The organism is Yimella radicis, assembly GCF_054778255.1.
This window is the reverse complement of sequence record NZ_BAAGZR010000011.1, coordinates 1-57671: the sequence shown is the minus strand read 5'-3', so window position 1 is coordinate 57671 and position 57671 is coordinate 1. Positions and strand designations below refer to the sequence as shown.

Genomic DNA, 57671 nt, shown 5'->3' with positions numbered 1-57671 from the left:
CTATGTACAGAACGTCACCGACATCGACGACCCGCTGCTCGAACGGGCAGCGCGCGACGGCATCGACTGGCAGGACCTCGCCCAGCGTGAGATCGACATCTTCCACGCCGACATGGAGGCCCTGCGCAACCTTCCCCCCCAGCACTACGTCGGCGTCGTCGAGACGATGCCTCGCCATGTCGAGGTCATTTCGCGACTGGTCGCGGAAGGCGTGGCGTACGGCCTGCCGGTGGACGCGTCCGAAGCCGGGCAGGACGGCGTCCAGGACTTCTATCTCGACCTGTCGACCCAGCCCAGCTTCGGTGAAACAAGCGGCTGGAACCGCGAGCAGATGTTGGAAGTGTTCGCCGACCGCGGGGGAGACCCCGACCGCCCGGGCAAGCGCGACGTGCTCGACCCGCTGCTCTGGCGCGGTTGGCGCAAGGGCGAACCCCATTGGGACGGAGTCGAACTCGGCCCCGGACGCCCCGGCTGGCACCTGGAATGCACGACGATCGCGCTGGACCACCTCGGCATGGGATTCACCCTGCAGGGCGGCGGCACCGACCTCGTCTTTCCCCACCACGAGATGTCAGCGGTCCAGGCGGAAGCGCTGACCGGGAAGAGCCCGTTCGCGCACCGTTACGCCCACCAGGCGATGGTGGCCTACGACGGCGAGAAGATGAGCAAGTCGCTGGGCAACCTGGTCAAGGTCTCCCAACTACGCGCGGAGGGCGTCGACCCGATGGCCGTGCGCCTGGTCGTCCTTGACCACCACTACGCCCTCGACTGGGAGTACACCGACGACCAGCTCGAGAGTGCGAAGGAGCGCCTGGCGACTTGGCGCGACGTCGCGTCCCGAGCCGGCGATGACGATGCGGACCAACTCGCCGACGCGATCACCGCTGCACTCGCCGACGATCTCGACGCACCCGCCGCGTTGCAGGCCATGGACGCGTGGGCGGCCGATCACGTCCGGGCCGACGCCGGCCCTTCACCGCGCGTCACCGACGCGATCGACGCCGCCCTCGGCATCGCCCTCTGACAACGGGCCACCCGCCGACGATGACTCTCGATGCATGAGGGCACTCCGTATACGGAGTGCCCTCATGCATTTTGCGTTCCCTCAGGGGCGAGGGCCGGGGCCGCCCTCGTCGCGACGGCGCAGGTACTTCTCGAACTCGCGAGCGATCGCGTCGCCGCTGGCTTCGGGCAGGTCGGTGGTGGCTTGGGCCCGTTCGAGGGCCTCGATGTACTCGGCGATCTCCTCGTCGGCGGCGGCAAGTTCGTCGACGCCGCGCTCCCACGCCGCTGACTCGTCCGGAAGTTCACCGCGGTCGATCACGGTGTCCAGCAGTTCCTCGAGCTTGACCACCATTGCCAATGTCGCCTTCGGGGACGGGGCGGTCGCGGCGTAGTGGGGCACTGCCGCCCAGACCGAAAGACTCGAGATGCCAGTGCGATTGGCGGTGTCGGTCAGCACGCCGACGATGCCGACCGGGCCCTCGTACTCACTGGGCTCGACGTCGTAGCGCTGCTGCATGTCCGGATGTTCGGCAGTCACCGACACCGGCATCGGACGACGGTGTGGCACGTCGGCCAGTAGTCCGCCGAGCGTGATGAGCAGGGAGATGTCGGACTCCACGGCGAGCGACAGCAACTCCTGGACGAACTGCATCCATCGGAACGACGGCTCGATGCCGTGCACCAGCAGGACGTCGCGGTCGAGCGGGGTGTCACGGGCCAGGTAGACCCGGGTCGTGGGCCACTCGATCTGCCGTGATTCGGGACCACCGACCACACGTGGCCGGTTCACCTGGAAGTCGTAGTACTCGGCGGGGTCGATCGCCGCGACCAGATCGGCGTCCCATACCTCGATCAGGTGCGCGACGGTGCTCGTGGCCACCTCGCCGGCGTCGTTCCAGCCCTCGAACGCGGCGATCATGATGGGATCGTCGAGCAGTGGGATGTCCTCGATCTCGATCACGTGATTCGTCCCTTCATCCCTGGTTTGCCCGTCCGGGTTCGACGGCTTCGATCCAGGGTACGGAGTGATCGACCACGCCTCGGCGGTGACCGGGCAACGGGATGCAGGTGTCGTAAACTCGGGCGACTCTACGAAGGGAACACCAACAGTGAGCAGCCGCTCCGACTCCCGCTCCGAGACTTTCGAGCGCGACACGACCCACCAGCGTCCAGACGCCACCGCCGAACTCACCGAAGCGCTCAACTCCCGCGTGATGATCCTCGACGGCTCGATGGGTGTCTTCATTCAACAGCACAAACTGTCGGAGGACGAGTTCCGCGGCGAGCGATTCGCCGACTGGGAGCGTGACGTCAAGGGCAACAACGACCTGCTCTCGATCACCAAGCCCGAGTTGATCGCCGACATCCACCGCGCCTACCTCGACGCCGGCGCCGACATCATCGAGACGAACACCTTCTCGGCACAACGGATCTCGATGGCCGACTACGGCATGGAGGATCTCTCCTACGAGTTGAACTTCGCCTCTGCCGCGCTCGCCCGCGCGGAGTGCGACAAGGCCGCGACCGATGACAAACCGCGCTATGTCGCCGGTGCAGTCGGCCCGACCAACCGGACGGCGTCCATCTCTCCTGACGTCAATGACCCGGGTGCCCGCAACATCACCTACCAGGAACTCGTCGACGCTTACCTGGAACAGGCGCAGGGCCTGATCGACGGCGGCTCGGACCTGCTGCTGGTCGAGACGATCTTCGACACCCTCAACGCCAAGGCGGCGATCTTCGCCCTGGAAACCCTGTTCGAGCAGGAGGGACGCCGGTGGCCGGTGATCATCTCCGGCACGATCACGGACGCGTCCGGTCGCACGCTGTCCGGTCAGGTCACCGAGGCCTTCTGGAACAGCGTCCGCCACGCCAAGCCGCTCGCTGTCGGGTTCAACTGTGCGCTCGGCGCCGCCGACATGCGCCCGTACGTCGCGGAACTGTCGAAGGTCGCGGACGCGTTCGTCTCGGTCTACCCGAACGCCGGCCTGCCCAACGCCTTCGGTGAGTACGACGAGACTCCTCAGGAGATGGCGGACGTCGTCGGCGGCTTCGCCCAGGACGGACTGGTCAACATCCTCGGCGGCTGCTGCGGCACCACGCCCGAGCACATCAGCGAGATCGCCGACCGGGTCGAGGGCGTGTCCCCCCGCGAAGTACCGAGCATCGCCCCCGCGCTGCGTCTGTCCGGTCTCGAACCGCTCAACGTGGTCGAGGACTCCCTGTTCGTCAACGTCGGCGAGCGCACCAACATCACCGGTTCGGCGCGTTTCCGCAAGTTGATCAAGGACGGCGACTACCCGACCGCACTGAACGTGGCGCGGCAGCAGGTCGAGGCCGGCGCACAGGTCATCGACATCAACATGGACGAAGGCATGATCGACGGCATCGAGGCGATGGATCGCTTCTGCAAGCTGATCGCCTCCGAGCCCGACATCAGCCGCGTCCCGGTGATGATCGACTCGTCCAAGTGGAGCGTCATCGAGGCCGGTCTGCGCTGCGTACAGGGCAAGCCCATCGTCAACTCGATCTCGATGAAGGAGGGCCTGGAACCGTTCATCGAACAGGCCCGCCTGTGCCGTAAGTACGGCGCCGCCGTGGTGGTCATGGCCTTCGACGAGGAGGGACAGGCCGACACCGTCGAGCGTCGCAAGGAGATCTGTTCCAAGGCGTACGAGATCCTCACGCAGGAGATCGGTTTCCCGGCCGAGGACATCATCTTCGACCCGAACATCTTCGCGGTCGCGACAGGTATCGAGGAGCACTCCAACTATGGCGTCGACTTCATCGAGGCCACCCGTTGGATCAAGCAGAACTTGCCCGGAGCCCTGGTCTCCGGCGGTGTCTCGAACGTCTCGTTCAGCTTCCGCGGCAACAACCCGGTGCGCGAGGCGATCCACGCGGTGTTCCTGTACCACGCCATCGAAGCGGGCATGGACATGGGAATCGTCAACGCCGGCGCACTGGTCGTCTACGACCAGATCGATCCCGAACTCAAGGAGCGCATCGAGGACGTCGTGCTCAACCGACGTCCCGACTCCACGGAGCGGCTGCTGGAGATCGCGGCCGAGCACAACAAGGAAGCCGGCCCGGTCGACAACAGCGCGGCCCTCGAGTGGCGCAATCTTCCTGTACGCGAACGCATCACGCACGCGTTGGTGAAGGGCATGGACGAGTATGTCGTCGCCGACACCGAGGAGATGCGGGTCGAGCTCGCCGAGGCGGGGGAGCGGCCACTGGCCGTCATCGAGGGCCCGCTGATGGACGGCATGGGCGTCGTCGGAGACCTCTTCGGTGCCGGCAAGATGTTCCTGCCGCAGGTCGTGAAGTCGGCTCGCGTGATGAAAAAGGCTGTCGCACATCTGATTCCGTACATCGAGGCGGAGAAGAAGCCGGGCGACGCGGTGCGCGCCAAGGGCAAGATCGTCATGGCGACGGTCAAGGGCGATGTGCACGACATCGGCAAGAACATCGTCGGTGTGGTGCTGCAGTGCAACAACTACGACGTCGTCGACCTCGGCGTGATGGTGCCCACCGCCAAGATCCTGGAGACCGCGAAGGCGGAGAACGCCGACATCATCGGCCTGTCGGGTCTGATCACTCCCTCGCTGGACGAGATGGTCGGTGTCGCGCAGGAGATGGAGCGACAGGGGTTCGACATCCCGCTGTTGCTCGGCGGCGCGACCACGTCCAAGGCACACACCGCCGTCCGCGTGACCTCGAAGTACCACGGACCGGTCGTGTGGGTGAAGGACGCCTCGCGTTCGGTGCCGACGGCGTCCGCGCTGCTGTCCGACACTCGCAAGCAACCTTTCCTGGACGAGGTCGAGCGTGATTACGAGTCGATCCGGCAGCGCCACGCGGCGAAGAAGAACGACCGCCCGCTGATCTCCTACGAGCAGGCGATGGCCAAGCGTCCCCCGATCGACTGGTCGAACTACCAGCCGCAGCGTCCGCACATGTTGCTGCAGCAGGACGAGAACACCGGTAACGACCAGGTGCACGGGCAGATCCGCAGCTGGACCAAGGTGGTGCGCAACTACCCGATCGCCACGCTGCGCAAGTACATCGACTGGCAGCCGTTCTTCAATGCCTGGGAGATGAAGGGACGCTTCCCCGACATCCTCAACAACCCGGCGACGGGGGAGACCGCGCGCAAGCTGTACGACGAAGCGAACGCGATGCTCGACAAGATCGAGGCCGAGAACTGGCTCGAGGCGTCCGGCGTCGTCGGGTTCTTCCCGGCCAACTCCGTCGGCGACTCCATCGAGGTCTACACCGACGAGTCGCGCGGTGAGATCCGCACGATGCTGCACCACCTGCGCCAGCAGGGGCAGCACCGTGAAGGTGTCGCGAACAAGTCCCTGGCCGACTACATCGCCCCTAAGGACTCCGGCCTGCGCGACTACATCGGCGGTTTCGCGGTCACCGCAGGCCTGGGTGCAGGCGACAAGATCAAGGAGTTCAAGGACGCGATCGACGACTACAGCGCGATCCTGCTGGAATCGGTCGCCGACCGCCTGGCCGAGGCCTTCGCCGAGCGGATGCATGAGGTCGTGCGTCACGAACTGTGGGGTTACGCCGCCGACGAGACGCTCTCGAACGAGGACCTGATCGCCGAGAGGTACCGCGGCATCCGTCCTGCCCCCGGCTACCCCGCCTGCCCCGACCACACGGAGAAGGCGACCCTCTGGGAACTGCTCGACGTGAAGAACCAGACCGGCATCGAACTCACCGAGTCGATGGCCATGTGGCCGGGCGCGTCCGTCTCGGGCTGGTACTTCTCCCACCCCGATTCGCAGTACTTCGTGGTCGGACGCATCAACCGCGACCAGGTGGAGTCGTATGCGCAGCGCAAGGGCTGGACGCTGAAGCAGGCCGAGAAGTGGCTCTCGCCCAACCTCGGCTACGAACCGGAGGACTGATCGTGATGGCAGAGATGCCGGAAGCGATTCTGTGGGACATGGACGGCACGCTGGTCGACACCGAGCCGTACTGGATGAACGCCGAGCGTGAACTTGTCGCCTCGTTCGGTGGTGTGTGGACCGATGAGTTGGCGCACCAACTCGTCGGTAACCCGCTCGTGGTGTCGGCGCAGATGATCAGGGAGAACTCGACGGTGACACTGCCCGACGAGGAGATCGTCGACACCCTCCTGGAGTCGGTGATCAGGCAGATGCACGAGCACATCCCGTGGCGTCCCGGTGCCGCTGAGTTGCTGAAAGAGGCTGTGGCACAAGGGATTCCCAATGCCTTGGTGACGATGTCGTACGAGTCCTTCGCGCGGGTGATGGTGGACGAACTGCCCACGGGCACGTTCGGTGCGGTCGTCACCGGGGACGTGGTCGAGCACGGCAAGCCGCATCCCCAGCCCTACCTCGTCGCCGCCGAGGCACTCGGGGTCGATCCCAGCCACTGTCTGGCGGTGGAGGATTCGCCGACCGGTGCGCGCTCGGCGGTCGCCGCCGGAGCCCGGACCATCGCGGTGCCGCACATCGTCGACGTGCCGGACGAGGTCGGTGCGGTGAAGGTCGCGACGCTGGCCGGGGAGACCATCGAGTCATTGTGGAGCCGCACGACTCAGTCCTGACCTACCTCCGGCTCACCGGCATACGCGGGATCCACTGCGCGTTCCGCTGCGAGTGCAGGCAGCGGTGGCGCGGTGCCGCCGAACTCCGGACACAGCGCCTGGTGACTGCACCAGGAGCACAGGCGTGAACGGGACGGACGCCAGTCGCCGGTGCTCGCCGACCGCGCGATGGCGTCCCAGAGCGCCTTGATCTTGCGTTCGGTCGCCAGCAGTTCGCGCTCGTCGGGGGAGTAGCGGACGATTTCCCCGTTGCCGAGGTAGACCAGTTGCAGCAGGCGGGGGATCTCGCCCCGGGTGCGCCACAGCACCAAGGCGTAGAACTTCATCTGGAACAGCGCCTTGGCTTCGAACAGTGCGGACGGCGAGCGGCCGGTCTTGTAGTCGACCACCCGCATCTCACCCGTCGGTGCCACGTCGAGGCGGTCGACGTAGCCGCGCAGGGTGAGCCCGTCGACCTCGGCTTCGACGTAGAGCTCCCGCTCGGCCGGTTCGAGACGGGTCGGATCCTCGAGCGCGAACCACTTCTCGACCAGCGTGCGGGCCGGACGCAGCCAGTCGCCGAGCTCACCGTCGACCAGGGACGCGAGTTCGGGCTCGCTCTCGACGAGCGCCTCCCACTGCGGTGCGAGCAGAGAGTGGGCATGCTCGAGCGTCCGATCGGCCGCCTCGACATCGAAGAGTCGTTCCAGCACGGCGTGGACGAGGGTGCCGCGAGCGGCCGCGGCGGACGGTGGCTCGGGCAGCCGGTCGATGACGCGGAAGCGGTACAGCAGCGGACATTGCATGTAGTCGGCCGCGCGGCTCGGCGAGATCGCTCGTTTCACACGTGTCACCGGATGGTCGCCGATCCTTGAATCAGTCATCATGCCGTCCTGCATGGGTATGACCCTAGACAGCCCCACCGACACTCAGTCCCGGCTCCGACAGGATGGGACCTACGAGGCGTCGTGTACGGAGTCGGGGTAGGTGACGTAAGTGCGGCCGGTGCGTGAGGTCCAGGTGCAGACTCCGTCGTCGCTCATGTCGTAGTCCCAGTGCTTCTTGGTCTTCGCGTCATGATGGTGACGACAGAGTGCGGCGAGGTTCTGAACGGCAGTCGGCCCATGCGGCCATTCGACGACATGATCGATGTCGCACCTGATGGCGGTCCGGGTGCACATCGGGAACCGGCAGGTCTGGTCGCGTTGCTGGACGAACTCCCTCATCCTTGATGTCGGCTCGTACGCCGTCGTCGAGGTCTCACACGTGACTCCGGTGTCGGCGTCGACCAGTGCCCGGGTCAGGCGGCAACCGAACTGCTCGATCAACGCGTCGAGGACCTCGGGCCGGATGAACCCGATCCCTGCGATCCGTGCCCAACCGGCTTTGTACGCCCGGGCGGTTTCACCTGTTTCTGAAGCGAATTCAAAGTCGTCGTCCGGGCCTCGCGGTGATGAACTGGACTGTCCGGGTGGGGGTGATCCGTCGTCCGGGGACGCCTCGGCCTCGTGTTCCGCGTCGTCGGTGGCACGTTTGGCCGCGGTCGCAGCCTGTTCCTCGCGTTCCTCACGAACCACAGGGACCTGGACCACGACCTGGTAGCTGACGTCGGCGCCTTGTGTGACGAGGTCGTGCAACGCGCCCAGGCGCAGTTGTCCGAGCGTCGGCTTCGACTCATCGGGGTCGTCACCCTCGGGCGGGTTCTTGGCGCGTTGATCAGCCAACTGGTCCACGGCTCCGTAGATGCGGGCAATCTGGTCGGCCGGCCCGACGGCGCACAACTCGGCCATCCCGGCAATGTCGGAGGGACGCACCCACACACCGGTGGCGTCCTTGGCTTCCTTGACCCGCGCCTTCTTCGCAGCCTCGGCCTCCCACTGCGTCACCAACGCCCGTGCCGCGGACTTCACCTTCAGATAACCCCAGGCGTCGAAGCCCTTCGTGTCCAGCAGGTGCTGCTCGACCCGGCGGGACGTCTCGGGTGAGGCGTTCACCAGTTCCGACGCAACGAGGGACACCTTCCAGAACGGGATCTCCCCTTCCACCGCCGCAGCCAGCAACCCGGGTGTCTTGGTGCACGCATCGATGGAGTTGCTCATCTTGCTCGACGCAGTGCGGGGAGCCATCTGACACGCAGCCGCCAGGTCCGTGTCGGCAAACGACGCCTGGTGACCGAGCGGGTGTTCGACCTTCGCCGTGACCCCGGTGTCGGAATCGACCAGCTCCTCATCGATCGCGGCGTAACGGGCCATCGCCATTGCTTGAACGGCTTGCGAGGTGGAGGCGAGGTGTGTGGATTGGGTGATGGATTCTTCGAGCATGCGGTGATCGCCGGCGTCGATGGGCCGTGCGGTGGCGATGGATCCGGTGTTGCGCACGGCCTCTGATTCGAGCCGGTGGAATGCTTCCCGGGAGATCCGGTTCGCAAACGTCAGTACTTCCGCGGGTGAACCCAAAGCGTTCAGAAGCTGGTTCAACAAACGCTGCTTCTGATCCGAAAGTGATTGCAGCAGAACGAATTCCACCGGTGATACCGGTTCGTAGAACTCGTAGCTGATGGCCATGAAGAAACTCTAAGCGGGACCACCGACAACCTCCGTCGGCGAATTCGTGCCGTGCCGCGATCGACCAACAGGAGGTTTCCGAAAGCGAGGCCGCCGTCGTGTCGCGTCCCGGTGGTTTCGGCACCGATGCCCTCGTTCCTCGGGCGTCGGGCTCAACCAGCGACGTCGGTCAGGCTCAACCCAGCGACGTCGGTCAGGCTCGACCGTCGCGCAACTGGATTCGGAGGCGCACAGGGCCGACGGTTAACCTTCGCCCATGACGCAGACCCCGCAGCCGGCCCCCGGTCTCAAGATCGGATCGCTGCGCGGAGTGCCGGTATTCATCGGACGCAGTTGGGTGCTCATCGCGGTCGTCATCGTGTTCACCTTCGGTCCGCAGGTGCAGCGGGCACTGCCCGAACTCGGGACCACCGCCTACGTCGTCGCCTTCGCGTACGTCGTCGGTCTGCTCATCTCCGTCCTCGTCCACGAGGCTGCGCACGCGCTGGCCGGACAATGGCGCGGGTTCGAGGTGCACCAGATCGTCGCCGACCTCTGGGGTGGCCATACCTCCTTCACCAAGGAAGGCCGAACCGCCGGCAGCAGCGCGATTGTCGCGGCAGTAGGCCCGCTGTCCAATGCGCTGCTCGCACTCATCGGATTCGGTGTACTGCAACTCGATCTGGCGGATGTCGCCCGCCTGCTGGTCGTCGCGTTCACCTGGGCGAACGGCCTGGTGGCGGCGTTCAATCTCCTGCCCGGCTTCCCCCTCGACGGCGGCCACCTGGTCGAAGCGGGTGTGTGGGCCGCCACCGGCAACCGCAACAAGGGGACGGTCGTCGCCGGCTGGTGCGGACGTCTGGTGACGCTGGCCGTCATCGCGGTCCTCATCGTCTGGCCCATGGTGCAGGGCCGTCCGTTGTCCCTCATCGGCACGATCTGGATCGCGCTCATCGCGTCCTTCATGTGGTTCGGGGCGTCCGCGGCGATCAACCGGGGCAACGTCAGCAGCCAGCTCGGGTCGGTCGCGCTGCGCGACATCCTGCGTCCGTTGTCGGCGGCCCCGTACGACATCTCGGTCGAGCACCTGCCGCCGTACGACACCGTCCTGATGGCGCCGAACGGTGAGCCCGAGGGCTTCGTCCCGGCCGGGAGCGCGATGATGGTGCCACTCGACCAACGAGCGGCCACCCCGGCTTCCGCGCTGATGCTCAAACCGTCCGGACCCTGGGTGGTACGCCTGGAACACGACGAGGACGCCGAACACGACCTTTCCAAGCTGGTCGACAACGCCGCGAGGCACGGCGAAGTCGCCGAGCGCACCGTCGTGCTGGCACCGGACGGACGCCCGGTGGGCTGGATCGAGCGCGACGAACTCATCGCTGCGGTGCGCTCCGCCGTCCGCTGACCCGTTCGCCGGTTCGGAGCACCAGCCGGTGCGACCTAGACTTGCGCCTCATGACCGACGCCCCTGAAAGCAGCACCGACAGCGTCCCGGCGACCACGGACGGCCCGCTCGGTGCCGACCTGCGCCGCGGACCCTTCACCGAGGGCGAACGCGTCCAACTCACCGATCCGAAGGGTCGGATGCACACGATCACGCTCGGCACGGGCAAGCAGTTCCACACCCACCGTGGGTACCTCGCGCACGACGATCTGATCGGCCGCCCGGACGGCACCACAATCACCAACACCGCCGGCGTCGAGTACCTCGCGTTGCGGCCGCTGCTGCCTGACTTCGTGCTGTCGATGCCGCGCGGCGCCGCCGTCGTCTACCCCAAGGACGCCGGTCAGATCGTCACCATGGGTGACATCTTCCCGGGCGCGACGGTCGTCGAGGCCGGCGTCGGCTCGGGTGCGCTGTCGATGTCGTTGCTGCGCGCGGTCGGCGACCAGGGACGTCTGTACTCCTTCGAGCGGCGCGATGACTTCGCGCAGATCGCGAAGGGCAACGTCAACTCCTTCTTCGGTGCCCCGCATCCCGGGTGGTCGGTCACCGTCGGCGACCTGGTCGACGCACTCCCGCAGACCGTCGAGAACGGCACCGTCGACCGCGTGGTGCTCGACATGCTCGCGCCATGGGACTGCCTCGGCGTGGTCGGCGATGCCTTGGCGCCGGGTGGCCTGCTCATCTGCTACGTCGCGACCGCGACGCAGTTGTCCCGCACGGCCGAGGCGATGCGCGACCACGGCGGTTTCACCGAGCCGCAAGCGTGGGAGTCGCTCGTTCGCGGCTGGCACCTCGAAGGTCTCGCGGTGCGTCCGGAGCACCGGATGCACGGCCACACCGGCTTCCTCATCGCCACCCGCCGCCTCGCTCCGGGGGTCACCCCGCCGGTGCGCAAGCGTCGCCCGAGCAAGGGTGCCGCGGACGGTTACGACGAGGCCGACGTCCAGGCCGTCATGCCGTCGGGCGAGTGGAGCCCGGAAGACGTGGGGGAGCGGCCGGTCTCGGACAAGAAGGTCCGCAAGCTGGCGCGTTCATTCAGTGAGCAGCAATCGGACCAGGAGCGTCCCGGCGGTTAGGGTCGAAGCCGGAGCCGTCTGTTGAAGGAGAGTGACGTGTCCGACCAACGCCCCACCGGTCAGAACCCGCAGTACGACGAGGTGCAGAGTCTGCGCGCCGAGGTCGAGGCTCTGCGGACGCGCGTCACCAACCCGACCCAGCGGCTCGATCTCGAACAGACGATCCGCCAGCTGCAGTCGGCACAGGCGACTTTGTCGACACAGAACGAGCGGCTGGTGCGCACCCTGAAGGACGCGCGCGAACAGATCGTGTCGCTCAAGGGTGAGATCGACCGCCTCGCCCAACCGCCGGCCTCCTTCGGCGTGGTGCTCGAACGATCCGACGACACCGTCGACATCCTGACGTCCGGGCGCAAGATGCGCGTCTCGGTCAGCCCGACGATCGAGCAGACCGACCTGGTCCCGGGACGCGAGGTCGTGCTCAACGAAGCCCTCAACGTGGTCAAGACGCTGGGCTATGAGAACGTCGGCGAACTCGTGCAGTGCAAGGAGTTCCTCGGCGAGGACCGGGTGCTAGTCGTGCTGCACGGCGATGAGGAGCGGGTCTGCCGGGTGGCGGCTGCGCTCAAGGACGAACGCATCCGGGTGGGCGACTCGCTGCTGCTGGACGCACGCACGAACTTCGTCTTCGAACGTATCCCCAAGGCCGAGGTGGCCGATCTGGTGTTGGAGGAAGTGCCCGACATCCAGTACGAGGACATCGGTGGGCTCACCGGCCAGATCGAGCAGATCCGGGACGCGGTCGAGTTGCCTTATCTGCACGCCGACCTGTTCCGTGAGCACGCGCTCCGTCCGCCCAAGGGCGTGCTGCTGTACGGCCCTCCCGGCTGTGGAAAGACGATGATCGCCAAGGCGGTCGCGGCATCGCTGGCGCGCAAGGTGGCCGAGAAGACCGGTCAGGACCAGACCAAGAGCTACTTCCTGAACATCAAGGGTCCGGAACTGCTCAACAAGTACGTCGGTGAGACCGAGCGGCACATCCGGCTGATCTTCCAGCGCGCCCGTGAGGCGTCCTCGGACGGCACGCCCGTGGTGGTGTTCTTCGACGAGATGGAGTCGCTGTTCCGTACCCGCGGTTCGGGCGTGAGCTCCGACGTCGAGACAACCGTCGTGCCGCAGCTGCTCGCGGAGATCGACGGCGTGGAGAAACTCGAGAACGTCATCGTCATCGGTGCCTCCAACCGTGAGGACATGATCGACCCGGCCATCCTGCGTCCCGGACGTCTGGACGTGAAGATCAAGATCGAACGGCCTGACGCACAGAGCGCCCACGAGATCTTCGGCAAGTACCTCACCGCGACGCTGCCGCTGCACCCCGACGACGTGGCCGAGCACGGTGGTGACAAGCAGGCCGCGGTCGAGGCGATGATCCAGGCGACCGTTGAGCGGATGTACGCCGAGGTCGATGAGAACCGCTTCCTCGAAGTCACCTACGCCAGCGGCGACAAGGAGGTCCTGTACTTCAAGGACTTCAACTCCGGCGCGATGGTGCAGAACATCGTCGACCGGGCCAAGAAGATGGCGATCAAGGATCAGCTCACGACCGGCGTCAAGGGCATCCGGGTCGAGCACCTGTTGCAGAGCTGCGTCGTGGAGTTCAAGGAGAACGAAGACCTGCCCAACACCACCAACCCGGACGACTGGGCGCGCATCTCGGGCAAGAAGGGGGAACGGATCACCTACATCCGCACTCTGATCGACGGCAAGACCGGCGGCGGATCCGCCAAGGCGATCGATTCGGTCGCCACCACCGGCCAGTACCTCTGAGGACGCCGGCAGTCGAACAAGTACGGGAGATCGCGTGAATCACGGCGACCAGCACCACCAGGAACAGGCGTTCATCGACGGAGAACCGTTGTCTGCCAAGGGCAACGGAGTTGTGCACCCGGGGGCTCAGGCGCTGCGGATCATGGCGTTCTCGCTCTGTGCCGGGTCTGTCTGCTCTGTTTGGCCACTGAGGCGCGAGGTTCGTAATCAGTCGGCCTGCGGGACGTCTCTGTGAAAGGATAGTTCGGCAGAGAATTCACGTGCCTGCCTCGGTTGGTACGCCGACGCGAGAGTGGTGCCCTTCTTGATCGAACAGACGAACTCACGGGTGGATCGGATGACCGACCCGCAGCGAGGCGTCTTCGACGCGGTCATGGGCCTGGACGCCGCCCGGATGCGCGGGCACATCGTCGATTTCCAGAGTGCGCGCGGCAATGACGCGGTGGTCGCGGAATTGCTCGTGCCTGTCCTGGGGATCATCGGGGAGATGTGGGAGAACGGCACGCTCAGCGTCGCCCACGAGCACCACGGATCACAGATCATCCGCAATGTCATCGGGGAGTTCCGGCGCAAGGGCAGTGGCCCCGTCCACGGCAAGATCGTGCTCGCCTGTCCGCCCGGGGAACTGCATGACCTTCCGGCGCACCTGTTCGGGCTCATGCTGCGCGACCGCGGTTGGCAGCCCGTCGTCCTGGGTGCGGACACGCCGTGGACCGCGATCCTGGCCGCCGTGCGAGCGGTCTGCGCGGACGCCTGCACCCTCACCGGCACTCGCCCCGGCCCGTTGCTGCTGCACAGCGACCGCCTGCGCGAACTGAGCACCGTCACCAAGGTCTTCATCGGCGGCGGAGCGGTGAACGGACCGGCCGTGCGCGGAGTGACCCCGTTGCCGCTCGACTGGCCCGCCGCTGCGGACGTCGTTGCCGGAGCGTTGAAGACGCGTTGAAGACGCGTCAACACCCGGAGGGTCAGCCCCGCCTGAGCACCAGCGTCCGGATGAGGCGCCAGCCGATCAGTCCGGCGCCGACGAACAGGGTCGCGACGATGACGAAAGCAAGCGCCGTACCGTCGCCCATGATCCGCCGCACCAGCATGCCGATCGCGATCGCGCAGACCCAGATCGCAACACCGGCCGGGACATGCACCGGCACGCGGCGGTCCCAGTTGTAGTACGCGACCACCCAGCCGGTGACCATGCCGAGCAGGAACGGCCACGCCGTATCCAGCACTCCCACAACAGGATTCGCCTCACCGTGGGTCCGGCGTCCGATGGCCGCGAAGACCGTCACGACGACGACGTCGAGTGCGAGCAGGTACCAGCGCGCCGTCCTGTGGCGGGCCACCTCGGCGCTCATCGCACCCACCAGTCGTTCAGCTGGTCGGCAATCTCCATCCGTGCCTGGTGGCCGCAGCTGGTCGCGCCGGGCATGTTGAGGAAGCCATGCGGGACGCCGTAGTACCGGGTGAGGCGCACCCGGACCCCGGCGCGTTCGAGCATCCGGGCGAAATCGATTCCTTCCTGGGCCAGCGGGTCACGGTCCGCCGTCTGCACCAGAGCAGGCGCCAGACCACGCAGGTCGGCACGCGCCGGCGACAAGGTGGGGTCGGTGTCCCGCAGACCGGTGCCCTCGAGGTACAGCTCCTTGTAGCGGTCCATGTCGCCTCCGGTCAGTGCGGGCGCTCGGCGCATCTCGTGCACGATCGACAGGTCGGTCGCCGGGTAGATCAGCACTTGTCCCAGCAGTTCGCGGTTGTGGTCGCGGGCGTGGATCGCGACGAGCGCCGAGAGATTACCGCCGGCGCTGTCACCGCCGACGACGACGCGCGGCTCATCCGTGCCGCACTCGGCCGGACCGTGCGACAACCAGTCGAAGACGTCCAGCGAATCGTGCAGTCCCGCAGGCGCTTTGTGCTCCGGAGCCTTGCGGTAGTCCGGTGCAAGCACGGTGCAGTCGGCCCGGTCGGTGAGCATTGACAGCATCGAGTCGTAGTCCCGCGGACGCCCGCGTACCCACCCACCGCCGTGGATGTACAGCATCACGCGGTCGGTGTGGCGGCGGGTGCGGTAGCGGCGAACGGTGATGTCGTGCCCGTCGCGTCCGGTCATGCTGAATTCGTCGATCGACACGCCCTTGGTCACCGAGCCGATGATGAGCGAGGCGGGGAACTTCGGCGCGGGGGAGAGGGCTCGGGACGCTGCGATCTGTTCCAGGCTCATCTCCGACAAGGTGGTGCGCTGCAGGCGCGCCAAGCCGAAGCACAGGGCACGGGTACGCAACGGCATGCCGGCGGTGTCGGACCAGGTCGTTCGGGACATGGCAGCAGTATCGCTGCCGGGCACGGACACCACGGGGTGCGACACAGCCTCGGCTCATAGGCTGGGCCCATGAGCGTGCGCCGGGTGATGGGTATCGAAACCGAGTACGGGATTTCGCAGCCGGGGGACCCGTCCGCGAATCCGATGCTGATGTCCGGGCGGGTCGTCACCGCGTACGCCCGATCGATGGGACTTCGCTCGGGACAGACGGGCTGGGACTATGCCGACGAGGCGCCGTTGCAGGACGCCCGCGGGTTCGCGATGAACCGCGCGTTCGCCGATCCGAGTCAGCTCACCGACGAAGAAGATCCGACGATGGCGAACGTCGTGCTGACCAACGGTGCACGCTTGTACGTCGACCACGCCCACCCGGAATACAGCTCGCCGGAGGTCACCGGGCCACGGGACGCGGTCATCTGGGACCGCGCCGGTGAACTCGTGATGCGCGAGGCGGCCAGGCTGCTGAACCAGCCTGGCATGCCGCCGCTCAACCTCTACAAGAACAACACCGACGGCAAGGGCGCGTCCTACGGAACGCACGAGAACTACCTGATGCGGCGTCTGACGCCCTTCGCCGACATCGTCAGTGGCCTCATCCCGTTCTTCGTCTCACGTCAGGTCGTCTGCGGTTCGGGCAAGGTCGGAATCGGCACCGAATCACAGCGTGCCGGATTCCAGTTGTCGCAGCGGGCCGACTTCTTCGAGACCGAGGTCGGCCTGGAGACGACGCTGAAGCGTCCGATCATCAACACCCGTGACGAGCCGCACGCGGTCACCGAGAAGTACCGCCGGTTACACGTCATCATCGGCGACGCCAACCACTGCGACGTCGCGAACTTTCTCAAGCTCGGCACGACCAGCCTGGTGCTCGGGGTGATCGAAGCCGGGGCGGTGACGCAGAATCTCGCCCTGCAGGAGCCGGTCACCGCGCTGCAGGCGATCTCGCACGACCCGACGCTGCGCACCTCGGTGCGGTTGGAGGACGGCCGCGAACTCACCGCACTGGAGATCCAGTACGCCTACCTGCAGATGGTGCGTGACTGGTTGGGCAGCGACGACCTCGACAGCGAGACCGTGGAGGTGCTCGACCGGTGGCAGCAGGTGCTCGACAAGCTCGCCGACGACCCGATGTCGGCGGCCCGCGAGGTCGACTGGGTTGCGAAACTCCAGCTGCTGCAGGGGTATCGGAACCGCGGGCTGGACTGGAGTGACCCGAAGATGCGGGCGATCGACATTCAGTGGAGTGACGTACGGGCCGACAAGGGGATCTTCCACAAGCTCGCCGCGAGCGGCCGGTTCGACGAACTCATCTCGGCCGCGGACGTCGAGGCGGCGGTGAGCAACCCGCCGACCGACACCCGTGCCTACTTCCGCGGACGCGCCGTCCGTCAGTTCGGCGAGAACATCGCCGCAGCCTCGTGGGACTCGGTCATCTTCGACGTCCCTGAGCGACGCACGATGCAGCGGGTGCCGATGCTCGAACCCTTGCGCGGCACCGAGCAACATGTCGGGCCACTGTTCGACCGGGCCGGCAGCGCGGACGAACTGCTGCGGACGCTGCTCACCGACTGACGAAGCGCCTCAACTCGCGGGCGACAGATTGCACGAGTTGCCCGGCCCCTTGATCAGACTGCTGGTGCGCTCGTAGGACACCTTGTTGGAGTCCGCGGTGACCACGCGAACGAAGTAGCCGGCCGTACGGGCGACCCGGGTGGGTTGGAAGACGGCCTTGGGCTGTGTCCACCTGCCGTCGTCACCGCGCTCGAAACTGACCTTGACCATGACGCCGTCCTGGGTGGCGTCCGGGAAGCCCCAGTTCACGCCCTGGTCGGAGATCTGGTTGCCGAGGCCGAAATAGACCATCTTCCCGTTGACCCGCTCGCACTTCTGGACGACGTGGGCGTGGTTTCCGATGATCGTGTCCACCGAACCCGACTGCATGAGCTCGTTCGCGGTCTCGACCATGGCCGGTGTGGGGGCGTGATCGTTCGCGTTGCCCCAGTGCATCGAGACGAGCACGATCTGAGCACCGGACTTCCGTGCGGCGACGGCGTCGGCGATGATCCCGCTCGCCTTCTTGCGTTTCCACATCGCCTCCTTCATCCAGATCGCCTCATCCGGAACCCACAGGTCGCTGCCGCCGGCGAAGTTGTCGAGGGTGTAGCTGTAGGCGAGGTGGGCGACCTTGACGCCCTTGACGTCGTACATGGCCGGCTGACCCGGTGTGTTCGCGTCCGGCCCGGGTCCGGCGGCCTTCAGACCGTGGTCCGCCATCACCTTTCGTGTATCGGCGAGACCCTTCACCCCGGCATCGAAGGTGTGGTTGTTCGCGGTGCTGCAGCCGTCGTAGCCCATCCACGCCATCGCTTCGGCGAACTCGCGAGGACCGTTGTGCCGCAACCCCTTCGTGAGGTTGGTGTTGTCAGGCGACAGCGCGGCCTCCATGTTGCAGATGGCGAGGTCGGCGGACTCGGTGAACGGCTTGGCATCGGCCATCAGAGCCTTGAAGTCGTAACCGCCGTCCTTGCTCTGCGCCTTGGCGGCCTTGATGGGATCTTCCTGGGGGATGTCGTCGCCGCTGAAGGCGATCGTGAGGCGGTCGGCCCCGGTCTGCGCGGTCTCGCCATCACTCCCGGGGCTTCCCGAACTACCGGAGCGTGCGCTGGAGCCATCACTTCGGCTCCCGCCGTCTCCTGAGCTTCCGGAATCGGAACCACCCAGGGCGCAACCGCCCAGAATCACGGACGCGGCGAATGCCGCGGCGACCGTCACACGCGCCCTCTTCATACCCCTTGTACGCATGTGCGACACAGTAACCGCGGACTACCGGGCCGCCTCGCCGCCACGCGGTTAGGGTGGACGTGGTTCAGTACGCGCGAGGAAAGACGGTGTCATGGCACAGGAACGCATCAACCCCCAGCGCCGCGACGGCGACCCGGCGCAGGAGACGCCGCCACCCGCACCCGCTGCACCGCAGGTTCAGACCGGCGACATCGACAGTGTCCTCGACGAGATCGATGGCGTGCTCGAGGCGAACTCCGAAGAGTTCGTGCGCGGGTTCGTCCAGAAGGGTGGCCAGTGACCGCGGACCCGAGCGGACGACTGCCGGCCGCGTACTTCGCCCCGGGATCCTCGTCGTTCACCGAGTTCCTGCAGACCTACGCCCCGACGCTGATGCCCGACTCGACCCATGCGCCCTCGAGTGTGCAGGTCGACGCTCCGCACGGCACGACGATCGTCTCGCTCACCTACAACGGTGGCGTGCTGGTCGCCGGTGACCGGCGCGCCACGATGGGCAACCTCATCGCCAGCCACACCATGAAGAAGGTCTTCCTCACCGACGACTACTCGTCGGTGGGCATCGCCGGCACCGCCGGTGTCGCGATCGAGATGGTGCGCCTGTTCCAGGTGGAACTCGAACACTACGAGAAGATCGAGGGAGACCGACTTTCGTTGCAGGGCAAGGCGAATCGGCTCGCCTCGATGATTCGCGGCAACCTCGGCATGGCGATCCAGGGGCTGGCGGTCGTACCGCTGTTCGCCGGGTTCGATCTCGACACCGGCAAGGGCCGCATGTTCAGTTACGACGTCACCGGCGGTTGCTACGAGGAGCACCAGTACCACTCGGTCGGCTCGGGGTCGTTGTTCGCCCGCGGCGCTCTGAAGAAGCTCTGGCGCTCGGGGATGAGTCAGGATGACGCCGTGCGGGTGATCGTCGAGGCGCTGTACGACGCCGCCGACGACGACTCCGCAACCGGTGGTCCCGACCCCGGCCGGCGCATCTGGCCCAACGTCGCGATCCTCGACGCCGAAGGCTCGCGGTTCGTCACCGATGTCGAGATCGAGGCGGTCGTGGAGACCGTCGTCCGTGCCCGCAGGGAAGGGGAGGCGCACCGATGAGCATGCCGTTCTACGTCTCGCCCGAACAACTGATGAAGGATCGGGCCGACTACGCGCGCAAGGGAATTGCTCGTGGGCGCGCGGTGGTCGTGCTCGCTTATGAAGGCGGCATCGCGTTCGTCGCCGAGAACCCCAGCCGGGCACTGCACAAGATCTCCGAGATATACGACCGGATCGCCTTCGCGGCGGTCGGCAAGTACAACGAGTTCGAGAACCTACGGGTGGCCGGGGTCCGGTATGCCGATCTGCGTGGGTACTCCTACGACCGTTCCGACGTCACCGCCCGAGGCCTGGCCAACGCGTACGCGCAGACGCTCGGCACGGTGTTCACCCAGGAGTCGAAGCCATACGAGGTCGAGATCGTGGTCGCGCAGATCGGCGCGACGGCAGACGACGACCAGATCTACCGCCTGATGTACGACGGGTCCGTCGCGGACGAGCACGGGTACGTCGCGATGGGCGGCGGCGCAGATCGGATCTCCGCAGGACTGGAGCAGGAATGGCGTCCCGACCTCGACCTCGGCGGCGCGCTGCAGTTGGCGGTGCGGTTGCTCGGTGTCGATGCCGAAGGTAATTCGCGAGAACTCACCGCCGACCAGCTCGAGGTGGCGGTGCTCGACCGCAGCCGCGAGCGTCGCACCTTCCGGCGGCTGCCCGTACCTCTGCTGCAGACACTGCTGAGCGCCCAGGCCGACTGATGCTGCGCGCCGGTGTCGTTCGTCCGGACAAGGACGGGTTCACGCCGCTGCAACACGCGAAGATCAAGGGCTGCGACGAGATGGTGAGGATTCTTTCCGTCGCTTCGTGACGCCCGAAGCCTGGTCACGCTCCGTGGGTTGTCGATGCCGGCTGGCATACTTCGGAACCGGCGTACAGTTCGGCGCCTAATGATTTTGGAGGGGGCGCGTCAGCTCTTGGCGGTCGAAGCACGCAGGACCACAGGTCGTTCGACGGAATCGGTGACGGACGCGGGCGAACTCCTCAGCGAACCCAGCATCTCCCCGCCCGGGCGCTCCGGTCTGCGGGGCAACGCGCTGGTCCGCTTGTTGCCGTACCTGCGCCCGTACCGCACCCGGATGATCGTCATGTTCATCGTCGCGCTGGCCTCCATCGGCAGCACGATCGCGATCCCGCTGATGACGCGGGCGGTGATCGACGGCCCGGTCGCGCACAACGACGAGCGCGGTCTGTGGATCCTCGGCGGCAGCGCTCTCCTTCTCGGTGTCGCCGAAGCGGCACTGTGGATGATCCGCCGGTGGCTGGTGCAGACCGCGAGCACCGGCGTCGAGAACGACATCCGCCAGCAACTGCACGCGCGCCTGCAGGTGCTGCCGATGAGCTTCCACGGCAGCTGGCAGTCGGGCCAATTGCTCTCCCGGGTGATGAACGACCTCGGCATGATGCGTCGCTTCATCGGCTTCGGGTCGGTCCTGTTGATTCTCAACGTGATTCAGGTCGTGGTTGTCACGGCGATCCTGCTCGGGATGTACTGGCCGCTCGGTCTGGTGGTGCTGATCTCGATCGGGCCGGTGGTCGGCGCGAACCTGCACTACGAGCGCCAGTTCAGCAAGGCCTCCCGTGCCGCTCAGGACCAGACCGGCAACGTCGCCACACAGGTCGAGGAGGCGGCGCTCGGCCTTCGCGTGGTCAAGTCGTTCGGACGCGAGCAGTACGTGTTCGACCGATTCGACACCCAGGCGACCGAACTGCGTGAGATCCAGTTGCGCAAGGTCAAGATCATGTCGCGGTTCTGGACGCTGCTCGAAGTCATCCCGACCGCCACGCTGGTGATCGTGCTCGCGATGGGCGCCCATGCCGTCGGCAACGGCGACATCACGCTGGGCACGCTCGTCGCCTTCATCACCTTCATGCTCAACCTGGTCTGGCCGATCGCCGCCCTCGGCTTCCTGCTGTCCATGCTGCAGGAGACCGTGACCGCGGCAGACCGTGTCGCCGAGATCTTCGACACGCCACGCACCGTCGAGAGCGGCACGAGCGACACCCGCATCACCGGCGGCCGGCTCGAACTGCGCGATGCAGGGTTGCGGTTCCCCGACAGTGACGAATGGGTGCTGCGTCATCTGAACCTGGTGGTCGAGCCGGGGGAGACGGTCGCCCTTGTCGGCGCGACCGGCTCGGGCAAGTCGGTGTTCACCGGACTGATCCCGCGCCTGCGCGACGTCACCGAAGGCGCCGTGTTGATCGACGGCGTCGACGTACGCGAGCTTCCGTTGCCGGTGTTGCGCAAGGTCGTTGCGACGGCGTTCGAGGATCCCACGCTGTTCTCGATGTCGGTCCGCGAGAACCTCACGCTCGGCAACCCGGACGCGACGCCACAACAGATCGACGCAGCGATCCAGGTCGCTCAGGCGGAGTTCGTGCGAGACCTTCCGTTCGGCCTCGACACCCGCATCGGCGAGCAGGGAATGAGCCTGTCCGGTGGGCAGCGGCAACGGCTCTCGCTCGCCCGTGCGGTGCTGGCCGATCCGCGCATCCTCGTGCTCGACGACACGCTGTCCGCGCTCGACGTGCACACCGAGGCGTTGGTCGAGGAAGCCTTGCGCCACGTGCTCGCCGACGCGACCGGAATCGTTGTCGCACACCGTGCCTCGACCGTCCTGCTCGCCGACAAGGTGGCGTTGCTCGAGCACGGCACGATCACCCATGTCGGATCTCATACCGAGTTGTTGGCGACCGTCCCGCAGTACCGCTACCTACTGGCGGCGGACGACGAACTCGATCCCGATCTCGAGCACGACGAACCCTGGCAGACCGATGACCGACGTGAGGCGCGCGACGAGGTGGTCCTCGTCGGCCGAAGCCGTGACGTCGAATCCGACGACGATCGCGAGGGACGCCGATGAGCACCGACACCGACCAGAAATCAGCCGGCACCACACTCGAATCGATCGAACAGGAAGCTGCCTCCTGGCGTGGCCGGATGGCAGAACAACGGCAGGACGACGTCGAGAAGAACGCCGAACGCGGTCAGGCGAAGGCGCTGCTGTGGGACCTCCTTCGTCCGTACCGCCGCCTCGTTGCGGTGCTCGGCGTCGCTGTCATCATCGAGAATGCAGCACGCCTCGCCGTGCCGCGTCTGGTGCAGATCGGTGTCGACGAGGGAGTGCCGCCGCTGCAGCGCTCCGGCGACTCCAGCGTGCTCACCCAGGTCGTCATCGCCCTGCTGATCGCACTGGTTCTCCAGGGCTGCTTCCGGATGTTGTTCATCCTGCAGTCCGGGCGCATCGGCCAGAACGTGCTGCTCGAACTACGCCGCCGCGTCTTCAAGCACTTCGGCAAGCTCGACGTGTCCTTCCACGACCGGTACACCTCCGGCCGGGTGGTCAGCCGCTCGACCAGTGATGTCGAAGCCATCCAGGAGATGCTGGAGAACGGCTTCGACGGCCTCATCACCGCAGTCCTCACCCTGGTCGGCACCTCGATCCTGCTGGTCACCCTCGATCTGCGCCTGGGCCTGGTGTGCCTGATCAGTTTCCCGTTCCTGATCGCGCTGTCACTGTGGTTCCGCCGCGAGTCGGCGAAGGCGTACCGACTGGTGCGTGAGATCTCGGCGCTGGTCATCGTGCAGTTCGTGGAGTCGATGACCGGCATCAAGGCCGTGCAGGCCTACCGTCGCGAACCCCGCAACCAGCAGATCTTCGGTGACCTCGCCGACCGCTATCGCGACATCAACATCCGCACCATGCGCCTGATCGCCATCTTCATGCCCGGCGTGAAGCTGATCGGCAACCTCACGACGGGCGTGGTGCTGCTGTACGGCGGCTACCTGGCGATGCACGGCGAGATCACCATCGGCGTGCTGACCGCGTTCCTGCTCTACCTGCGGATGTTCTTCGAGCCGATGCAGGAGATCACGCAGTTCTACAACACCTTCCAGTCCGCGACCTCCGCGCTGGAGAAGCTCGCGGTGGTGCTCGACGAGAAGCCGGCGATCGGCGACCCGGAGCAGCCGAACGAGCTCACCGACGTCCGCGGCGAGGTGGAGTTCGACGACGTTCACTTCTCCTACGTCGTGGGACGACCGGTGCTTCCCGGACTCGACCTGCGCGTCCCGGCCGGACAGACCGTCGCGTTGGTCGGTACGACCGGTGCGGGAAAGACCACGATCGCCAAGCTCATCGCCCGGTTCCACGACCCCGATTCCGGACGCGTCCTGCTCGACGGCCACGACCTGCGCGATCTGTCGCAGACCGACCTGCGCCGTCATGTCGTGATGGTGACCCAGGAGAACTTCATGTTCGAGGGCACCGTGGCCGACAACATCCGCTTCGGACGTCCGGACGCGACCGACGAACAGGTGCGCGAAGCGGCCGCAGCCGTCGGCGCCGACACCTTCGTGGACGCCTTGCCCGATGGCTTCGCCACCGATGTCGCCAAGCGTGGCGGACGACTGTCGGCCGGCCAGCGGCAGCTCATCGCGTTCGCGCGGGCGTTCCTCGCCGACCCCGACGTGCTGATCCTGGACGAGGCCACCTCTTCGCTCGACATCCCCAGCGAACGGCTGGTGCAGCGGGCATTGCAGACGATCCTGGCCGGCCGGACCGCGCTGATCATCGCCCACCGACTCTCCACGGTCGAGGTGGCCGACCGGGTAGTCGTTCTCGAACACGGGCAGGTACTGGAGGACGGTCCGCCACGCGACCTCATCACCCGTGAAGGCGGCCGGTACGCGTCCCTGCACCAGGCCTGGATCAACTCGCTCGCCTGACGCTGCCGCCCGACGACGGCTTCGGCCGGGGGTGCGACCGTTCCGTACTCGCGGCGCGGAATCCAGCACGGAGCGGAGCAAGCGCGTGAGCGTCGGGAAGAACTGCGGCGGGAACGCCGAGACGGGACTGACAGGGACTGATCCGCGTCTGAGTGGATTGCCCGGCAGCGCGCAGTTGCCGGGCCGTTGGCGCGTTCAGCGTTCGCGCAGCCGGGTGGTGATCAGATCGGCTTCGTCGGCGGGGGAGAGACCCGCATTCCTGGGCCGGCCCGGACCCGCTTGTAGTTCCCAGGCGAGGGTGTCGGTGAAGGTGTCGGCCAGCGGCCGCACCTCCAGACCCACCTGCCGGGCCGCGCCGGCGTCGACGCTCATCATGCCGGCGAGTTCGGGCCAGGGCACCCACAGCGGTAACGAGCGCTCACCCATCCACGGGGAAACTGCGTGCGCCTGCAGCCAATCCGGCGGCACCGCAACGAGATCCGCAGTGTGTCCGGCGACCCGACGAGCGGTCGTGAGCACGGCGTGCAGCGGGACGGACGGTCCGGTCGCGTTGAAGACACCGGTCGTGCCGTCCTGCGCACAGCGCACCAGCCACTTCGCCAGGTCGCGGACGTCGATCAGTTGCACCTTCGCGTCCGGTACGTGGGGGACGAGCACCTTGTCGTCCGGGCGGGACGGATGGGCGAAACGCAGCGACCAGTAGCCGGTGCGGTCGGTGGTGTCCTCCGGTCCGGCCAGCAGACCGGCCCGGGCGATGAGGTGCGCTTCCGGGAAGGCCTGTGCGACAAGGCGTTCGCAGGTCACCTTGCCCGCACCGTACTGCTCGGGCGTCCAGTCGTCACCGTCCCACGCCTCGAGCAAGGCGGCACTTTCGTCAGCGCCGATGGCCTCGGGACCGACCTGCTCGTAGACGTTGATGGTGGAGACGAACAGCCATCGATCGGCACGGCCGCTGAGCGCCTCCAACGCTGTGCGGACATGCAGCGGGTCGCGGGCCACATCGACCACCGCGTCGAACTCGCCGATGAGGCCGTCGTACCCGTCCGGTGTGCTCCGCTCGCCCCGGACGAGTTCGGCCCCGTCGACCACCGACCCGCTCGCGCCACGGGCGAGACAGACCGCCTCATGACCGGCGTCGAGTGCAGCCCTCGCGGTTGCTCGTCCGAGGAAGGCCGTACCGCCGAGGATGAGGAGTCGCATGACCCCATGTCATCAGGCTTTCGTCCCACTCACCAGGACGTTTCGCTTTCGGCGCACAGCGCGCGTCCGACACCCGTCTAGGGTCGGAGCATGCAGCGGCGCATCTTTGGCATCGAGACCGAGTACGGCGTGACGTGCACCTCCGGCGGGACGCGCCGGCTGACGCCCGACGAGGTGGCGCGCTACTTGTTCCGTCGTGTGGTCAGCTGGGGACGCTCGAGCAATGTCTTCCTCGGCAATGGCGCCCGTCTCTACCTCGACGTCGGAAGTCACCCCGAGTACGCCACCGCGGAGTGCGACGACATCCGCGAGGCGGTGATCCAGGACAAAGCGGGGGAGCGCATCCTGGTCGATCTCGCGGTCGACGCCCAGGAGCGCATGGCCGAGGACGACATCCGCGGCGACATCTACATCTTCAAGAACAACACCGACTCGGCCGGCAACTCCTACGGATGCCACGAGAACTTCCTGGTCTCGCGGCACGGCGACTTCCAGCGGGTCTCCGAGCATCTGATCCCGTTTCTGATCAGCCGCCAGATCACCTGTGGCGCAGGCAAGATCGTCCAGCTCGGCAATCGGGCGGTGTACGCGGTCAGCCAGCGCGCCGACCACATCTGGGAAGGCGTCAGCAGCGCGACGACCCGTTCGCGCCCGATCATCAACACCCGCGACGAACCGCATGCCGACGCCGAGCACTACCGGCGGCTGCACGTGATCGTCGGCGACAGCAACATGTCGCAGACCACCACACAACTGAAGCTGGGATCGGCCCACCTGGTGCTGCAGATGATCGAGGAAGGCATCCCGATGCGGGACATGAGCCTCGACAACCCGATCCGTGCCATTCGCGAGATGAGCCACGACATCTCCGGCCGCACGCTGGTGCGTCTCGCCAACGGCAAGGAGATCTCGGCGCTCGCCATGCAGACCGAATACTTCGAGCGGGCAACGGCATTCGTCGAACGGCAGGGCATCAGTGACGAGACCACCAAGCAGGTGCTCGACCTGTGGGGCCGGACGCTGACCGCGATCGAGACCGACAACCACTCGCTGGTCGACACCGAGATCGACTGGGTGATCAAGAAGAAGCTGCTCGACCAGGTCGCCACCAAACACGGCTACGACCTCGATCACCCGCGCATGCTGCAGCTCGACCTGACCTACCACGACATCAAACCCGGACGCGGTGTCTTCGACATCCTGCAACGGGCCGGTCGGGCGGCCACGATCTGCACCGACGACGAGATCACCGCGGCGGTGACCACGCCGCCGCAGACGACCCGCGCCAAGTTGCGCGGCGACTTCGTCCGGGCGGCCCAGCAGCATCGCCGCGACTTCACGGTCGACTGGATCCACCTCAAACTCAACGACCAGGCGCAACGAACGGTGCTGGTCAAGGACCCGTTCGCCAACGAGGATCCGCGGGTGACCGCGCTGATCGAGGCGATGGGCTGAGCCGGGCTGACAGCCCCCGCACAGTCCCGCCGGTTATGGTGGACCGTCCGACAGCCGACAACACGAGGTATTTTCGCGTGCGCCGTAACACCCGCCTGCTCACCGTGGGCGTCCTTTCCACCACCTTCGTTCTCGCAGGGTGCGGCGACGACTCGGGCTCTAACAAGAGCAGTTCGCCGACGTCGTCCAGCGCAGCGACCAGCAGCGCCGCCAAGCCGCTGACGGTCTCGCCCGACAAAGTGACGCCGATGACGGCGATCAAGGTCGACGAGAAGAACCCGAAGGCGCCCAAGCTGACGCTCGCCACCAAGCCGTTCCAGGCCAACCAGACGACCGCACGTGTGGTGAAGAAGGGCAGCGGTGCGGCGGTGAAGGCCACCGACATCGCCTACGTGAACTATCTCGCGGTCAACGGCACCAACGGCAAGGAACTGCTCAGCACCTACGGGAAGGACGACGTCGCCGTCGTCCTCAACGACAAATCCCAGTTCCCGGGCTTCGTCAAGGCCTTGACCGGCAAGCCGGTGGGCACCGTGATGGACGTCGCGATCCCGCCGGCCGATGGTTTCGGTGCACAGGGCAGCCAGCAACTCGGGATCACCGCCAACGACACGCTGATCTTCCGGATGACGATCACCGGTGCGTCCGCCGTGCTCGACAAGCCCGCGGGCACGACCGTCGCCCCGAAGAAGGAGCTGCCTGCGGTTGCGGTCAGCGACGGCAACCAGAGCAAGAAGCCGGCGACGATCACCATGCCGAAGTCCGGTGGCAAGGTCGCCACCGCACCGAAGTCGCTCGTCTCACAGGACCTCGTCACCGGCAAGGGCCGCAAGGTCGTCGAAGGTCAGACGGTCAAGGTTCGCTACACCGGAGTCGTCTGGGGCACGGGCAAGGTCTTCGACAGTTCGGCGAAGAACGGCGGCGCGCCTGCCGACTTCCCGCTGCAGACCGCGTCGGCGACCAACCCGCAGGGGATGATCCCCGGGTTCGTCAAGGGCCTGGTCGGCAAACCGGTCGGCAGCCGTGTGCTGCTGGTTCTGCCGCCCGCCGAAGGCTACGGCGCGCAGGGTCAGCCGGCGGCCGGCATCAAGGGCACCGACACACTGGTGTTCGTGGTTGACATCCTCGCCGCACTCTGATCCCACCCATCCCTTTCCACGTCAGGAGAACAGTCATGCCGTTCGACCCGAACACCACCAAGCCCGAGATCGACTTCCCGGGTGACAACCCGCCGGCCGAACTCCTCATCGAGGACATCACCGAAGGTGAGGGCCGTGCCGCCGAAGCCGGCGACATGGTGCAGGCGCACTACGTCGGCGTCGCTTGGTCGACCGGCGAGGAGTTCGACGCATCCTGGAACCGCGGCGCACCGCTGGACTTCCAGGTGGGAGTCGGTCAGGTCATTCAGGGTTGGGACCAGGGCATCGTCGGCATGAAGCCGGGCGGCCGCCGCAAGTTGACCATCCCGCCGGAGCTCGGCTACGGCGCTCGCGGTGCCGGCGGCGCGATCGGACCGAACGAGACCCTGATCTTCGTGGTCGATCTCGTCGCGGCGAGCAAGCCCGGCGCGGGAAGCGCCTTCGGTCTGCGCTGAGATCCGCGGGCACAGTCCCCAAGAATCCGCGTGAGTTTCGGCCCTTCGCCCAGCCCGGCGAAGGGCCGAAACTCACGCGGATTTGTCGTGATCAGGTCAGCAGAGAAGCGGCGTACCGTCCTGCGGCAGCAGCCGCGAGGAAGGACGCCGCGTCGTCGTCCATTCCGCGTCCCATCGTGCGCATCGCGACCGGGCTCGAGTCGAGTGCCTCGCGCAATCCCTGCACCGGGACGTCGATACGGCGTAGCCGTCCGTCGGACTCCCGGACGAGGTCGTCGGCCTGACGCGAGACCTTCGCCCCGAAATCGTCGCCGATCACCGGCACGGGCAGATCCGCCGGCACGAGCGCAACGCGCGTGTATGCCGTGCGGCTGTGGTGGGAGATGCCGTGATGCCTCCCGCGAGCATCGCCCTCGGAGACCCGCAGCGACGCGATCGGACGACCGCCGAGCGTGTACGCGGCGTTCAGTGCCTCACCCGCAGATGTGCCGGAAAAGCCCCAGCGGGTGCCGGTGCCGAGGTTGCCCGGTCCTTGAGCCACGACCACCACGTCGGCGCCGAGCACATGCCGGGCGGCGAGCAGCCCGGTGTACACATTGACTGCCTCGAGGTCGCCGCCGAACGCCTGCCCGACNGCCTGCCCGACGGTCACCACGCCGGAAAGCCAACCGGCGTCGCGCAGGCCGCTGATCGCCCGAGAGAATGCAGCCGGAAGAGCGCCGCCGTCCGTCATCACATATGCAACGTCGAGTTGAGGTCGAGACTCTCGTAGGCCGGCGACAACCGCGGGAACGGCGGAGTGAAGGTCGGCAGTGATGGTCGGTACCCCGCCCAGGTCGTCTGCGTCCCGCAGCAGTTCGTGGTGCGGGCTCTCCTGCTCGTCGACGCCGAGAACCATCGTCTGCAGGGGCGTGTAACGCGCCTTCATGATGTGGCCGTCGCCGGCTGCCGGCACCGGCGGCAGACGGTCGGGGAGTGCGACCACCAGGGCGACGCCGCCCGTCCCGAGTCGGCGGTCGACGGCGTTCGTGTTCAGCAGGACCCGGTCACCCACGGCGGGATCACCGACCAGGTCGATGTATGCGAGCGCAGCGACCTCGACACCGTCGTCCGGCAGCTGCACGGTCAGTTGTTGCGCGCTCGACCAACGGGAGCCCAGCCCGACGACGACACCACTTCGCCACGTGATCACGCTCGTACACTAGTGCGATCCGATCCGATAGCGTCGGACGCATGAGCGCCCCGACTCCTGCCGCCAAGACCGAGCGGTTGCTCAACCTGGTGATCTGCCTGCTGTACACCCGGCAGCCGTTGTCCAAGCAGCGCATCCGCCAGGCGGTGCCCCAGTACGGGTCCGCGAGCAGCGACGAGGCATTCGACCGCATGTTCGAGCGCGACAAGGACGAACTGCGTGACCTCGGCATCCCCCTGCGGATCGAGGTCGTCGACCCACTGTTCGACGACGAGACCGGCTACCGGATCGACCGCCGCGAGTACGCCCTTCCCGACATCCACTTCGAACCCGACGAACTCGCCGTCCTCGGACTGGCCAGCCGCACCTGGCAGCAGGCCAGTCTGGCCGGGCCAGCGGCGAGTGCGCTGCGCAAGCTCGAGGCGGCCGACGTCCAGCGTGACGAGGGCACGCTCGTCGGCCTGGAGCCGCGTGTGCGCACCGCGGAGCCTGCTTTCCCGGCGATGAAGGACGCCGCGCTGGCCCGCCGCCAGATCGACTTCGGCTATCGCAAACCCGACGGCACCGTCGGACGACGCAGGCTGCAACCGTGGACGGTCACCAACTGGCACGGCCGCTGGTATGTCGCCGGCTTCGATCTCGACCGCGAGGCGCCCCGGGTCTTCCGGCTCGGTAGGGTCGACGGTGCGGTGAAGACCGTGGGAAAGCCTGATGCCTACGAGGTGCCCGCCGACCACGACCCGATCGCGATGATCCAGGGCAGCGAGGTCGAGCGGGAGCCGCAGCCGGCGATCCTGCACGTCCGCACCGGCAGCGGCAACGCGTTGCGCCGCCGGGCGCGGACCGCCGGCGAGGTCGACGACACGTGGACCCAGATCGACATCGACTACACCGACACCGAGATCTTCGCCGAACAGATCGTCGGCTACGGCCCTGCCGTCCGGGTCATTCAACCCGCCGATCTGCGAGACGCCGTCATCCGACGACTCCGAGCGATCCTCGAGCCCGACCGAACCACCGAGCAGGAGCGCTGATGGCCGCCGAGAGTGCGACGACCCGCCTGTCCCGACTGCTGACGATGGTGCCGTGGTTGATGCACCGGCAGGGCATCGACATCGAGCAGGCCGCCCGCGAACTGGACGTGACACCCGAGCAGGTCGAAGCCGACCTGAACCTGCTCTTCGTCTGCGGCACGCCTGGTCACATGCCCGACGACCTCATCGAGGCCGAATGGGACAGCGGAAAGGTGTTTGTCGGAAACGCCGACACGATCGCGCGACCGCTGAGGCTCGGGGTCGACGAGGCGCTCGCGCTGATCGTCGGCCTACGCACGCTGGCCGCGGTGCCAGGACTGGGGGCGCGGGACGCGATCGACCGCGCCCTTGCCAAACTGATCGACGCTGCCGGCGACGTGTCGGCCGCGTCCGAGCGGGTGCGGATCACCACCGGCGACAGCTCGCAGACTGCGTGGCTGGCCGACGCCCGGCAAGCGATCGCGGACAAGCGCCGGCTGCGGTTGCGCTACCTGGTCGCTGCCCGCGACGAGAGCACCGAGCGGGACGTCGACCCGATGCGTGTGGTGTTGATGGACGACCACTGGTACCTCGAGGGCTGGTGTCACCGGGCCGAGGATGTGCGAATGTTCCGGCTCGACCGCATCGAGACCCTGGAGGTGCTCGACCAGGACGGCACCCCGCCGGCGCAGGCACAGCCGCGTCAGCTCGGTGATTCGGTTTTCTCGCCTGGTTCGGACGCGGTCCCGGTGACCCTCGAACTGCAACCGCAGGCGTCCTGGGTGGTCGACTACTACCCGGTCGACGCAGTGCACCGCGCGGACGACGGCACCCTCACCACCACGCTGCGCACCACCGACATGCACTGGGTACGCCAACTGGTCTGGCGGCTCGGCGGAGCGGCTCGCGTGGTCGAGCCGGCGCAGCTGCGAGAGTCCGTCGACCGGGGTGCTCGCGAAGCACTTGCCGCGTACGGCGGGTGAGAGGGTGAGCGGCGCCACCGTCGCGTAGAGTTGGCGCCGTCCCGAGATGGGCACGTCCGAAGCGTGCCCACACACTCCCTGGAGGGAAACCGACATGTTCCGAGGCGCGTTCCAGCCCTGGCACCTGCTCATCCTGGTCCTGGTCGTCGTCGTCGTGTTCGGCTGGAAGAGGCTTCCGGACGCCGCCCGCTCGCTGGGTCGCTCGGCCCGCATCCTCAAGAGCGAGGTCGATGAGATGAAGGCCGAGTCGTCGGCCTCGAAGCAGACGGTCAACGGCGAGACCGTCCGCGACGAATCGGTCCAGGACTCCGAGGAGCGGCTGAGGAACCAGACCCAGAACTCCGGTGGATCGCATGCTGCTGGCACTCAGCCGCAGGCCGGTCACCCGGACGGCTTCCCGCAGCGCGACAGCCAGAACGGCACCGCGTCCAACTGACGCGCTGAACCCCCTTCCCGAACTCGACGACCTCGATGGCACTGCTGCGTCGTAAGGACAATCCGGAGGCCCGGATGTCCTTGGGCGAACACTTCCGCGAGTTCCGTCGGCGTGCCCTGGTGGCGGTGCTTGCGCTCGTGGTCGGCGCGGTGGTGGGTTGGATCCTGTTCGACCCGGTCGATGTACGCCTGGGTGGGGTGACCTTGAAGAACGAAGGCATCTTCCAGTGGCTGAAACGGCCGTTGACCCAGGTGGCCGCCGGGCGCCCCGATCCCAGCCTGATCAACCTCAACTTCGGTGGGCAGGGCGTCACCAGCGCGTTCGAGATCAAGCTGAAGATCGCCATGTGGGTGGGGCTGATCCTGTCCAGCCCGGTGTGGCTGTGGCAGATCTGGGCCTTCCTCGCTCCCGGCCTGACCCGCAAGGAGAAGCGGCTGTCGATGGTCTTCCTCGGGTCGGCCGTGCCGCTTTTCGCGGCGGGTTGCTGGGTCGCCACCTGGGTGCTGCCGAACGCGGTGAAGTTCCTGCTCGGCGTGACACCCGGCGACGCCGTCAACTACCAGGACGGCAGTGCGTACATCACGTTCGTCACCCGTTTCATCCTGGTGTTCGGTCTGGCCTTCCTGCTCCCGGTCTTCCTCGTCGCATTGAACGCCGTCGGTGTGCTGCCGGCGAAGGTCATGCTCAAGGGCTGGCGGGTCGCGGTCATGGTGATCTTCGTCTTCGCCGCGATCATGAGTCCCAGTCCGGACGCCTGGTCGATGCTCGCACTCGCCTTCCCGATGGTCGGGCTCTTCTACCTCGCCGTCGGCATCGCCGCCATCCTCGACAAGCGGCGTCAGAAGAAGCGTCCGGAGTGGCTGGACGTGTCGGACGACCACGCCTCCACCATCTGAGCGGAGCGCCGAACTAGTCTGCGGACATGCCCGTTCCGTCCGCGCCGAGCCCTTCCCGCCGCACCTTCGACAGCACACACCTCGAACGGTTCGCCGAGGGTTACGACTTTCCGCTCGACGATTTCCAACGCGCCGGATGTGAAGCGGTGCAGAGCGGACAGGGTGTGTTGGTCGCTGCACCCACCGGCGCCGGCAAGACCATCGTGGGCGAGTTCGCCGCGCATCTGGCCCTGCACACCGGCCTGAAGACCTTCTACACGACCCCGATCAAGGCTCTGTCGAACCAGAAGTACGCCGATCTGGTGGAACGACACGGCAGCGACAAGGTCGGCCTGCTGACCGGTGACTCCTCGATCAACGGCGAAGCGCCGATCGTGGTGATGACCACCGAGGTGCTGCGCAACATGCTGTACGCGGGTTCCGACACCCTGTCCGGCCTCGGCTTCGTGGTGATGGACGAGGTGCACTACCTCGCCGACCGGTTCCGCGGCGCGGTCTGGGAGGAAGTCATCATCCAGCTCCCGCAGCAGGTGCAGGTCGTGTCGCTGTCAGCGACCGTCAGCAACGCCGAGGAGTTCGGTGAATGGCTACGCACCGTCCGTGGCGACACCGAGGTCATCGTCGAGGAGCATCGTCCGGTACCGCTGTGGCAGCACATGATGATCGGCAACCGCATCGTCGACCTCTTCGCCGAGTCGGGTGGTGAGAAGCGCGTCAACCCCGAAGTGCGGCAACGCATCTCCGCACTCCAGCAACGTGACAACCCGCGCGGGGTACGGATGGACGCGGGTGCCCCACGTGGACGGCGCGGGCGTCCGGGCAAGGGACCGTCGGGTCCGGTTCGCGGTGGGCGACCATCGCGTGGACCCAGTCGGGCCGAGGTGATCGAAGCCCTCGACAAGGAGGGTCTGCTCCCGGCGATCACGTTCATCTTCAGCCGGATCGGCTGCGACTCCGCTGTCTCGCAACTCCTGGCGTGGGGCATCAGGCTCATCCCGCCGCAGGAGGGCGAGCGCATCCGACGGATGGTCGAGGAACGAGTCGCCACCCTGCCGGAGGAGGACCTCGCGATCCTCGGTTATTACGACTTCGTCGAGGGGCTCACCCGCGGTTTCGCCGCTCACCACGCGGGCATGTTGCCGACCTTCCGCGAGATCGTCGAGGAACTGTTCGCCGCCGGACGCATCCAGGCGGTCTTCGCCACCGAGACGCTCGCGCTCGGTATCAACATGCCCGCTCGCACGGTCGTGCTGGAGAAGTTGGTGAAGTTCAACGGCGAGGCACACGCACCCGTCACCCCGGCCGAATACACCCAGCTCACCGGTCGCGCCGGACGCCGGGGAATCGACTTCGAAGGCCACGCCGTCGTCCTGCACGGCCGAGACACCGACCCGGAGTCCGTTGCGGGACTTGCCAGTACGCGCACCTACCCGCTCAACTCCAGCTTCGTCCCGACGTCCAACATGGCGGTCAACCTCGTCGACCGGCTCGGTCGCGGCCCCGCCCGGCAGACACTGGAATCGTCGTTCGCGCAGTTCCAGGCCGACCGATCCGTCGTCGGCCATGCGCGCTCGATCAAGAAGAACCAGGAGGGTCTGGAGGGTTACGCAGAAGCGATGCGCTGCCACTTGGGCGACTTCGAGCAGTACGCCGCGCTGCGTCGCGAACTGTCCGATGTGGAGAAGCAGCTGAGCCGCCGCACGTCCGCCGCGAACACGGCAGCAGCAGCCGTCTCCTTGTCCAAACTGTCGGTCGGCGACGTCGTCCGTGTGCCGCTCGGACGACGCGAGAGCCTTGCTCTCGTGCTGTCGATGGACGCGCCTCGACGTGGTCTCGCGCAACCCTTCGTCCTGACCGAGGACGGACGCACCAAGCGCCTGGACGAGTCGGACCTCCGCGGCCCGGTGCCCACGCTCGGTTCGCTGCCGGTGCCGAAGCGTTTCAACCACCGCGACCGTAAGGCACGCTCCGATCTCGCCTCGACGCTGCGGATCAAGATGCGCGACGCCCGTGCGGGTGACGTGGACGCGCCGGACACCGAGGAACTGCGCCGGCTCGACAGCAAGGTGGGGGAGTTGCGCGAACGCATCCGGCAGCACCCCTGCCACGACTGCCCGTACCGCGAGCAACACGCCCGCTGGGCCGAGCGCTGGTGGAAGCTGCGTCGCGAGACCGACGGACTGCAAAAAATGGTCGACGGACGCACTCACAGCGTCGCCCGTACCTTCGAGCGGGTCTGCGACCAGCTCAGCGAACTCGGGTTCCTGTCACCGGACGGTCAGTCGGTCACCTCCGACGGACGAACGCTGCAGCGGATCTACGCCGAGAAGGACCTGCTGGTCGCCGAATGTCTGCGTCAGGACGTGTGGAAGGGGCTCGACCCGGCGTCACTGGCCGCTGCGGTGTCCTCGATCATCCACCAGTCGCGCAGCAAGGACGGTCCGGATCCCGATCCGAAGATGCCGAACCGTGAGGTCGCCGATGCGGTCGAGCGGCAGAATGACGTCTGGGAGGGCCTGCTCGAACTGTCCAAGAGGCACCAGTTGCAGCCTCCGGGCGAGCCGGACGCGTCCATCGTGTGGTCGATCCACCGCTGGGCCGCCGGGCAACGCCTCGAGACCGTCCTGCGCGGATCCGACCTGACCGCAGGCGATTTCGTGCGCCGCTGCAAGCAGTTGATCGACCTGCTCGATCAACTGGCCGACCTGGAGGACTACCCGTCCGTGGCTGCGAACGCCAAGCGTGCCGTCAACCTGTTGTTGCGCGGTGTGGTCGCCGCCGATCGCCTGGACTGACCGCACACCTATCCGTCCGCACCGGCGCCGCGTGTGCGACCGGATCGGGGTCCGGCTCTGGCAGGATGCTCGACATGGCCTTCTCCAACAAGCACCTGACGCAGGGCGAACACGTCGAACTCGAGTTCCGTACGCACGCCAAGAGGATCATCGGCCCGTTGCTGGTCATTCTTTCGATGATCGTGCTGGGGGTGCTGGCCTACATGTTCCTGCCGGATGACGGACGCCCGTGGACTCTCGTCGCCGTGCTCCTACTCTGTGCGATCGTCGCGATCGTCTGGGGGCTCATTCCGATCTGGAAGTGGCGCAACACGGTGTTCGTGCTCACCAACCGCCGTCTGATCACCCGCACCGGAATCATGGCCAAGTCCGGTCGCGACATCCCGCTCTACCGCATCAACGACGTGCAGTACGAGAAGGGCGTCTCGGACCGCATGCTCGGCTGCGGCACGCTGTTGATCTCCGACGCCTCCGACCAGCCGCAGCTGCGTCTGGACGACATTCCCCACGTCGAGTCGGTGCAGGTCAAGATCAACGAACTGCTGTTCGCCCACTTCGGCGACGGCCAGGACCGTCCGGACTCGGTGCCCGCCGCCGGACGTGGCAACGACCGCCGTCAGGACCGCTTGGACGACCCGCGCGATCGGGGTCGTTCGGCCGCGCCGTACGACCGGGAGTACGACGAGCGCGCCCGCTCGGACCGCGACTACGACCGTGGCTACGACGACCGAGGCCGCGACCAGCGGGGCTACGACGAGCGCGGGTACGACCAGCAGGGTCACGAGCGCGACTCCTACCGCGCCTCGGGTGACCGGCCGTATGACAATCAGCCCCCGGTCGACCCCCGCGACGGCGCCGGCCCCGACCAGACACGTCCGCTGCCGCGCCAGGACGACCCGCCCCAGCGCTACTGAGCCTCAGTCGTCGTCCACGCCGAGGGCCTTCGTGACGCGCGCGACCGAACTGCCGATTGCGAACTCCTCGATCAGCGCGTCCAGTCGTTCGGGATCGGCGATCTGCTTCGGCAGCTTCGTGTCGATGTCGGCCGGCAGCACGATGTCTCGCACGACGTTCACCACGCCGGGTGCGACATCGAGGTAGGCCGCCGCTGCCTCGAGCTTGGCTCGACGGGCACCCTTGATCTCAGGGTCACCGCTGTCGATCGCCGCGCGGAGCCCGGCAAGATCGCCGTAGCGTGCGATGAGCTGAGCTGCGGTCTTCTCGCCGACGCCCGGCACTCCGGGCAGACCGTCACTGGTGTCTCCGCGCAGCACCGCCATGTCGGCATAGCCCGCTCCGGTGCCCACGCCGTACGCCTGTTGCAGGAACGACTGATTGATCAGATCCGGTTGCCGCACACCACCTTTGGCGGTGTACAGGACGCGGACGTCCTGGGCGTCGTCGACCAACTGGAACAGGTCGCGGTCGCCGGTGACGACGTCGACAGGCATCCGGCCGAGATGGGTCTGCACCAAGGTCCCGATCACATCGTCGGCCTCGTACCCGTCGATCCCGAGGCGGCACAATCCGATTGCTGCCAGGACGTCGCGGATGACGGGTACCTGCGGCGTCAGATTCTCCGGTGACTCCTCCTGTACATCGCTGCCCTCGGTGAGGCGGTGACTCTTGTAGGACGGGATCGCATCGACCCGGAACGCCGGACGCCAGTCGTTGTCCCAGCAACAAACGAGGTCCGTCGGCTTTTCCCGATCGACCAGGGTGGCGATCATGTCCAGAAATCCGGTCACCGCGTTGATCGGCACACCGGCGGGGGAGCGCCGGTCGGGCACTCCGAAGAACGCGCGGAAGTACAGCGAGGCGGAGTCGAGCAGCAACAGGCGTCGGGTGGGCTCCATGCTGCAATACCGTAGAGGCATGGAAGACCTGGACCGCCGCATCGTCACACTTCTGACGTCCGACGGTCGGCTGAGCTTCACCGATCTGGCCCGCGACACGGGGCTCTCGGTCAGCGCGGTACACCAGCGGGTGCGCCGCCTGCAGGAGCGGGGGGTGATCAAGGGGTTCCGCGCCGTCGTCGACCACGAAGCTGCCGGACTGCCACTCACCGCGCTGATCTCGATCGCGCCGTTCGACGCGTCCGCGCCCGACGACATCCCCGACCGGCTGCGTGGCCTGCATCAGATCGTGGCCTGTTACTCGGTCGCGGGGGAGGAGAACTACGTGCTGAAGGTGCGGGTAGCCAGCCCGCGCGAGCTCGAGGATCTCCTCGCCACGATCCGTTCTGCCGCCGCCGTCACCACACGGACGACAGTTGTGCTGAGCACGGCGTGGGAGGACCGCAGTCCCTTCGGTGACTGAACAACCGGGCGATCGTCGCCGCGCCTCGTCAATTGCGTGCCATCCGTCACCTGCTCGGCGTGTCGTCCCGCGACACGCCGCCGTCCCGAAAATCATTCCGAGAATCTCTTGCCGACACCGGCCCAGAACCGACCCGCTGACCAGCACAAACCAGACGTTTTCGCAGTTCAGAGCCGTGTTTGACAGTGCATGGTCGGCAGGTAGCGTAGCTCTCACGCCAGATGGGCCCCGTCATCCAGTAGATAACTTTCGCACGCGTTGCGATCGGTCCCAACGATGAGTCACCGGGGCCCATCTGCATCACCTCGTGGTTCGGGCTTCAGGAAATCCGCGTGAGTTGGTGCCCTTCGCCGGGCATGGCGAAGGGCACCAACTCACGCGGATTCGATGCGCATCGGATCACGCCCCGCGGGAGTGCTCAACCGCGCAGATTAGGCTTGCTCGGTGACCACGACCTCCGCACCGGTTCGACCGGCACTCGTTCGTACGGCCGGTCGACTCCCGGCGCGGTCGGCGCTCGCTGCGCTCGGTGGGCTCTCGCTCTGGCTCGCCTTCCCCGGTACGGCGTGGTGGCCGATGGCACCGGTCGGCGTGATGCTCATGTCCTTGTCCACCATCGGGACGACGGCGCGACGCGGATTCTTGCTGGGTCTGCTCGGCGGACTCGCCTGTTTCCTGCCGACCCTGCACTGGAGCGGCATCTACGTAGGCGACACGCCGTGGATCGCGCTGTCGGTGACCGAGTCCCTCTACCTCGCGTTCATGGGCATGGCGATCGCCGTGGTCCAGCGCAGGGGTGCGGTTCGGCCGGGCGCCGTTGCGGCCCTGTGGGTGTTGCAGGAGTTGTTCCGCTCGAACGTGCCGTTCGGCGGATTCCCCTGGGCACGGCTGGCCTGGACCACGGCCGACTCACCCTTGGTGCGGTTCGCGTCCATAGCCGGAGCACCAGGTCTGACATTCGTCGTCGCGTTGCTCGGTGCTCTGCTGGCGCTCGTCGTATTCCGAGTAGCCACAGGGCAATTGAGCCTGTTGCGGCTCCTCGTACCCACCGCTGCGACCGCGTTGGTCGGCGCATCGGCGTTTGTTGTCCCGGTGCCGACGGGGGGCAAGCCACTCCAAGTCGTCGGCGTCCAGGGCAACGTGCCGACAACCGGACTCGACTTCAACGCGCAGCGCCGCGCCGTGCTCGACAACCACGTCGCCACCACGAAGCAGGCGGCCCGGATGGTTGCCGACGGCAAGATTGCGTCACCCGAACTCGTCGTGTGGCCGGAGAATTCGTCGGACATCGACCCGACCCGCAACGCCGACGCGGCAACCGGGATCGCACAAGCTGTCGGTGCCGTCGGCGTGCCGGTCATCGTCGGCGCGGTGCTGCAGGAGCCCGCCCCGAAGGTCTCCAACACCTCCATGCTGTACCTGCCCGGTCGAGGTCTGGTCGATCAGTACGTCAAGCAACACCCGGTTCCGTTCGCGGAGTACATGCCGTACCGGAGTTTCTTTCGTCAGTTCTCCGACAAGGTCGACCTGCTGACCACCGAGTTCGCCCACGGCAAGCAGGTCGGGGTGTTCGACATCCCGACCAGGTCCGGCACCGTGAAGGTAGGTCCGGTGATCTGTTTCGAGGTCGCCTACGACGCCGTCACCCGCGCACCGGTGGATCGGGGCGCGCAGTTGCTCATCGTCCAGACCAACAACGCCACCTTCGGCTACACCGCGGAGTCCGAGCAGCAACTCGCCATCTCACAGGTGCGGGCGGTCGAACACGGCCGCTCGGTGGTTCACATCTCGACCGTGGGCGTGAGCGGATTGATCACGCCGGACGGTGTGGTGCACGACCGTTCGGAGTTGTTCACCCGTAAGGTTCTCGCCGGGGAACTGCCGCTGCGGTCTGCCAAGACGATGGCCGACCGTTGGGGTGCAATTCCCGAGTACGTGATCGGCGCGATCGCGGGGTTGCTGGTCCTGATCGCGTGGCGCCGTACCCGGGGCGAGCGAGCGACCGTCCGCCGGACGGGAACATCCGCACCGGGCGGGGGCGTCGATCCGTCCGACAAGGCGGACGAGTCGACGACGACGCCGTCCCAGACAGAAGAGGAAGCACGTGACTGACATCCGCCGCGAGCCGCTGAAGCGCGTGCTCGTCCTGCTGCCGACGTACGACGAGCGGGACAACCTGCCGTTGATCATGGCGCGGATCCGCAAGGCGGTGCCGGACGCCGACGTGCTCGTCCTCGATGACAACTCGCCCGACGGCACCGGCGAGCTCGCCGATGACATGGCGGCCAGCGATGATCACATCACGGTGCTGCACCGCGCGGGCAAGGAAGGTCTCGGCAAGGCCTACCTCGCCGGTTTCGCCTGGGGCCTGGAGCGCGGATACGACGCGCTTGTCGAGATCGACGCCGACGGCTCGCACCCGCCCGAGATGCTGCCTCGAATGCTCGAGGTAGCCGGTGAGGCCGACCTGGTCATCGGTTCGCGGTGGGTCCCGGGCGGATCCATCGTCAATTGGCCGAAGTCCCGCGAGATCATCAGCCGCGGCGGCAATCTGTACATCCGGCTCGCCTTGGGCATGCCGGTCAAGGACGCAACCGCCGGCTACCGCGTCTACCGCGCCTGCGCACTGCGTGCGCTCGGTCTGGGCGACGTCTCCTCACAGGGCTACTGCTTCCAGGTCGACCTGACCTGGCGCGCGGTGCGTGCCGGCCTGGTCGTCGCAGAGGTGCCGATCACATTCGTGGAACGCGAGATAGGGGCGTCCAAGATGACCGAGTCGATCGTGCGCGAAGCGATGCTCAACGTCAGCAAGTGGGGCGCCGCGCACCGACTCGATCAACTCAAACGGCTCGCCGGCAGGAAGTGAACGCCATGGCCCAGCGACGCGGACGCGGCAAGATCGGCTGGATCCTGTTCCTGATGCTGCTGGTGATCCCGGTCATCGAGGTGATCGTGATCATCCAGGTGGGACGCACCATCGGCGGTTGGCAGACATTCGGTCTGCTGGTGCTGTGGTCGCTCATCGGTGCCTGGCTGGTCAAGAGCCAATGGCGTACCGCTTGGCGGGCGCTGCGCACTGCACTGCAGACCGGCCGCATGCCGGCCCGCGAACTCACTGACGCCGCGCTGATCCTCATCGGCGGCACACTTCTGTTGGCGCCCGGGTTCCTGACCGACATCATGGGTCTGTTCCTCATCCTGCCGTTCACCCGGCCTCTCGCCAGGCCACTGCTCCAGGCAGCGGTGGCACGTCGGCTGCTCGACGGAACGATGGTCGGGGCGACGACGGTGTCCACGGGTCCGACCGGGACACCCGGTGCCGGCCCGATGACCGGCCCGCGGCGCCGTCCGGCGCAGGACGATGTCATCGAGGGTGAGATCGTCGACGACTGAGTGGGCAGGTGAGCTGAGCAGCCCCCGACTGCCGTCCTCCCTCGCGTGGGGAGTGGGTTCGGCCGCTCGTGCCCGCCAGGACGTCACTGTGCGCGGAACAGTCGTGATCGCCCCGTCCGAGTCGGTGGCCGCCGATCTGCCGACGGATCTGTCCGGTCAGATCCTGATGCGGGTGGTCAGCGTGACCCAGGACATCACGCCGCTGGCCGTCGCTGCTGCAGTACGCGGGGCCGTCGCCGTCATCGCCACCCGCGTGGACGCGGTCTACCCGCGCCAATCCCTGTGGTCGGAGTCGGCCAGGTGCAGAGCACGCCTTGCCGCACCTTCAGCGCTCTGCGCCGATCGAGCTGCAACTCACCACCACGCTGCACCCGACGCCCGGGGGAGCGTCTGGGCTATCGCGCACGAATGAGCGACGTGACGCCGCGTGGCTCGAGCGATGGGAGTCGATAGCGACAACTCCTCCTGGCGGGGCGTCGAGACGCCGGCGCTGCTCGAGCCGGAGTACCACTCGGCTGACGACACGATTGCGGCCAACATCTCGCTCGAACGATTGACCGTCTCGATGGAGATCCAAGGTTCGGCCGCACTCGCGCTCGCCCGCGCCTGAACACGATTCGGCCCCGGGACTCTGGTGAGTTCCGGGGCCGAATCGTTCGATGGGCTCAGGCCGTGCGCTTACGCCGGGGCTTGACCCCGCGCGACTCCCGCAGCAGGGTGAGGCGCTCTTCGAGCAGTTCCTCGAGTTCGGGGATCGAGCGACGCTCCAGCAACATGTCCCAATGGGTGCGCTGGTGCTTGACCGGCTTGCGTTCCGGTTCGGGGCCGTCGACGAGAACAGCCTCTGCGCCGCAGCGACACTCCCACAACGACGGGATGTCGGCCTCGACCGAGAACGGAAGCTCGCTGACGTGTCCTTCCGGGCACTGGTAACGGGTCAGCTGCCGGTCGCTGAGGGTGACGCCCTCGTCGCTCTCGTGGGAGACCGACGAAAGGTTCGTGCCTCGCAATGATCGCTCTGCCATGGTTTTCCCCTTTGCACCGAATCTGCACGTGTCCGCGACGAATCAACTCAAGATCGTCATGTGTTGGTGATCTGACTGCCGCGGTATCTGTTGGTGCCAACGGGCGCGGGCCGCGGATTGTTCCGAATGCCGCGAAATTTCTCCCTAGATGACCTGGGGCACATGGTTGCCGACGTCGCTGATCCCCTTGCGGACGTCCACCGCCCGCAGCAGCAGACCGCCGACGACGAAGAAGATCACCAACGCGACGATCGACAGACGGTAGCTGTGGAACAACTGGTAGACCAGACCGAATACGAAGGTACCGAACCAACTCGTGCCGCGTTCCATCGCCTGATAGAGGCTGAAGAACTCCGACTCCCGACCCTTGGGGACCAGGTGGCTGAACAGGGACCGGGACAGGGACTGGCTACCACCCATCACGATGCCGATGCCGACGCTGAGAACGAGCCAGAGCCCGAACGCCCTCTCCGGAATGAAGAAAGCCACGCAGACGACGCCGGTCCACAGGAACAGGCTGAGCAGGATCAGTTTCTGCGAACCCTGGGTGCGAGCCATCCGTCCGAAGAGCATCGCGCCGAAGAACGCGACGAACTGCACCAGCAGAATGGTGATGAACAGCTGGTTCTCGTCGAACTTCAGCTCCAACGCTCCGTACAGCGCTGCCGCAGCGATGACGGTCTGAATACCGTCGTTGAAGAACAGGTATGCGACCAGGAACTTCATCGTCTCGGGGTATCCGCGCAACTCCTTGAAGGTTTCCTTCAGTTGCTTGAAGCTGCCGCTGAACATCGGCTGCTTGCCGGATGCATCGGCCGCACTCGGGACATTGCGCAGGGCGATGACCGGGATGATGCCGAAGAGCAGCCACCAGATGCCGCCGGCAGCGAAGATGATGCGGACCGTCATCGACAGTGAGACGCCGAGTTTCTCGTGCATGAGCAGGAAGGCGAGCGCTCCGGCCAGCATGAGGCCGCCGCCGAGGTAACCCATCGCCCACCCGACGGTCGAGACCCGGTCGCGGTCGTCCGGGGGAGTGATGCGGATCATCAGCGCCGAGTAGATGATCAACGCGGCGCCGAGGCTGGTGTTCGCGACGATCACCAGCACGATCGCCAGCTGCCAGTTGTCGCCCTCGAGGAAGAACATCGCCGTGGCGGCGATGCCACCGATCAGCGTGAAGAAGCCCAGCAACCGGGTCGGACGCGGAGAGCGGTCGGCGAGTGCGCCGACGAACAGCAGCACGAAAGCGGAGATGATGGTGGACGCGGTGAGCGTGTAGGGCACCAGCGAGCCCGGCGGGATCGAGAAGCCGAGCACGGACAGGTTCGTGAAGCATTCCTCGTCCGTGGGCCGGGTCGGACACGCCGCCTTGTTGGCCAGACTGGTCACGTACGGGCCGAACAGCACCGTCATCGTTGCCGTCACGAATGCCGAACAAGCCCAGTCGTACCAGTACCAGCTGCGCTGCAGCGTGCGTTGTTCGGGAGTCGATTGCGTCCCGGCAGGCGCCTGCTTGGTCAGATCCACGAGTGAACTGTGACACATTCACGCACGCCTGGCAGTCGGACGCACCAAGCCTGCAGGGACACAATCGTGATGGACCATGATCGAGGCCGAACGGATGCGGCGGCTACGGTTGGACGGTGCGCGGATCCAAGGGGGACCGCAGACAGGGGGAGGGCACGAGGATGGCCGGCGATCGCGTCGGAACGACCTTCGGCCCATATCGCATCGACGATCTCATCGGACGTGGCGGTATGGGCGAGGTCTACCGCGCCTACGACACGGTCAAGGACCGCGAGGTCGCCTTGAAACTCCTGCCGCGTGAGCTCGCGAAGGACGCGAGTTACCGGGAACGCTTCCAGCGCGAGGCCAGGGTCGCTGCGCGCCTGCAGGAACCGCACGTGATCCCGATCCACGACTTCGGTGAGATCGACGACATTCTGTTCATGGACATGCGCCTGGTGCGTGGCAAGGACCTGCGCGCGGTGTTGCGCCGGCCCGACCACATGGACGTGACCTTCGCCGTCGAAGTGGCCCGACAGGTCGCGGACGCGCTGGAGGCGGCCCATACCGACGGCTTGGTGCACCGCGACGTCAAGCCGGAGAACATCCTGTTGTTGCCTTCGGGCTTCGCCTATCTGGCCGACTTCGGTATCGCCAGTCGCAGTGACGAGGTTCGATTGACCTCCACGGGCACCGCGATCGGATCCTTCGCCTACATGGCTCCCGAGCGTTTCCAGGACGAGCCTGTCGGCCCGGCGACCGACATTTACTCACTCGGCTGCGTGCTCTACGAGTGCCTCGCCGGAGAGCCGCCATTCCCGCGGTCGTCCGTGCCGTCGATGATCCAGGCGCACCTGAACGACGCACCACGCCGGCTGACCTCCGTCAGGGGTGACGTCCCACCCGCCCTGGAGAAGGTCATCGCGCGGGCGATGGCCAAGGATCCGGCCCAGCGGTTCGGCAGCGCGCACGAGTTCGGGCGTGCCGCCACGGCAGCCTTGGAGGCGTCCGGACAAACGGCGAGGTCGGCCGGTGCAGGGGTGGCTGCTGCCGGAACGGCGACAGCGAAGCTGCCCAAACGCTCGCCCGCTGCCCTGACCGGAGGAGCCCCGACAGGAACGTCCCGTCCCCACTCGGGCCCCGCCTTCACACCGCGGCGTCCGACCGGCACCCACTCCCGCACCACCAACCCACCCCCCGCCGAGCGACCGGGCCGCAAGCTGGGCCCCGCGGCCGCGCTGTGGGCTGTGCTCGCCGCGCTCGCACTCGTCGCTGCGTTCGCGGCCTGGCAGGTCTGGGGCCAGGACGACGGCACGGGTGCCCTCGGAGCAGACACCCCCGATCGCTCGTCGCCGAGTTCGGGAACCACCAGCTCAACAGGTCCGAGCAGTACGTCGAGCCTGTCGACCTCGCCGTCGAGCCCGACATCGACCAGTACCTCGGTGAGCACCCGATCGGACGGCAAGATCACGACCGTGACGGTCACGCAGACCGGCTCCTCGACCACCACCACGTCCGCGAGCACGCAAGCGTCGAGCAGGGAACCCACGACGTCGACAAGTACCGACACGTCGACGTCCACACCGACCAGCCCGACCAGCCCGACCATTGCGCCAGGTGCGGGGTACGACTCGCAGGGCTGGACCGGCCATTCGGAGGTGCGCTGTTCGGGCGGCGATCGGGCGGTACTCGTGGCCTCCTCGGACTCCTCGTTGGTGACTATCTGCGAGGCCCCGTCGGGCAGCCGTTACTACCTCGGGCTGCGACCTGACCAGACTGAGAAGCCGAACAACCTTCGAGTCGCGAACCCGGTGCGTGAAAGCGACGGCTGGCGAGCCAACTCCGGCGGCTATGTCTACAAAGTCACGCCGTCGATGCTGTACATCTCGAACAGCTCCGGCACCTTGCGGGACGAGGCGATCTCCACTTACGTGGAGCCGTCCTGATCGATCAGACTCGTCGAATCTGACCCAGGTCGCGCACCGCACCGTACGACGCCGACGTCGCCAACGCGGCATACGCCTTGAGGGCCTTCGAGACGACGCGGTCACGGTTCACCGGCTGCCATGGGTGCTCGGAGGCTTCCATCTTGGCGCGGCGATCGGCCAGCGTCGCTTCGTCGACCTCCAGCGACAGGGTGCGTGTCCGGACGTCGATGAGAATTTCGTCGCCGTCCTCGACCAGGCCGATCAGACCGCCCTGGGCTGCTTCGGGCGAGACGTGTCCGACCGAGATGCCCGAGGAGCCGCCGGAGAACCGGCCGTCGGTGATGAGCGCGCACTTCTTGCCCATGCCGGTGCCCTTGAGGAAGGCGGTCGGGTGCAGCATCTCTTGCATGCCCGGGCCACCGGCCGGTCCCTCGTAGCGGACGACGATCACGTCACCCTCCGTGACGCGCTTGGACAGGATCGCATCGACCGCGTCCTCCTGGCTCTCGACGACGAGCGCCGGGCCACGGAAGGTCCACAGGTCCTCGTCGATACCGGCGGTCTTGATGACTGCGCCGTCCTCGGCGAGGTTGCCGTGCAGCACGGCGAGGCCGCCGTCCTTGGTGTACGCATGCTCGACCGAGCGGATGCACCCGTTCTCAGCGTCGGTGTCCAGGCTGCTCCACTTGTTGTCGGTGGAGAACGCCTCGGTGGTGCGCACCCCGCCCGGTGCGGCGTGGAACAGGTCGACCGCTGTCTGCGACGGGCTCTCGGCGCGGATGTCCCACTCGGAGATCCATGCTTCCAAGGAGGGGGAGTGGACGCTGTGCACGTTCTCGTTGAGCATCCCACCCCGGAACAGTTCACCCATGATCGCCGAGATTCCGCCTGCGCGGTGTACGTCTTCCATGTGGTAGTCGGAGTTCGGCGCGACCTTGCTCAAGCAGGGCACCCGACGGCTGACCGCGTCAATGTCCTCGAGGCCGAACGGCACCTCGCCCTCCTGGACGGCAGCGAGAATGTGCAGCACGGTGTTCGTCGAACCACCCATGGCCACGTCCAGTGCCATCGCGTTCTCGAACGCTTCCTTGGTCGCGATCGAGCGCGGCAGCACCGAGTCGTCGTCCTGCTCGTACCAACGCTTGGCGAGGTCGACCACCACGCGTCCGGCTTCCTCGAACAGCGCCCGGCGCGCCTGGTGGGTGGCCAGGGTCGAACCGTTGCCCGGCAGCGAAAGTCCCAGCGCCTCGGTGAGGCAGTTCATCGAGTTGGCCGTGAACATGCCCGAGCACGATCCACAGGTCGGGCAGGCCGACAACTCAACCTTCGCCAGGCCCTCGTCGTCGACGTCCTGGGACGCGGACGCGGAGATCGCGGTGATGAGGTCGGTCGGCGCCTGGGCGACGCCATCGACGACGACCGCCTTGCCGGCCTCCATCGGACCGCCCGACACGAACACGGTCGGGATGTTCAGGCGCATCGCGGCGTTCAGCATGCCCGGAGTGATCTTGTCGCAGTTGGAGATACAGACCAGTGCGTCGGCGGCGTGGCCGTTCACCATGTACTCGACCGCGTCGGCGATCACCTCACGGGACGGCAGGGAGTACAGCATCCCGCCATGGCCCATCGCGATGCCGTCGTCGACGGCGATGGTGTGGAACTCGCGGGCGACTCCGCCGGCCGCCTTCACCTGTTCGGCGACGATGTCGCCCATGTTCTTCAGGTGGACGTGGCCGGGTACGAACTGGGTGTAAGAATTGGCGATCGCGACGATCGGTTTGCCGAAGTCGGTGTCGCCCATGCCGGTGGCGCGCCAGAGTGCGCGAGCACCTGCGGCGTTGCGACCGTGGGTGGTGACGCGGGAACGCAGTTCGGGCATGATCGACTCCTTTCGTTCACCGGCGCCGTTGTGCACCGATGATCATCCCAATCATCGCATCGCGCACCGCGTGAAGCACCGAGCGTCCATGAATCGAACGTTCGGTCCAGGATACGGACGGACGAACGGACAGCTTCGGACGCCCTCGAAATCCCCGCGAGACAGCGTTGCTGACTAGCGTTGACGCAGGAAAATCGACTTCGACGAAAGGTGCCCTGATGGCGCTCGTACGCATGCTGGCCCGCCCGCTTCTTGCCGCCCCGTTCATCTTCGGTGGCTTCAACCAGTTGCGCTCCAGCGGCCAGCTCGCCCCCAAGGCCGCGCCGGTCACCGACCGTTTGGCTGCGCCGCTGAAGCTACCGACCAACGACCCCAACACCCTGGTGAAGGCGAACGGTGCCGCGATGGTCGCCGGCGGAATCCTGCTCGCGACGGGCAAGGCGCCCCGCGTCGCCTCGACGCTGCTGTCGGGTCTGCTGATCCCGACCACGCTCGCCGGGCACGCCTTCTGGGAGGCCGACACCGAGCAGGAGAAGCGCCGCCACCTCGTCTCCTTCGTGACCAACCTCGGCCTGCTCGGTGGTCTGATCACCGCTGCGGTCGACACTGCGGGCAAGCCGGGTCTGCCCTACCGCGCCGGCATGGCCAAGAACGCCATCGGCCGCGCTGCACACACGACCGCGCTCGAGGCACGCCTGGCGGCAGCCAACGCGCAGAACAAGCTGCCGGTCTGATCCGGTCGAGAAGGACGCGTCGACGGCTGTCGGCGCGTCCTTTCTCATTTCCGTGACCGGGTCGACCGGACACAAATCTGCGTCGAGGTGACATTCCCGAGGTGTAGGAACAAACTCTCGGGAGGACACCATGAACGACATCGACGAACTCGCCGAGCCGAGCGTCGATGTGGCACTTCACCGCTGCTGACGGCACTGCGCGATCACGTCGGGCACCACTGCGTCGGCATTGACCGGGGTCCACGCCTCGCTGGGCACCCATTCGCTCCCACACGAGCGGCACGCGAACAGCGGCTCACCGTTGAGCTGCTGTTGCGTTGTGTCCCAATCACATTCGCTGCGACAGGGTTCGATGCGCAGGTCCGCCACGATCGTGGTCGGCTCAGACCGGGAAGCCCAGATGGGCGAGCGCCTGTCGCAGCAGCACTCCGTGGCCGCCACTCATCTCCTCGCTGCGTGACAACTCCATCGCCTCGTCCGGGTTCAGCCACGCGAGGTCCAGGGCGTCCGCACTCGGTGCGCAGTCGCCCATCACGACGACGACGTGCGCCATCGACACCGCGTGCTGCCTCGGGTCGTGGAACGGAGTCACACCGGGCGTGGGGAAGTACTCGGCGATCGCGAACGGCTGCGGCGAGATCGGCACCTGTGGGAGTGCCATCGGGCCGAGGTCCTTGTCAATGTGGCGCAGGATCGCGTCCCGGATCCGCTCGTGGTAGAGCACCCGACCGGACACCAGTTCCCGCTTGATCCGACCTTCGGACGTACCACGCAGCAGCAGACCCACCTGCGTGACGACAGACCGTTCGTCCACCCGGACCGGCACCAAGTCGAGGTAGAGGATCGGCAGGCGTTCGCGCGCGTCCCGGAGTTCCTCACGGGAGAGCCAGGCGCCGCTGGTGTCGGTGTCCATCTCGCTCATGCCGTCATTGTGTCAGCGCGCTCCGGTGGCAGGGCGGTCGCGTCGCGGTGAGCTGACAATGCCGGCAGGGCCGGCGGAGCGGGTCGGTCTTTCGCCGAGGCGAAGTAGGCGGAGACCCGCGATCGGCGGATCGCGAAGATCCTCGGTGAGCTCGGCTTGACCTGTCGGCGACCGATCAGCTGCTTCCGCTCACCACCACGGGGATGATCACCGCGGTCATCATCGCGGTGTTGAGGGCCTGGATCGCGCGCGATACAGCGTCACCGCCAGGGTCCCCGGCTGCTACCTGCTCGATACGGGCCTTCAGGTCGCGCTTGCCCAGGCCGCCGGACTCCTGCTCGAGCACCTTGTGGGCGACGTCCAGGCCCTGCAGGATCGACAGCAGCGTTGCGTCCTGCGAGGTCGCTGCAGCGCTGCCCGACAGCACAGCGGCCGGACGTGTTCGAGTCTCCTGCTCGGGTTGCGGGTTGAGCACCGGGTAGCGCTCCGGGACGAAGCCCAGTGCCTTCTTCTCGACGACCTCGACCACCCCGTTCGCGGCAAGTCGTTGCACGACAAGGCTTTCCGGGTTCAGCTTGCGGTCACTGATCAGGGACGAGAGCTTCTTGCCGTTGTGCTTGTCAGCGATTCTGGCCAGTCCGTGGTCGACCACGGGGTCGCCGGTGGGGGAGCCGTCCACCATCGTGAGACGCGGCTGCTTCTCCTTGGTGACGTCGATCTTCCCGGCGCGGATGAGATCGGACAACATGGCGCCCACCAGGCCGTAGCCGCGTTGCGTACCCATCCCCTCGAGCTTGCCGTCGTCCTTCGTCAGCAGCATGAACAGTTGATCAGTCGTCGGCATCATGTCTTCGACCCTATGAAATCTGCCCACCGATGTGGCCGGACGGGGATGACCGCCGGGCGGACCTCTGCTTGGATCGTGGACGGTCGCGGACTCGCGCGGCCGGCGACAGACGGAGCTGCGATGACACCGCCGAAGTCCACGACACCCGCCGCGGATTCCCACGAGATGATCCGCGTGCAAGGCGCTCGCGAGAACAACCTCAAGGGTTTCGACGTCGACATCGCCAAGCGGCGCCTGACGGTCTTCACCGGTGTCTCCGGTTCCGGCAAGAGCTCACTCGTGTTCGGCACGATCGCCGCCGAGTCGCAGCGGATGATCAACGAGACCTACTCGACCTTCGTCCAGGGGTTCATGCCGACGCTGTCGCGCCCCGAGGTCGACCGGCTCGAGGGGCTGACGACCGCGATCGTCGTCGGGCAGGACCGGATGGGCGCGAACCCGCGCTCGACCGTCGGCACCGTCACGGACGCGAACGCGATGCTTCGGATGCTGTTCAGCCGTCTCGGCGACCCGCACGTCGGCGGACCCAACGCGTACTCGTTCAATGTGCCGACCGTGAAGGCGAGCGGGGCGATCACCGTCGAGCGCGGCGCGAAGACGATCGCCGAGAAAGCGACGTTCAACCGGCTCGGCGGCATGTGCCCGCGCTGTGAGGGACGTGGCTCGGTGTCCGACGTCGATCTCACCGCGCTGTACGACGAGGAACTGTCGCTGCAGGACGGCGCACTGAAGATCCCGGGCTACTCGATGGACGGCTGGTACGGCCGCATCTTCGGCGGGTCCGGCTTCTTCCCGATGGACAAGCCGATCAAGAAGTTCACCAAACGCCAGTTGCACGACCTGCTCCACAAGGAGCCGACGAAGATCAAGGTCGACGGGATCAACCTCACCTACGAAGGCGTGATCCCCAAGATCCAGAAGTCGATGCTGTCCAAGGACGTCGAGGCGCTGCAACCACACATCCGCGCGTTCGTCGAACGAGCCATCACCTTCCAGACCTGCCCCGAGTGCGACGGCACGCGCCTGACGCCCGAGGCCCGCTCGTCCACGATCAAGGGCATCAACATCGCCGACGCGTGCTCGATGCAGATCAGCGATCTCGCCGAGTGGGTCCGTGCACTGGACGAGCCGTCGGTCAAGCCCCTTCTCGCCGGGCTGCAGCACCTGCTCGATTCCTTCGTCGGGATCGGCCTCGGTTATCTCGCGCTGGAGAGACCGTCGGGCACCCTGTCCGGCGGTGAGTCGCAGCGCACGAAGATGATCCGGCACCTCGGTTCGTCGCTCACCGACGTCACGTACGTCTTCGACGAGCCTTCGATCGGCCTGCACCCGCACGACATCGACCGGATGAACGATCTCCTGATCCAGTTGCGCGACAAGGGAAACACCGTGCTGGTGGTCGAGCACAAGCCGGAGATGATCGCGATTGCCGACGAGGTCGTCGACCTCGGTCCCAAAGCGGGGACGGACGGCGGGGAGATCGTCTTTCAGGGCACGTTGGACGAATTGCGCAAGGCCGACACACTCACAGGCAAGCACCTGGACGACCGGGCTTCGATCAAGGAGTCGGTGCGCGACCCCGACGGTGCACTCGAGATCCGTGGAGCCTCCACCAACAACCTGCAGGACGTGGACGTCGACGTACCGCTCGGCGTGCTCGTTGCGGTCACCGGAGTCGCAGGTTCGGGCAAGAGCTCGCTCATTCACGGGTCGTTGGAAGGACGCGACGACGTCGTATCGATCGACCAGGGTGCGATCAAGGGTTCACGCCGCAGCAACCCCGCCACCTACACGGGACTGCTCGATCCGATCCGCAAGACCTTCGCGAAGGTGAACGGGGTGAAACCCGCTCTGTTCAGTGCGAATTCGGAGGGCGCCTGCCCGGTCTGCAACGGCGCCGGCGTCATCTACACAGAGCTGGGCTTCATGGACACCGTGACCACCGTGTGCGAGGAGTGCGAAGGCAAGCGCTTCCAGGCGGCGGTGCTGGAGTACAAGGTCGACGGGAAGGACATCAGCGAGGTACTCGCGATGTCGGTCGAAGAAGCCGAGGAGTACTTCGCCGACGGTGAGGCCAAAACGCCTGCGGCACATAAGATCCTGCAGCGACTGGCCGATGTCGGACTGGGCTACCTCACGCTCGGCCAGCCGCTCACGACACTGTCGGGTGGTGAACGCCAGCGGATCAAGCTCGCCACGCACCTGGGGGAGAAGGGCGGGATCTACGTCCTGGACGAACCGACCACCGGCCTGCACCTGGCCGACGTCGAGAATCTCCTGGGCCTGCTCGACCGCCTGGTCGATTCCGGCAAGTCGGTCATCGTGATCGAGCACCATCAGGCGGTGATGGCGCATGCCGACTGGATCATCGATCTGGGTCCGGGAGCCGGTCAGGACGGCGGCAAGATCGTGTTCGAAGGGACGCCCGCCGAGTTGGTGAAGAAGAAGTCGACCCTGACAGGCAAGCACCTCGCCGCGTACGTCGGATCGAAGTAGCCCCCCTACACCCGTGGTCAAGGGCGGTCAGAAACCGCCGATGTCGCCGCCGCCCATGTCGTCACCGAAGTCGGCGCCCCCGAAACCGTCGTCCATGCCCTGACCCATTCCGGGGTCCTCCGCGAAACCCTGGTCCGCTGCGCCGGGGTCGCCGGCGTCCGCGCCCGGATCTCCGGCCGCCTCGTCCGCGCCGCCGTTGTCTGCGAAACCGTCGCCGAAGCCGTTCCCGTCGAACATCTCCTGCGCGATCGCGGTGCCGATGAACGCGCCGGCGATGCTGCCCATGAGTGAGCCGCCGATCATCGCGCCCATGCCCATTCCGCCCATTCCGCGCCCCATACCGCCGCCGAACATGCTGCGCATCGCGCCGGGCCGCTGCATCTCCATGCGGGTCGCGCTGCGGGCAAGTGTCTTGGGGGAGTCGTCCTGGGGAGGCTGACCGGGGGCGGCCTCGGCCAGCTGCTGCAACACCTGACGTCGCTGATCCGGAGTCAGCTGCGCGAACGCCTGCTCGTGCGCGGCTTCGATCTGGTCCGGGGGAGCGGTGCGCAACAGATACTCGTACCGCTCGACCGCCTGATCATCCGACATCTGCTGCTGCCCGCCCGGCGGCTGTCCACCCTGGAATACGCCTTGCTGGCCGGGCGGCGGACCGGCGTCCTGAGCGCCGAACCCACCCGACTGCTGGTGGGGTTGCTGACTGGTGCGGCCGAGAAGCCGATCGAGAATTCCCATGGGTCGACGCTAGGGCCGAACCGTCACGTCGATAGGTCGTACGCAACGGCAGTTTTTCCCGGACGCGAGACCACCCCTTCGGTGCCCTGGCCCGGTCCGCATCGCCGGTACGTTCGAGGGATGACTGATCCCATCGCAGGACCCGGCCGTTCCCGAGGTCGCTTTTCCGCGTTCCCGTTCCCGCGCTACTCCCGCCGCACCAAGCGCGGCACCAACGTCTCCGTCGGTGGCTGCTGCCTGCCGATCCCGATCGGATGCATGACCCTCACCACGGCCGCCGCCGTCGGTGCCTACGCATTGCGCAAGGGCTCCGGCCTGGGCTGATCCGACCACTCTCGGCAGACTCTCCCGCGAGGCCATGTCGAGAACGACACGGTGGCTCCGTCTCCTTGATGTCAGCGGCCCAGAACGGGCCGATACGTCACGAAGGGAAAGTCTGATGGCCAAGTACCTGCTCCTGAAGCACTACCGATCGACCGGCAAACCCGCGGAGGTCGTCCCCGAGATCCCGATGGACGACTGGTCGGCCGACGAGGTCGACGCACACATGCAGTACATGAACGGTTTCGCCGACCGGCTGGAGAAGTCCGGTGAGTTCGTCGACGGTCAGGCATTGTCGATGGCTGGCGCGTGGGTGCGTCACGACGGCGAAGGCAAGCCGCCGGTCACCGACGGGCCCTTCGCCGAGACCAAGGACCTGATCGCCGGCTGGATGATCATCGACGTCGAGACCTGGGACCGAGCCGTCGAACTGGCCGGTGAACTGTCGGCGGCCCCTGGCAAGGACGGAAAGCCGATCCACGAATGGCTGGAAGTCCGACCGTTTCTCGGCGTGGACGCGCCGACCATCGCCGACTGACTGTGCCTGACCTGTTCGATGCTGCTGCACTGCGAAGTCACATCCCCGCAGTGATCGGCGTCCTCGTCCGCCGCGGAGCCGACTTCGCGACGGCCGAGGACGTCGTCCAGGAAGCATTGCTCGAGGCACCCCGGACGTGGCCGCGGCAGGCCCCGCGGGTCACTCACCCCCTGATTGGCGATAGCACTGGATCATTCAGCCGATGACGTAAACCGCTGCGTCAGCGACGGCGTTTCGTGCTTCAGTCCGCTTGACTCACTCGGTCACCGTTGAGTTGACCGTAGCGGGATGCTAGCCCGCGTGTCGGTGTACGTCGGTGGCCACGTGCGGTTTGACCTGCAGGCGTTCCCACATGGATGGGTATACGGACTGGCAGAGTAAGAGTGTCGCTACCCACGAGCTTGGTCACGCCCTAGGACTGGCCGATCACTACTCGACCTACATCTACGACGTGATATGGGGATACACCGACTCCCGCAAGGCGTCTGTGCCGTATACCCATGACAAGGCCACCTACTACTCGCTCTGGGGATGATGAGATGAACATTCAACGCACCACCCTCGTGATCGCCCTTGCTGCGGCCACGTCGCTCACCGCCTCCGCCTGTTCCCAGGGCTCTGGCGAAGATCAGGCATCCGGACCTACAAAGACAGCTCACTTGAGTCACAGTTTCGACGTCACGGATCAGAGGGCAGTCGCAGGATGGAGCGACCGCATCTTCGTCGGCACGGTCGAGGCCAAAACCGGTAGCAAGTCCAGGGTCAAGGACCTTCCGGCCGGCCAGTGGAAGGTCCGAGTGAAGGAAACCATTAAGGGGCCACAGCTTCAGGTCCAGACCGTTTCGCAGACGGGTGGCAAGGACGCGGATGGCACAGTGATCCTGATGGACGGCGACCCCATCCTGGTGAAGGGGAAGACCTACATCTTCGCGGGCCGGTACGACCCCCGCACAGACACCGTGGTCGTCGTGTCCAAGTACGGGGACGTCCCCGTCTCCGATGTCGCCGACACCAAGGTGAATGCCATGAAGGCATCGGCGAAGAACCCCAAGGCGGTTCACAAGCCGGCGATCTAGACATCTTCAGCCTGTGATGCCGAGGGGGTTGATGTCTCGGCATCACAGGCTTGTGTCAGGTCTAGGGACCTCTTTTGAACGAAGTACAGGTTGGACGTCGATCACTTCGCCAGTGATCCGGGGTCGGATCCTGCCCGGGGCCTGCTCGTAGACTGCCGCGTAGGTGCTCGAGCCGACCATTGATCGCCTCGGTGGGTCCGTTGCTGGTGCCGGGCCGGTCGAAGAACGCGAGCACGTCGGCCGCGCGCTTGATCAGCGTTCTTCCCAGGGTGATGACCTCGGCCAACGGTTTCGGCACGCCGGTACTGATCGAGTCGATCAGCTCGGTCATGAGCTTCTTCCCGGTAGCCCGGTCCGGGTGCCGGTACGCCGCGATCATCCGTTGATAGATGCCCCAGGTGCACTCGACCTGAACGTGCTCATCGACAGCGAACAGTGCGGTGAGGCGTTCGTGTTGCCGGTCGGTGAGCAGGCCCGCGCCAGTGTGCAGGGTGCGCCGTGCCCGGTACAGCGGATCCGTGGTGCGGCCACGGTGCCCGTGCAGTTCTTGCTGGACCCGCCGGCGGCACCTATCCAGGGCGTCACCGGCCAACCGGACAACATGGAACGGGTCCATCACCGTGGCCGCAGCCGGGATCTCCTCAGCGGCAGCGGTTTTGAAGCCGGTGAACCCATCCATCGCGACGACCTCCACAGCGTCACGCCATTGGGCGGATCGGTCGGCCAGCCAGGTCTTGAAGACCTGCTTGGACCGTCCGGGAACCATGTCCAACAGGCGTGCTGGTCCGGTGCCGTCCCGGATCGGCGTGAGGTCGATGATCACGGTGACGTATTTGTCGCCGCGGCGGGTGTGCCGCCACACGTGCTCGTCCACGCCGATCGCGGTGACGCCGTCGAACCGGCCCGGGTCGTCGATCAACACCCGGTGCCCCTCGGCGAGGACGGCGTCGTTGGCGGTGTCCCATGCAACGGCGAGGGCTTCGGCGACCCGGGCGATCGTGAGGTGCTGACACACGATCGCGGTCAATGCCCACCGCACGGGCCGGCGGGACAGGCGTGCCCGTGGTTCGGCCGCCGCGGAGCAGTCCTGCCGCCATACATGCCCACATTCTCGGCACCGGTACCGGCGCAGAGTGATGGCCAGCGTCGTGGGTCGCCACCCCAACGGTTCATGAGCCAGCCACCGCACGACGGTGTCACGCGGTGCGCCTTCGCATCCGCACCGGTGGCACCACGCATCATCGTCGACGACGCGGCACGCCAACACGGCCCGCTCGGGTTCAACGCCTTGCCCCGTCACGACCAGGCCGAGCTCATCCAAGCCGCAGAAGGTCGTCAGGTCAGGGGTAGTGAAGGTAGCGTCGTACATGTCGAGGTCTTCCAGATGGGCAGCGTCAGAACTTCCATCATCGGGAGACCTCGACCCTCACCCGAACAACGACGCGCTACCAACCCCTACACGTTGATACTTGAAGGGCACTGAGTGGCATGACCCGACGCCTACACTGACGGGCTCCTTGAGGGTCCTGTCTTCCGAGGGATCTGTCTGCTGCTCGGAGCAAGCAGGAGTAGTGGGGTGCCGACCGAACCAGCCATGACCTGATAGGAGCGTGACCCGCCGATTCAGCCCGGTTTCGTCAACGTGTTGTCTGACCGGTCCGGCCGACGCCTTCCATGGTGAACCGTTGGAAGGAAAGGGCACAACCTGATGAATCAGCTAGTCGTCATCGCGGGTGTCGACACACACAAGGACACTCATCACGCCGCGGTGATCACCGCGACAGGTCAGCACCTGGGTGCTGCGCAGTTCCCGACCACTACGGCCGGCTATCGAGCTTTGGCTGCCTTCATTGCCGGGTTCGGGACGGTGGCCAAGGTGGGTGTCGAGGGCACCGGATCCTACGGCGCGGGTCTGGCCCGATATCTGAGCTCTGCTGGGGTGCCAGTGCTGGAGGTCTTGCGCCCAAGTCGGCAGATCCGCCGGATGCGTGGCAAGTCCGACGAGATCGATGCCTACGCCGCCGCGGAG

51 protein-coding genes and 1 pseudogene (1 of these 52 running past the window's edge) are annotated in these 57671 nt (G+C 66.5%); 36 read left to right on the top strand and 16 right to left on the bottom strand.

The window, feature by feature from the left end; all coding sequences use genetic code 11:
- Positions 1-1024 carry the 3' portion of a cysteine--1-D-myo-inosityl 2-amino-2-deoxy-alpha-D-glucopyranoside ligase gene (mshC, locus tag ACYU8W_RS11470; protein WP_499469180.1) on the top strand. Its footprint begins 230 nt before the window's first position, so only the last 1024 of its 1254 coding nucleotides appear in the window; its start codon lies off the left edge, out of view; its stop codon occupies positions 1022-1024.
- A gap of 81 nt (positions 1025-1105) precedes the next feature.
- On the opposite strand, the gene ACYU8W_RS11465 is transcribed toward mshC, so the two are convergent.
- Positions 1106-1966 (bottom strand): PAC2 family protein, encoded by an 861-nt coding sequence (locus tag ACYU8W_RS11465; protein ID WP_499469178.1) that lies wholly within the window; start codon positions 1964-1966, stop codon positions 1106-1108.
- 148 nt (positions 1967-2114) lie between these two features.
- Between ACYU8W_RS11465 and metH the strand changes: the two genes are divergently transcribed.
- Positions 2115-5930: a methionine synthase gene (gene metH / locus ACYU8W_RS11460; RefSeq protein WP_499469176.1), complete on the top strand. Its 3816-nt coding sequence runs from the start codon at positions 2115-2117 to the stop codon at positions 5928-5930.
- 5 nt (positions 5931-5935) lie between these two features.
- Complete coding sequence (locus ACYU8W_RS11455) at positions 5936-6595, top strand: HAD family hydrolase (protein ID WP_499469174.1); 660 nt, start codon at positions 5936-5938, stop codon at positions 6593-6595.
- Here ACYU8W_RS11455 and ACYU8W_RS11450 read toward each other — a convergent pair.
- A complete protein-coding gene (locus tag ACYU8W_RS11450) occupies positions 6586-7473 on the bottom strand; it encodes a RecB family exonuclease (RefSeq protein WP_499469172.1) in 888 nt (295 codons plus the stop codon). The two genes, ACYU8W_RS11455 and ACYU8W_RS11450, sit on opposite strands and share 10 nt — an antisense overlap.
- 57 nt (positions 7474-7530) lie before the next feature.
- Complete coding sequence (locus ACYU8W_RS11445) at positions 7531-9138, bottom strand: HNH endonuclease signature motif containing protein (protein ID WP_499469170.1); 1608 nt, start codon at positions 9136-9138, stop codon at positions 7531-7533.
- A gap of 256 nt (positions 9139-9394) precedes the next feature.
- On the opposite strand from ACYU8W_RS11445, the gene ACYU8W_RS11440 reads away from it, so the two are divergent.
- From ACYU8W_RS11440 to ACYU8W_RS11425, 4 genes are all read left to right on the top strand, one after another.
- Entirely contained in the window at positions 9395-10525 is a 1131-nt protein-coding gene (locus ACYU8W_RS11440) for a site-2 protease family protein (RefSeq protein ID WP_499469168.1), read from the top strand.
- A gap of 50 nt (positions 10526-10575) precedes the next feature.
- Positions 10576-11643 carry a tRNA (adenine-N1)-methyltransferase gene (locus ACYU8W_RS11435; protein WP_499469166.1) on the top strand — a complete coding sequence of 356 codons (1068 nt, stop codon included), beginning with the start codon at positions 10576-10578 and terminating at the stop codon, positions 11641-11643.
- 162 nt (positions 11644-11805) lie between these two features.
- On the top strand, positions 11806-13410 hold the full coding sequence (gene arc, locus ACYU8W_RS11430) for a proteasome ATPase (RefSeq protein ID WP_499469202.1): 1605 nt from the start codon (positions 11806-11808) through the stop codon (positions 13408-13410).
- A gap of 337 nt (positions 13411-13747) precedes the next feature.
- On the top strand, positions 13748-14356 hold the full coding sequence (locus ACYU8W_RS11425; RefSeq protein WP_499469164.1) for a cobalamin B12-binding domain-containing protein: 609 nt from the start codon (positions 13748-13750) through the stop codon (positions 14354-14356).
- A 22-nt stretch (positions 14357-14378) separates the two neighbouring features.
- On the opposite strand, the gene ACYU8W_RS11420 is transcribed toward ACYU8W_RS11425, so the two are convergent.
- Both ACYU8W_RS11420 and ACYU8W_RS11415 read right to left on the bottom strand, forming a co-directional pair.
- Positions 14379-14765, bottom strand: coding sequence for a DUF3054 domain-containing protein (locus tag ACYU8W_RS11420; protein ID WP_499469162.1), 387 nt, complete (start codon positions 14763-14765; stop codon positions 14379-14381).
- Positions 14762-15727 (bottom strand): alpha/beta hydrolase, encoded by a 966-nt coding sequence (locus ACYU8W_RS11415; protein WP_499469160.1) that lies wholly within the window; start codon positions 15725-15727, stop codon positions 14762-14764. The genes ACYU8W_RS11420 and ACYU8W_RS11415 overlap by 4 nt, the downstream gene beginning before the upstream one ends.
- Before the next feature lie 69 nt (positions 15728-15796).
- Here ACYU8W_RS11415 and dop point away from each other — a divergent pair, with 69 nt between their 5' ends.
- Positions 15797-17299: a depupylase/deamidase Dop gene (dop, locus tag ACYU8W_RS11410; protein ID WP_499469158.1), complete on the top strand. Its 1503-nt coding sequence runs from the start codon at positions 15797-15799 to the stop codon at positions 17297-17299.
- A gap of 9 nt (positions 17300-17308) precedes the next feature.
- Here dop and ACYU8W_RS11405 read toward each other — a convergent pair whose 3' ends face one another.
- Entirely contained in the window at positions 17309-18529 is a 1221-nt protein-coding gene (locus ACYU8W_RS11405; protein ID WP_499469157.1) for a CapA family protein, read from the bottom strand.
- 91 nt (positions 18530-18620) lie between these two features.
- Here ACYU8W_RS11405 and ACYU8W_RS11400 point away from each other — a divergent pair, with 91 nt between their 5' ends.
- The 5 genes from ACYU8W_RS11400 (at position 18621) to ACYU8W_RS11380 (ending at position 24356) form a co-directional block, all read left to right on the top strand.
- A complete protein-coding gene (locus tag ACYU8W_RS11400; RefSeq protein WP_129626828.1) occupies positions 18621-18809 on the top strand; it encodes a ubiquitin-like protein Pup in 189 nt (62 codons plus the stop codon).
- Entirely contained in the window at positions 18806-19627 is an 822-nt protein-coding gene (gene prcB / locus ACYU8W_RS11395; protein WP_499469155.1) for a proteasome subunit beta, read from the top strand. The genes ACYU8W_RS11400 and prcB overlap by 4 nt, the downstream gene beginning before the upstream one ends.
- Positions 19624-20325, top strand: a complete 702-nt coding sequence (prcA, locus tag ACYU8W_RS11390) for a proteasome subunit alpha (protein WP_141928563.1) — start codon at positions 19624-19626, stop codon at positions 20323-20325. Before prcB ends, prcA begins: the two co-directional genes overlap by 4 nt.
- Positions 20326-20586: 261 nt before the next feature.
- Entirely contained in the window at positions 20587-22491 is a 1905-nt protein-coding gene (locus ACYU8W_RS11385) for an ABC transporter ATP-binding protein (protein ID WP_499469153.1), read from the top strand.
- Positions 22488-24356, top strand: coding sequence for an ABC transporter ATP-binding protein (locus tag ACYU8W_RS11380; RefSeq protein WP_499469151.1), 1869 nt, complete (start codon positions 22488-22490; stop codon positions 24354-24356). Before ACYU8W_RS11385 ends, ACYU8W_RS11380 begins: the two co-directional genes overlap by 4 nt.
- Positions 24357-24551: 195 nt before the next feature.
- Here the strand turns inward: ACYU8W_RS11380 and ACYU8W_RS11375 are convergent, their stop codons facing one another.
- Positions 24552-25556 (bottom strand): NAD-dependent epimerase/dehydratase family protein, encoded by a 1005-nt coding sequence (locus tag ACYU8W_RS11375; RefSeq protein ID WP_499469150.1) that lies wholly within the window; start codon positions 25554-25556, stop codon positions 24552-24554.
- A 90-nt stretch (positions 25557-25646) separates the two neighbouring features.
- Here ACYU8W_RS11375 and pafA point away from each other — a divergent pair, with 90 nt between their 5' ends.
- The 3 genes from pafA to ACYU8W_RS11360 all read left to right on the top strand — a co-directional run bounded on the left by pafA (position 25647) and on the right by ACYU8W_RS11360 (position 28605).
- On the top strand, positions 25647-27011 hold the full coding sequence (gene pafA / locus ACYU8W_RS11370; protein ID WP_239701860.1) for a Pup--protein ligase: 1365 nt from the start codon (positions 25647-25649) through the stop codon (positions 27009-27011).
- 77 nt (positions 27012-27088) lie between these two features.
- Positions 27089-28150, top strand: coding sequence for an FKBP-type peptidyl-prolyl cis-trans isomerase (locus tag ACYU8W_RS11365; RefSeq protein ID WP_499469148.1), 1062 nt, complete (start codon positions 27089-27091; stop codon positions 28148-28150).
- Positions 28151-28185: 35 nt separating this feature from the next.
- A complete protein-coding gene (locus ACYU8W_RS11360; RefSeq protein ID WP_499469147.1) occupies positions 28186-28605 on the top strand; it encodes an FKBP-type peptidyl-prolyl cis-trans isomerase in 420 nt (139 codons plus the stop codon).
- Positions 28606-28696: 91 nt separating this feature from the next.
- Here ACYU8W_RS11360 and ACYU8W_RS11355 read toward each other — a convergent pair whose 3' ends face one another.
- Positions 28697-29728 (bottom strand): DUF3866 family protein, encoded by a 1032-nt coding sequence (locus ACYU8W_RS11355; RefSeq protein WP_499469200.1) that lies wholly within the window; start codon positions 29726-29728, stop codon positions 28697-28699.
- Positions 29729-29838: 110 nt separating this feature from the next.
- Between ACYU8W_RS11355 and ACYU8W_RS11350 the strand changes: the two genes are divergently transcribed.
- The 6 genes from ACYU8W_RS11350 to ACYU8W_RS11325 all read left to right on the top strand — a co-directional run bounded on the left by ACYU8W_RS11350 (position 29839) and on the right by ACYU8W_RS11325 (position 36834).
- The gene (locus ACYU8W_RS11350; RefSeq protein WP_499469145.1) at positions 29839-30831 is read left to right on the top strand and encodes a helix-turn-helix transcriptional regulator; all 993 of its coding nucleotides are present in this window, start codon (positions 29839-29841) and stop codon (positions 30829-30831) included.
- Positions 30831-31793: a helix-turn-helix transcriptional regulator gene (locus ACYU8W_RS11345; protein ID WP_499469143.1), complete on the top strand. Its 963-nt coding sequence runs from the start codon at positions 30831-30833 to the stop codon at positions 31791-31793. The genes ACYU8W_RS11350 and ACYU8W_RS11345 overlap by 1 nt, the downstream gene beginning before the upstream one ends.
- A gap of 94 nt (positions 31794-31887) precedes the next feature.
- Positions 31888-32229: a Sec-independent protein translocase subunit TatA gene (gene tatA / locus ACYU8W_RS11340; protein ID WP_499469141.1), complete on the top strand. Its 342-nt coding sequence runs from the start codon at positions 31888-31890 to the stop codon at positions 32227-32229.
- Between the two features lie 35 nt (positions 32230-32264).
- Positions 32265-33125: a twin-arginine translocase subunit TatC gene (gene tatC, locus ACYU8W_RS11335; protein ID WP_499469139.1), complete on the top strand. Its 861-nt coding sequence runs from the start codon at positions 32265-32267 to the stop codon at positions 33123-33125.
- A gap of 26 nt (positions 33126-33151) precedes the next feature.
- Complete coding sequence (locus ACYU8W_RS11330; RefSeq protein ID WP_499469137.1) at positions 33152-35920, top strand: DEAD/DEAH box helicase; 2769 nt, start codon at positions 33152-33154, stop codon at positions 35918-35920.
- Positions 35921-35994: 74 nt separating this feature from the next.
- Entirely contained in the window at positions 35995-36834 is an 840-nt protein-coding gene (locus ACYU8W_RS11325) for a PH domain-containing protein (RefSeq protein WP_499469135.1), read from the top strand.
- Positions 36835-36837: 3 nt separating this feature from the next.
- Here ACYU8W_RS11325 and ACYU8W_RS11320 read toward each other — a convergent pair whose 3' ends face one another.
- Entirely contained in the window at positions 36838-37776 is a 939-nt protein-coding gene (locus tag ACYU8W_RS11320) for a 5'-3' exonuclease (protein WP_499469133.1), read from the bottom strand.
- 19 nt (positions 37777-37795) lie between these two features.
- Between ACYU8W_RS11320 and ACYU8W_RS11315 the strand changes: the two genes are divergently transcribed.
- From ACYU8W_RS11315 to ACYU8W_RS11290, 6 genes are all read left to right on the top strand, one after another.
- Entirely contained in the window at positions 37796-38239 is a 444-nt protein-coding gene (locus ACYU8W_RS11315; RefSeq protein WP_499469131.1) for an Lrp/AsnC family transcriptional regulator, read from the top strand.
- Positions 38240-38683: 444 nt separating this feature from the next.
- On the top strand, positions 38684-40351 hold the full coding sequence (gene lnt / locus ACYU8W_RS11310) for an apolipoprotein N-acyltransferase (protein WP_499469129.1): 1668 nt from the start codon (positions 38684-38686) through the stop codon (positions 40349-40351).
- Positions 40344-41105 carry a polyprenol monophosphomannose synthase gene (locus tag ACYU8W_RS11305; protein ID WP_129626795.1) on the top strand — a complete coding sequence of 254 codons (762 nt, stop codon included), beginning with the start codon at positions 40344-40346 and terminating at the stop codon, positions 41103-41105. Before lnt ends, ACYU8W_RS11305 begins: the two co-directional genes overlap by 8 nt.
- A gap of 5 nt (positions 41106-41110) precedes the next feature.
- On the top strand, positions 41111-41632 hold the full coding sequence (locus ACYU8W_RS11300) for an FxsA family protein (RefSeq protein WP_129626793.1): 522 nt from the start codon (positions 41111-41113) through the stop codon (positions 41630-41632).
- A gap of 88 nt (positions 41633-41720) precedes the next feature.
- Positions 41721-42044, top strand: coding sequence for a hypothetical protein (locus tag ACYU8W_RS11295; RefSeq protein ID WP_129626791.1), 324 nt, complete (start codon positions 41721-41723; stop codon positions 42042-42044).
- A 27-nt stretch (positions 42045-42071) separates the two neighbouring features.
- A complete protein-coding gene (locus tag ACYU8W_RS11290; protein WP_168990282.1) occupies positions 42072-42242 on the top strand; it encodes a hypothetical protein in 171 nt (56 codons plus the stop codon).
- A 55-nt stretch (positions 42243-42297) separates the two neighbouring features.
- On the opposite strand, the gene ACYU8W_RS11285 is transcribed toward ACYU8W_RS11290, so the two are convergent.
- Both ACYU8W_RS11285 and ACYU8W_RS11280 read right to left on the bottom strand, forming a co-directional pair.
- Entirely contained in the window at positions 42298-42657 is a 360-nt protein-coding gene (locus ACYU8W_RS11285; RefSeq protein WP_129626789.1) for an RNA polymerase-binding protein RbpA, read from the bottom strand.
- 144 nt (positions 42658-42801) lie between these two features.
- Positions 42802-44187 carry an MFS transporter gene (locus ACYU8W_RS11280; RefSeq protein WP_499469126.1) on the bottom strand — a complete coding sequence of 462 codons (1386 nt, stop codon included), beginning with the start codon at positions 44185-44187 and terminating at the stop codon, positions 42802-42804.
- Between the two features lie 116 nt (positions 44188-44303).
- Here ACYU8W_RS11280 and ACYU8W_RS11275 point away from each other — a divergent pair, with 116 nt between their 5' ends.
- On the top strand, positions 44304-46112 hold the full coding sequence (locus ACYU8W_RS11275) for a serine/threonine-protein kinase (protein WP_499469124.1): 1809 nt from the start codon (positions 44304-44306) through the stop codon (positions 46110-46112).
- Positions 46113-46116: 4 nt separating this feature from the next.
- On the opposite strand, the gene ilvD is transcribed toward ACYU8W_RS11275, so the two are convergent.
- The gene (ilvD, locus tag ACYU8W_RS11270) at positions 46117-47973 is read right to left on the bottom strand and encodes a dihydroxy-acid dehydratase (protein ID WP_499469122.1); all 1857 of its coding nucleotides are present in this window, start codon (positions 47971-47973) and stop codon (positions 46117-46119) included.
- Positions 47974-48191: 218 nt separating this feature from the next.
- Between ilvD and ACYU8W_RS11265 the strand changes: the two genes are divergently transcribed.
- A complete protein-coding gene (locus ACYU8W_RS11265; protein WP_129626781.1) occupies positions 48192-48707 on the top strand; it encodes a DoxX family protein in 516 nt (171 codons plus the stop codon).
- 382 nt (positions 48708-49089) lie between these two features.
- Here the strand turns inward: ACYU8W_RS11265 and ACYU8W_RS11260 are convergent, their stop codons facing one another.
- Both ACYU8W_RS11260 and ACYU8W_RS11255 read right to left on the bottom strand, forming a co-directional pair.
- Positions 49090-49620, bottom strand: a complete 531-nt coding sequence (locus tag ACYU8W_RS11260) for an NUDIX hydrolase family protein (RefSeq protein ID WP_370447363.1) — start codon at positions 49618-49620, stop codon at positions 49090-49092.
- A 184-nt stretch (positions 49621-49804) separates the two neighbouring features.
- Positions 49805-50476 carry a GOLPH3/VPS74 family protein gene (locus ACYU8W_RS11255; RefSeq protein WP_499469119.1) on the bottom strand — a complete coding sequence of 224 codons (672 nt, stop codon included), beginning with the start codon at positions 50474-50476 and terminating at the stop codon, positions 49805-49807.
- A gap of 120 nt (positions 50477-50596) precedes the next feature.
- Between ACYU8W_RS11255 and ACYU8W_RS11250 the strand changes: the two genes are divergently transcribed.
- Positions 50597-52972, top strand: a complete 2376-nt coding sequence (locus ACYU8W_RS11250) for an ATP-binding cassette domain-containing protein (RefSeq protein ID WP_499469117.1) — start codon at positions 50597-50599, stop codon at positions 52970-52972.
- Positions 52973-52999: 27 nt separating this feature from the next.
- On the opposite strand, the gene ACYU8W_RS11245 is transcribed toward ACYU8W_RS11250, so the two are convergent.
- The gene (locus tag ACYU8W_RS11245) at positions 53000-53707 is read right to left on the bottom strand and encodes a hypothetical protein (protein ID WP_499469115.1); all 708 of its coding nucleotides are present in this window, start codon (positions 53705-53707) and stop codon (positions 53000-53002) included.
- 120 nt (positions 53708-53827) lie between these two features.
- Here ACYU8W_RS11245 and ACYU8W_RS11240 point away from each other — a divergent pair, with 120 nt between their 5' ends.
- The 4 genes from ACYU8W_RS11240 (at position 53828) to ACYU8W_RS11225 (ending at position 55642) form a co-directional block, all read left to right on the top strand.
- Complete coding sequence (locus ACYU8W_RS11240; RefSeq protein ID WP_499469113.1) at positions 53828-54031, top strand: hypothetical protein; 204 nt, start codon at positions 53828-53830, stop codon at positions 54029-54031.
- A 115-nt stretch (positions 54032-54146) separates the two neighbouring features.
- The gene (locus ACYU8W_RS11235; RefSeq protein ID WP_499469111.1) at positions 54147-54566 is read left to right on the top strand and encodes a YciI family protein; all 420 of its coding nucleotides are present in this window, start codon (positions 54147-54149) and stop codon (positions 54564-54566) included.
- Positions 54512-54772, top strand: a complete 261-nt coding sequence (locus ACYU8W_RS11230; protein WP_499469109.1) for a sigma factor — start codon at positions 54512-54514, stop codon at positions 54770-54772. The genes ACYU8W_RS11235 and ACYU8W_RS11230 overlap by 55 nt, the downstream gene beginning before the upstream one ends.
- Positions 54773-55225: 453 nt before the next feature.
- The gene (locus ACYU8W_RS11225) at positions 55226-55642 is read left to right on the top strand and encodes a hypothetical protein (protein WP_129626769.1); all 417 of its coding nucleotides are present in this window, start codon (positions 55226-55228) and stop codon (positions 55640-55642) included.
- Positions 55643-55793: 151 nt separating this feature from the next.
- Here ACYU8W_RS11225 and ACYU8W_RS11220 read toward each other — a convergent pair.
- Positions 55794-57011: pseudogene (locus ACYU8W_RS11220) on the bottom strand (ISL3 family transposase); the annotation flags it as partial.
- Between the two features lie 339 nt (positions 57012-57350).
- Here ACYU8W_RS11220 and ACYU8W_RS11215 point away from each other — a divergent pair.
- A partial coding sequence (locus ACYU8W_RS11215) for an IS110 family transposase (RefSeq protein ID WP_499469107.1) occupies positions 57351-57671 on the top strand: 321 nt, incomplete at its 3' end.

Bases quoted from the DNA above. Each gene is read 5' to 3' on its own strand.
- prcA (WP_141928563.1), top strand. From the start codon at position 19,624: ATGAGCATGCCGTTCTACGTCTCGCCCGAACAACTGATGAAGGATCGG.
- tatC (WP_499469139.1), top strand. From the start codon at position 32,265: ATGGCACTGCTGCGTCGTAAGGACAATCCGGAGGCCCGGATGTCCTTG.
- ACYU8W_RS11250 (WP_499469117.1), top strand. From the start codon at position 50,597: ATGACACCGCCGAAGTCCACGACACCCGCCGCGGATTCCCACGAGATG.
- ACYU8W_RS11400 (WP_129626828.1), top strand. From the start codon at position 18,621: ATGGCACAGGAACGCATCAACCCCCAGCGCCGCGACGGCGACCCGGCG.
- ACYU8W_RS11330 (WP_499469137.1), top strand. From the start codon at position 33,152: ATGCCCGTTCCGTCCGCGCCGAGCCCTTCCCGCCGCACCTTCGACAGC.
- ACYU8W_RS11230 (WP_499469109.1), top strand. From the start codon at position 54,512: ATGGCTGGAAGTCCGACCGTTTCTCGGCGTGGACGCGCCGACCATCGC.
- ACYU8W_RS11300 (WP_129626793.1), top strand. From the start codon at position 41,111: ATGGCCCAGCGACGCGGACGCGGCAAGATCGGCTGGATCCTGTTCCTG.
- ACYU8W_RS11375 (WP_499469150.1), bottom strand. From the start codon at position 25,556: ATGCGACTCCTCATCCTCGGCGGTACGGCCTTCCTCGGACGAGCAACC.
- ACYU8W_RS11440 (WP_499469168.1), top strand. From the start codon at position 9,395: ATGACGCAGACCCCGCAGCCGGCCCCCGGTCTCAAGATCGGATCGCTG.
- ACYU8W_RS11315 (WP_499469131.1), top strand. From the start codon at position 37,796: ATGGAAGACCTGGACCGCCGCATCGTCACACTTCTGACGTCCGACGGT.
- ACYU8W_RS11255 (WP_499469119.1), bottom strand. From the start codon at position 50,476: ATGATGCCGACGACTGATCAACTGTTCATGCTGCTGACGAAGGACGAC.
- ACYU8W_RS11265 (WP_129626781.1), top strand. From the start codon at position 48,192: ATGGCGCTCGTACGCATGCTGGCCCGCCCGCTTCTTGCCGCCCCGTTC.
- tatA (WP_499469141.1), top strand. From the start codon at position 31,888: ATGTTCCGAGGCGCGTTCCAGCCCTGGCACCTGCTCATCCTGGTCCTG.
- ACYU8W_RS11290 (WP_168990282.1), top strand. From the start codon at position 42,072: ATGGGAGTCGATAGCGACAACTCCTCCTGGCGGGGCGTCGAGACGCCG.
- ACYU8W_RS11345 (WP_499469143.1), top strand. From the start codon at position 30,831: ATGGCCGCCGAGAGTGCGACGACCCGCCTGTCCCGACTGCTGACGATG.
- ACYU8W_RS11260 (WP_370447363.1), bottom strand. From the start codon at position 49,620: ATGGACACCGACACCAGCGGCGCCTGGCTCTCCCGTGAGGAACTCCGG.
- ACYU8W_RS11285 (WP_129626789.1), bottom strand. From the start codon at position 42,657: ATGGCAGAGCGATCATTGCGAGGCACGAACCTTTCGTCGGTCTCCCAC.
- ACYU8W_RS11450 (WP_499469172.1), bottom strand. From the start codon at position 7,473: ATGCAGGACGGCATGATGACTGATTCAAGGATCGGCGACCATCCGGTG.
- ACYU8W_RS11455 (WP_499469174.1), top strand. From the start codon at position 5,936: ATGGCAGAGATGCCGGAAGCGATTCTGTGGGACATGGACGGCACGCTG.
- ACYU8W_RS11245 (WP_499469115.1), bottom strand. From the start codon at position 53,707: ATGGGAATTCTCGATCGGCTTCTCGGCCGCACCAGTCAGCAACCCCAC.
- ACYU8W_RS11420 (WP_499469162.1), bottom strand. From the start codon at position 14,765: ATGAGCGCCGAGGTGGCCCGCCACAGGACGGCGCGCTGGTACCTGCTC.
- ACYU8W_RS11380 (WP_499469151.1), top strand. From the start codon at position 22,488: ATGAGCACCGACACCGACCAGAAATCAGCCGGCACCACACTCGAATCG.
- ACYU8W_RS11435 (WP_499469166.1), top strand. From the start codon at position 10,576: ATGACCGACGCCCCTGAAAGCAGCACCGACAGCGTCCCGGCGACCACG.
- ACYU8W_RS11350 (WP_499469145.1), top strand. From the start codon at position 29,839: ATGAGCGCCCCGACTCCTGCCGCCAAGACCGAGCGGTTGCTCAACCTG.
- ACYU8W_RS11445 (WP_499469170.1), bottom strand. From the start codon at position 9,138: ATGGCCATCAGCTACGAGTTCTACGAACCGGTATCACCGGTGGAATTC.
- pafA (WP_239701860.1), top strand. From the start codon at position 25,647: ATGCAGCGGCGCATCTTTGGCATCGAGACCGAGTACGGCGTGACGTGC.
- ACYU8W_RS11235 (WP_499469111.1), top strand. From the start codon at position 54,147: ATGGCCAAGTACCTGCTCCTGAAGCACTACCGATCGACCGGCAAACCC.
- ACYU8W_RS11415 (WP_499469160.1), bottom strand. From the start codon at position 15,727: ATGTCCCGAACGACCTGGTCCGACACCGCCGGCATGCCGTTGCGTACC.
- dop (WP_499469158.1), top strand. From the start codon at position 15,797: ATGAGCGTGCGCCGGGTGATGGGTATCGAAACCGAGTACGGGATTTCG.
- ACYU8W_RS11405 (WP_499469157.1), bottom strand. From the start codon at position 18,529: ATGCGTACAAGGGGTATGAAGAGGGCGCGTGTGACGGTCGCCGCGGCA.
- ACYU8W_RS11360 (WP_499469147.1), top strand. From the start codon at position 28,186: ATGCCGTTCGACCCGAACACCACCAAGCCCGAGATCGACTTCCCGGGT.
- ilvD (WP_499469122.1), bottom strand. From the start codon at position 47,973: ATGCCCGAACTGCGTTCCCGCGTCACCACCCACGGTCGCAACGCCGCA.
- ACYU8W_RS11325 (WP_499469135.1), top strand. From the start codon at position 35,995: ATGGCCTTCTCCAACAAGCACCTGACGCAGGGCGAACACGTCGAACTC.
- ACYU8W_RS11320 (WP_499469133.1), bottom strand. From the start codon at position 37,776: ATGGAGCCCACCCGACGCCTGTTGCTGCTCGACTCCGCCTCGCTGTAC.
- ACYU8W_RS11425 (WP_499469164.1), top strand. From the start codon at position 13,748: ATGACCGACCCGCAGCGAGGCGTCTTCGACGCGGTCATGGGCCTGGAC.
- ACYU8W_RS11240 (WP_499469113.1), top strand. From the start codon at position 53,828: ATGACTGATCCCATCGCAGGACCCGGCCGTTCCCGAGGTCGCTTTTCC.